57 protein-coding genes and 1 pseudogene (2 of these 58 running past the window's edge) are annotated in these 56,220 nt (G+C 63.2%); 41 read left to right on the forward strand and 17 right to left on the reverse strand.

The features are described from left to right. The 3 genes from HARCEL1_RS00545 to HARCEL1_RS13880 all read left to right on the forward strand — a co-directional run. A protein-coding gene (locus HARCEL1_RS00545; protein ID WP_108380681.1) for an NAD(P)H-hydrate dehydratase crosses the window boundary here: on the forward strand, positions 1 to 99 show its final stretch. Its footprint begins 1,371 nt before the window's first position; only the last 99 of its 1,470 coding nucleotides appear in the window; its start codon lies beyond the left edge, outside the window; its stop codon occupies positions 97 to 99. A 100-nt stretch (positions 100 to 199) separates the two neighbouring features. After that, positions 200 to 1,393, forward strand: a complete 1,194-nt coding sequence (locus HARCEL1_RS00550; protein WP_174182908.1) for a PQQ-dependent sugar dehydrogenase — start codon at positions 200 to 202, stop codon at positions 1,391 to 1,393. A gap of 18 nt (positions 1,394 to 1,411) precedes the next feature. Further along, positions 1,412 to 1,519, forward strand: coding sequence for a PIN domain-containing protein (locus tag HARCEL1_RS13880; protein ID WP_325047910.1), 108 nt, complete (start codon positions 1,412 to 1,414; stop codon positions 1,517 to 1,519). Positions 1,520 to 1,536: 17 nt separating this feature from the next. Here HARCEL1_RS13880 and HARCEL1_RS00560 read toward each other — a convergent pair whose 3' ends face one another. Together HARCEL1_RS00560 and HARCEL1_RS00565 are read right to left on the reverse strand one after the other, a co-directional pair. Next, on the reverse strand, positions 1,537 to 1,989 hold the full coding sequence (locus HARCEL1_RS00560; RefSeq protein WP_108380684.1) for a COG1361 family protein: 453 nt from the start codon (positions 1,987 to 1,989) through the stop codon (positions 1,537 to 1,539). 58 nt (positions 1,990 to 2,047) lie between these two features. Then, the gene (locus HARCEL1_RS00565; protein WP_108380685.1) at positions 2,048 to 2,593 is read right to left on the reverse strand and encodes a hypothetical protein; all 546 of its coding nucleotides are present in this window, start codon (positions 2,591 to 2,593) and stop codon (positions 2,048 to 2,050) included. A gap of 130 nt (positions 2,594 to 2,723) precedes the next feature. Here HARCEL1_RS00565 and HARCEL1_RS00570 point away from each other — a divergent pair, with 130 nt between their 5' ends. Next, on the forward strand, positions 2,724 to 3,374 hold the full coding sequence (locus tag HARCEL1_RS00570) for a DUF3800 domain-containing protein (RefSeq protein ID WP_159076949.1): 651 nt from the start codon (positions 2,724 to 2,726) through the stop codon (positions 3,372 to 3,374). 327 nt (positions 3,375 to 3,701) lie between these two features. Here the strand turns inward: HARCEL1_RS00570 and HARCEL1_RS13845 are convergent, their stop codons facing one another. Both HARCEL1_RS13845 and HARCEL1_RS13850 read right to left on the reverse strand, forming a co-directional pair. Continuing rightward, positions 3,702 to 4,103, reverse strand: coding sequence for a mechanosensitive ion channel family protein (locus HARCEL1_RS13845; RefSeq protein WP_108380687.1), 402 nt, complete (start codon positions 4,101 to 4,103; stop codon positions 3,702 to 3,704). Then, positions 4,009 to 4,617, reverse strand: a complete 609-nt coding sequence (locus HARCEL1_RS13850; protein WP_159076950.1) for a mechanosensitive ion channel family protein — start codon at positions 4,615 to 4,617, stop codon at positions 4,009 to 4,011. The genes HARCEL1_RS13845 and HARCEL1_RS13850 overlap by 95 nt, the downstream gene beginning before the upstream one ends. A gap of 164 nt (positions 4,618 to 4,781) precedes the next feature. On the opposite strand from HARCEL1_RS13850, the gene HARCEL1_RS00585 reads away from it, so the two are divergent. The 10 genes from HARCEL1_RS00585 (at position 4,782) to prs (ending at position 15,978) form a co-directional block, all read left to right on the forward strand. Then, the gene (locus HARCEL1_RS00585) at positions 4,782 to 7,298 is read left to right on the forward strand and encodes a bacterio-opsin activator domain-containing protein (protein ID WP_108380689.1); all 2,517 of its coding nucleotides are present in this window, start codon (positions 4,782 to 4,784) and stop codon (positions 7,296 to 7,298) included. A gap of 87 nt (positions 7,299 to 7,385) precedes the next feature. Continuing rightward, positions 7,386 to 9,749, forward strand: coding sequence for a HAMP domain-containing methyl-accepting chemotaxis protein (locus HARCEL1_RS00590; RefSeq protein WP_108380690.1), 2,364 nt, complete (start codon positions 7,386 to 7,388; stop codon positions 9,747 to 9,749). Further along, positions 9,749 to 10,186 carry a chemotaxis protein CheW gene (locus tag HARCEL1_RS00595; RefSeq protein WP_108380691.1) on the forward strand — a complete coding sequence of 146 codons (438 nt, stop codon included), beginning with the start codon at positions 9,749 to 9,751 and terminating at the stop codon, positions 10,184 to 10,186. Before HARCEL1_RS00590 ends, HARCEL1_RS00595 begins: the two co-directional genes overlap by 1 nt. A gap of 260 nt (positions 10,187 to 10,446) precedes the next feature. After that, positions 10,447 to 10,725: a HypC/HybG/HupF family hydrogenase formation chaperone gene (locus HARCEL1_RS00600; protein ID WP_108380692.1), complete on the forward strand. Its 279-nt coding sequence runs from the start codon at positions 10,447 to 10,449 to the stop codon at positions 10,723 to 10,725. Between the two features lies 1 nt (position 10,726). After that, positions 10,727 to 11,839 (forward strand): hydrogenase formation protein HypD, encoded by a 1,113-nt coding sequence (hypD, locus tag HARCEL1_RS00605; RefSeq protein WP_108380693.1) that lies wholly within the window; start codon positions 10,727 to 10,729, stop codon positions 11,837 to 11,839. Next, positions 11,836 to 12,945 (forward strand): hydrogenase expression/formation protein HypE, encoded by a 1,110-nt coding sequence (gene hypE, locus HARCEL1_RS00610; RefSeq protein WP_108380694.1) that lies wholly within the window; start codon positions 11,836 to 11,838, stop codon positions 12,943 to 12,945. Before hypD ends, hypE begins: the two co-directional genes overlap by 4 nt. Beyond that, positions 12,945 to 13,337, forward strand: a complete 393-nt coding sequence (locus HARCEL1_RS00615) for a hydrogenase maturation nickel metallochaperone HypA/HybF (RefSeq protein WP_108380695.1) — start codon at positions 12,945 to 12,947, stop codon at positions 13,335 to 13,337. Before hypE ends, HARCEL1_RS00615 begins: the two co-directional genes overlap by 1 nt. Next, entirely contained in the window at positions 13,334 to 14,170 is an 837-nt protein-coding gene (hypB, locus tag HARCEL1_RS00620; protein ID WP_108380696.1) for a hydrogenase nickel incorporation protein HypB, read from the forward strand. Before HARCEL1_RS00615 ends, hypB begins: the two co-directional genes overlap by 4 nt. A gap of 71 nt (positions 14,171 to 14,241) precedes the next feature. Continuing rightward, the gene (locus HARCEL1_RS00625) at positions 14,242 to 15,066 is read left to right on the forward strand and encodes an HVO_0234 family beta-propeller protein (RefSeq protein WP_108380697.1); all 825 of its coding nucleotides are present in this window, start codon (positions 14,242 to 14,244) and stop codon (positions 15,064 to 15,066) included. Between the two features lie 48 nt (positions 15,067 to 15,114). Next, the gene (prs, locus tag HARCEL1_RS00630; protein ID WP_108380698.1) at positions 15,115 to 15,978 is read left to right on the forward strand and encodes a ribose-phosphate diphosphokinase; all 864 of its coding nucleotides are present in this window, start codon (positions 15,115 to 15,117) and stop codon (positions 15,976 to 15,978) included. Between the two features lie 27 nt (positions 15,979 to 16,005). Here prs and HARCEL1_RS00635 read toward each other — a convergent pair whose 3' ends face one another. The 3 genes from HARCEL1_RS00635 to HARCEL1_RS00645 form a co-directional block, all read right to left on the reverse strand. After that, positions 16,006 to 16,776, reverse strand: a complete 771-nt coding sequence (locus tag HARCEL1_RS00635; RefSeq protein WP_108380699.1) for a 23S rRNA (uridine(2552)-2'-O)-methyltransferase — start codon at positions 16,774 to 16,776, stop codon at positions 16,006 to 16,008. Positions 16,777 to 16,904: 128 nt separating this feature from the next. Continuing rightward, positions 16,905 to 17,600 (reverse strand): hypothetical protein, encoded by a 696-nt coding sequence (locus HARCEL1_RS00640; protein ID WP_108380700.1) that lies wholly within the window; start codon positions 17,598 to 17,600, stop codon positions 16,905 to 16,907. Between the two features lie 224 nt (positions 17,601 to 17,824). Further along, positions 17,825 to 18,502: a hypothetical protein gene (locus HARCEL1_RS00645; protein WP_108380701.1), complete on the reverse strand. Its 678-nt coding sequence runs from the start codon at positions 18,500 to 18,502 to the stop codon at positions 17,825 to 17,827. A 196-nt stretch (positions 18,503 to 18,698) separates the two neighbouring features. Here HARCEL1_RS00645 and HARCEL1_RS00650 point away from each other — a divergent pair, with 196 nt between their 5' ends. From HARCEL1_RS00650 to HARCEL1_RS00660, 3 genes are all read left to right on the forward strand, one after another. Then, positions 18,699 to 19,442, forward strand: coding sequence for a DNA polymerase sliding clamp (locus tag HARCEL1_RS00650; protein ID WP_108380702.1), 744 nt, complete (start codon positions 18,699 to 18,701; stop codon positions 19,440 to 19,442). Between the two features lie 106 nt (positions 19,443 to 19,548). Further along, on the forward strand, positions 19,549 to 20,142 hold the full coding sequence (locus HARCEL1_RS00655) for a DUF7139 domain-containing protein (protein WP_108380703.1): 594 nt from the start codon (positions 19,549 to 19,551) through the stop codon (positions 20,140 to 20,142). 87 nt (positions 20,143 to 20,229) lie between these two features. Continuing rightward, a complete protein-coding gene (locus HARCEL1_RS00660) occupies positions 20,230 to 21,108 on the forward strand; it encodes a MinD/ParA family ATP-binding protein (protein ID WP_108380704.1) in 879 nt (292 codons plus the stop codon). Here the strand turns inward: HARCEL1_RS00660 and HARCEL1_RS00665 are convergent. Further along, the gene (locus HARCEL1_RS00665; protein WP_108380705.1) at positions 21,105 to 21,887 is read right to left on the reverse strand and encodes a 2-amino-3,7-dideoxy-D-threo-hept-6-ulosonate synthase; all 783 of its coding nucleotides are present in this window, start codon (positions 21,885 to 21,887) and stop codon (positions 21,105 to 21,107) included. The genes HARCEL1_RS00660 and HARCEL1_RS00665 overlap by 4 nt on opposite strands. 115 nt (positions 21,888 to 22,002) lie before the next feature. Here HARCEL1_RS00665 and HARCEL1_RS00670 point away from each other — a divergent pair, with 115 nt between their 5' ends. Both HARCEL1_RS00670 and HARCEL1_RS00675 read left to right on the forward strand, forming a co-directional pair. After that, entirely contained in the window at positions 22,003 to 22,731 is a 729-nt protein-coding gene (locus HARCEL1_RS00670; RefSeq protein WP_108380706.1) for a creatininase family protein, read from the forward strand. Positions 22,732 to 22,781: 50 nt separating this feature from the next. Continuing rightward, positions 22,782 to 24,200 carry an outer membrane protein assembly factor BamB family protein gene (locus HARCEL1_RS00675; protein WP_108380707.1) on the forward strand — a complete coding sequence of 473 codons (1,419 nt, stop codon included), beginning with the start codon at positions 22,782 to 22,784 and terminating at the stop codon, positions 24,198 to 24,200. 25 nt (positions 24,201 to 24,225) lie between these two features. Here the strand turns inward: HARCEL1_RS00675 and HARCEL1_RS00680 are convergent, their stop codons facing one another. The 3 genes from HARCEL1_RS00680 to HARCEL1_RS00690 form a co-directional block, all read right to left on the reverse strand. After that, positions 24,226 to 24,621: a DUF5790 family protein gene (locus HARCEL1_RS00680; protein ID WP_108380708.1), complete on the reverse strand. Its 396-nt coding sequence runs from the start codon at positions 24,619 to 24,621 to the stop codon at positions 24,226 to 24,228. Positions 24,622 to 24,697: 76 nt separating this feature from the next. Then, on the reverse strand, positions 24,698 to 25,618 hold the full coding sequence (locus HARCEL1_RS00685) for a DUF7544 domain-containing protein (RefSeq protein WP_108380709.1): 921 nt from the start codon (positions 25,616 to 25,618) through the stop codon (positions 24,698 to 24,700). 79 nt (positions 25,619 to 25,697) lie between these two features. Then, entirely contained in the window at positions 25,698 to 26,084 is a 387-nt protein-coding gene (locus HARCEL1_RS00690) for a dihydroneopterin aldolase family protein (RefSeq protein WP_108380710.1), read from the reverse strand. A gap of 82 nt (positions 26,085 to 26,166) precedes the next feature. Here HARCEL1_RS00690 and azf point away from each other — a divergent pair, with 82 nt between their 5' ends. The 9 genes from azf to HARCEL1_RS13235 all read left to right on the forward strand — a co-directional run bounded on the left by azf (position 26,167) and on the right by HARCEL1_RS13235 (position 37,572). After that, complete coding sequence (gene azf, locus HARCEL1_RS00695; RefSeq protein ID WP_108380711.1) at positions 26,167 to 26,928, forward strand: NAD-dependent glucose-6-phosphate dehydrogenase Azf; 762 nt, start codon at positions 26,167 to 26,169, stop codon at positions 26,926 to 26,928. 70 nt (positions 26,929 to 26,998) lie between these two features. Further along, positions 26,999 to 27,568 carry a DUF7342 family protein gene (locus tag HARCEL1_RS00700; protein WP_108380712.1) on the forward strand — a complete coding sequence of 190 codons (570 nt, stop codon included), beginning with the start codon at positions 26,999 to 27,001 and terminating at the stop codon, positions 27,566 to 27,568. Beyond that, a complete protein-coding gene (locus tag HARCEL1_RS00705) occupies positions 27,565 to 27,996 on the forward strand; it encodes a hypothetical protein (RefSeq protein ID WP_108380713.1) in 432 nt (143 codons plus the stop codon). Before HARCEL1_RS00700 ends, HARCEL1_RS00705 begins: the two co-directional genes overlap by 4 nt. A 49-nt stretch (positions 27,997 to 28,045) precedes the next feature. Continuing rightward, positions 28,046 to 28,339 (forward strand): hypothetical protein, encoded by a 294-nt coding sequence (locus HARCEL1_RS00710; RefSeq protein WP_108380714.1) that lies wholly within the window; start codon positions 28,046 to 28,048, stop codon positions 28,337 to 28,339. Next, positions 28,336 to 28,761, forward strand: coding sequence for a type II toxin-antitoxin system VapC family toxin (locus HARCEL1_RS00715; RefSeq protein WP_108380715.1), 426 nt, complete (start codon positions 28,336 to 28,338; stop codon positions 28,759 to 28,761). Before HARCEL1_RS00710 ends, HARCEL1_RS00715 begins: the two co-directional genes overlap by 4 nt. A gap of 365 nt (positions 28,762 to 29,126) precedes the next feature. Further along, on the forward strand, positions 29,127 to 35,321 hold the full coding sequence (locus HARCEL1_RS00725; RefSeq protein WP_159076951.1) for a hypothetical protein: 6,195 nt from the start codon (positions 29,127 to 29,129) through the stop codon (positions 35,319 to 35,321). 3 nt (positions 35,322 to 35,324) lie between these two features. Further along, positions 35,325 to 36,005 (forward strand): hypothetical protein, encoded by a 681-nt coding sequence (locus tag HARCEL1_RS13230; RefSeq protein ID WP_159076952.1) that lies wholly within the window; start codon positions 35,325 to 35,327, stop codon positions 36,003 to 36,005. Between the two features lie 113 nt (positions 36,006 to 36,118). Continuing rightward, positions 36,119 to 36,976 (forward strand): hypothetical protein, encoded by an 858-nt coding sequence (locus tag HARCEL1_RS00730; protein WP_108380717.1) that lies wholly within the window; start codon positions 36,119 to 36,121, stop codon positions 36,974 to 36,976. A gap of 2 nt (positions 36,977 to 36,978) precedes the next feature. Next, positions 36,979 to 37,572, forward strand: coding sequence for a hypothetical protein (locus HARCEL1_RS13235; RefSeq protein WP_159076953.1), 594 nt, complete (start codon positions 36,979 to 36,981; stop codon positions 37,570 to 37,572). Positions 37,573 to 37,658: 86 nt separating this feature from the next. Here the strand turns inward: HARCEL1_RS13235 and HARCEL1_RS00735 are convergent. Further along, positions 37,659 to 38,533: pseudogene (locus HARCEL1_RS00735) on the reverse strand (IS5 family transposase). A 245-nt stretch (positions 38,534 to 38,778) separates the two neighbouring features. On the opposite strand from HARCEL1_RS00735, the gene HARCEL1_RS13675 reads away from it, so the two are divergent. From HARCEL1_RS13675 to HARCEL1_RS00790, 11 genes are all read left to right on the forward strand, one after another. Next, the gene (locus HARCEL1_RS13675) at positions 38,779 to 39,291 is read left to right on the forward strand and encodes a hypothetical protein (protein WP_233357367.1); all 513 of its coding nucleotides are present in this window, start codon (positions 38,779 to 38,781) and stop codon (positions 39,289 to 39,291) included. A gap of 324 nt (positions 39,292 to 39,615) precedes the next feature. Continuing rightward, positions 39,616 to 40,263 carry a hypothetical protein gene (locus tag HARCEL1_RS13240; protein WP_159076954.1) on the forward strand — a complete coding sequence of 216 codons (648 nt, stop codon included), beginning with the start codon at positions 39,616 to 39,618 and terminating at the stop codon, positions 40,261 to 40,263. Between the two features lie 32 nt (positions 40,264 to 40,295). Further along, complete coding sequence (locus HARCEL1_RS00750) at positions 40,296 to 41,012, forward strand: hypothetical protein (RefSeq protein WP_159076955.1); 717 nt, start codon at positions 40,296 to 40,298, stop codon at positions 41,010 to 41,012. A 107-nt stretch (positions 41,013 to 41,119) separates the two neighbouring features. Beyond that, positions 41,120 to 44,596, forward strand: a complete 3,477-nt coding sequence (locus HARCEL1_RS00760) for a hypothetical protein (RefSeq protein ID WP_159076956.1) — start codon at positions 41,120 to 41,122, stop codon at positions 44,594 to 44,596. Between the two features lie 368 nt (positions 44,597 to 44,964). After that, positions 44,965 to 45,750, forward strand: a complete 786-nt coding sequence (locus HARCEL1_RS00765) for a hypothetical protein (protein WP_108380722.1) — start codon at positions 44,965 to 44,967, stop codon at positions 45,748 to 45,750. Positions 45,751 to 45,896: 146 nt separating this feature from the next. Next, positions 45,897 to 47,015 (forward strand): nitrogenase component 1 family protein, encoded by a 1,119-nt coding sequence (locus HARCEL1_RS00770; RefSeq protein WP_108380723.1) that lies wholly within the window; start codon positions 45,897 to 45,899, stop codon positions 47,013 to 47,015. 337 nt (positions 47,016 to 47,352) lie between these two features. Further along, positions 47,353 to 48,177: a hypothetical protein gene (locus HARCEL1_RS13680; RefSeq protein WP_233357368.1), complete on the forward strand. Its 825-nt coding sequence runs from the start codon at positions 47,353 to 47,355 to the stop codon at positions 48,175 to 48,177. A 323-nt stretch (positions 48,178 to 48,500) separates the two neighbouring features. Then, a complete protein-coding gene (locus HARCEL1_RS13685) occupies positions 48,501 to 49,403 on the forward strand; it encodes a hypothetical protein (RefSeq protein WP_233357369.1) in 903 nt (300 codons plus the stop codon). After that, positions 49,400 to 49,969: a hypothetical protein gene (locus tag HARCEL1_RS13245; protein ID WP_159076957.1), complete on the forward strand. Its 570-nt coding sequence runs from the start codon at positions 49,400 to 49,402 to the stop codon at positions 49,967 to 49,969. The genes HARCEL1_RS13685 and HARCEL1_RS13245 overlap by 4 nt, the downstream gene beginning before the upstream one ends. Positions 49,970 to 50,040: 71 nt before the next feature. Beyond that, positions 50,041 to 50,625: a hypothetical protein gene (locus HARCEL1_RS00785; protein ID WP_159076958.1), complete on the forward strand. Its 585-nt coding sequence runs from the start codon at positions 50,041 to 50,043 to the stop codon at positions 50,623 to 50,625. Positions 50,626 to 50,996: 371 nt separating this feature from the next. After that, entirely contained in the window at positions 50,997 to 51,797 is an 801-nt protein-coding gene (locus tag HARCEL1_RS00790) for a hypothetical protein (RefSeq protein ID WP_159076959.1), read from the forward strand. Positions 51,798 to 52,086: 289 nt separating this feature from the next. Here HARCEL1_RS00790 and HARCEL1_RS00795 read toward each other — a convergent pair whose 3' ends face one another. From HARCEL1_RS00795 to HARCEL1_RS00805, 3 genes are read right to left on the reverse strand one after another with little or no spacing between them, the layout of a single operon-like run. Then, positions 52,087 to 52,752, reverse strand: a complete 666-nt coding sequence (locus HARCEL1_RS00795; protein WP_108380726.1) for a translation initiation factor IF-6 — start codon at positions 52,750 to 52,752, stop codon at positions 52,087 to 52,089. A gap of 8 nt (positions 52,753 to 52,760) precedes the next feature. Beyond that, positions 52,761 to 53,039, reverse strand: coding sequence for a 50S ribosomal protein L31e (locus HARCEL1_RS00800; RefSeq protein WP_108380727.1), 279 nt, complete (start codon positions 53,037 to 53,039; stop codon positions 52,761 to 52,763). 1 nt (position 53,040) lies between these two features. Continuing rightward, on the reverse strand, positions 53,041 to 53,193 hold the full coding sequence (locus HARCEL1_RS00805) for a 50S ribosomal protein L39e (protein ID WP_108380728.1): 153 nt from the start codon (positions 53,191 to 53,193) through the stop codon (positions 53,041 to 53,043). Positions 53,194 to 53,434: 241 nt separating this feature from the next. On the opposite strand from HARCEL1_RS00805, the gene HARCEL1_RS00810 reads away from it, so the two are divergent. Then, positions 53,435 to 53,932: a hypothetical protein gene (locus tag HARCEL1_RS00810; protein ID WP_108380729.1), complete on the forward strand. Its 498-nt coding sequence runs from the start codon at positions 53,435 to 53,437 to the stop codon at positions 53,930 to 53,932. Here the strand turns inward: HARCEL1_RS00810 and HARCEL1_RS00815 are convergent. Both HARCEL1_RS00815 and thpR read right to left on the reverse strand, forming a co-directional pair. After that, entirely contained in the window at positions 53,929 to 54,741 is an 813-nt protein-coding gene (locus HARCEL1_RS00815) for a ZIP family metal transporter (RefSeq protein WP_108380730.1), read from the reverse strand. The genes HARCEL1_RS00810 and HARCEL1_RS00815 overlap by 4 nt on opposite strands. 197 nt (positions 54,742 to 54,938) lie before the next feature. Next, positions 54,939 to 55,499 carry an RNA 2',3'-cyclic phosphodiesterase gene (thpR, locus tag HARCEL1_RS00820; protein WP_108380731.1) on the reverse strand — a complete coding sequence of 187 codons (561 nt, stop codon included), beginning with the start codon at positions 55,497 to 55,499 and terminating at the stop codon, positions 54,939 to 54,941. Between the two features lie 126 nt (positions 55,500 to 55,625). On the opposite strand from thpR, the gene HARCEL1_RS00825 reads away from it, so the two are divergent. After that, positions 55,626 to 56,220, forward strand: the 5' portion of a protein-coding gene (locus tag HARCEL1_RS00825) for a tetratricopeptide repeat protein (RefSeq protein WP_108380732.1). It continues 143 nt past the right edge of the window; only the first 595 of its 738 coding nucleotides appear in the window; the start codon lies at positions 55,626 to 55,628; its stop codon lies off the right edge, out of view.

Genomic DNA, 56,220 nt, shown 5'->3' on the forward strand with positions numbered 1-56,220 from the left:
CGCGCGGGCGATCGCGCCGCCGAGCGGTCGGGCCGGGGCCTGATCGCCTCGGAACTCCCCGACGACGTGGGGGCGATCCTGGGCGAGCACGGGGTGTAGCGGACTCCGGAGGGGGACGGAGACCGCTGGATCTCTGGACGCGGTCGACAGTCTGTGTGTCTGACCAACGCCTATGGCGTGCCCACACATACCACTCTCCATGCACCAGTCGGTCCCGACCCGACGCCAGGTCCTCAGCACAGGTCTTGGCCTCGGAACGGCCGGGATTGCGGGCTGTAGTGAATCTGAGACTCGTTCGACGACGGACCGCGCCGCGGACCCCGACTTCGAGGTCGATACCGTCGCGGAGGGACTGACCCACCCCTGGGGGCTCGCTGCCCTCCCGGACGGCGATGGCCTGCTGGTCACCGAACGACCTGGTCGGCTGCAACTGGTCGATCCCACGGCGGGCACGACGACAGAGATTGCGGGCGTCCCCGACGTCTACGCCAGCGGGCAGGGTGGCCTGCTGGACGTGACTGTCGCCCCCGATTCCGGCGGCTGGGTGTATCTGACCCAGAGCGTCTCGAACGAGCGCGGCGAGACGACGACACAGCTCTCACGGGCCCGACTCGACCGAGCGGGGCCCGAACTGACCGCTCTGGAGACGCTCTACGTCGCGAGGCCCTTCGTCGAGTCGAGCGGCCACTTCGGCTCGCGGGTCGTCGTCGGTCCGGACGAGATGCTGTACGTGACTGTCGGGGATCGGCAGTTCAAGAATTTCGGGCCCGATCACGTCGCCCAGGACCCGAGCAACGACCTCGGAACGACGCTCCGACTCGCGCCCGACGGGTCGATTCCACCTGACAATCCCTTCGTCGCCGATCCCGAGAAACGGGACGCCGTGTTCAGCTACGGCCATCGTAACGCCCAGGGCATGGCGGTCCACCCGGAGACGGGTACGATCTGGCAGACCGAACACGGGGAGCGAGACGGTGACGAGATCAATATCGTCGAAGCGGGTGGGAACTACGGCTGGCCGGTCGCCTCGGAATCGTGTCGGTACGGGACCGACGACCCAGTCGGCGTGAGCCACGACGAGCGCCCCGACATCGTCGATCCCGCACACTACTGGCCCTGTGGCAGCGGCGGGTTCGCGCCCTCTGGCCTGGCCTTTTTCACTGGCGATGCGGTCCCGGCGTGGCAGGGCGATCTGTTCGCTGGGACGTTGGCCGGGCGGTACCTGGGCCATTTCACGGTCGAGGGGGAGACGGTCACGGAGGTCGATCCACTCCTCGACGATCGTGGGTGGCGGATCCGGGCGGTCGAACAGGCACCCGCGGCCGGGACGCTGTTCGTGGCCGTCGATGCCAGGGACGCGCCGATCGTAGCGATTCGTCCGACCGAGGAGTGACTGGGTGCGCCGATCAATCTGGGCGACGTGCTCGTCGCGGGTGTCTGCAGACAGCACGGCGCTCGCATCGTCACGCGCGACGCCGATTTCGAGCGCGTCCCCGATCTCACCGTCGAGTCGTACTGACTCGATTCGAGGGCGTGTCACCCGCCGACTTCGACGACGATGGGGATCTCCGTCGCGTTCTCGTGGCTGTGGTTTTCGGAGTGGTAGATTGCCGCCGTCGTGCGGTAGATTCCGGGCGTCGCGCCGCTGTCTGCCTGGATCGGGAGCTCGACCGTTACCGTGGACTGTCGGTCCTCCCACCACCAGTAGGGCGGGAGCGTTTCGTAGACGCGATCCGGTCGTGGCGAGAGGGTCGCGCTAGTGAAGTCGATGGTCACGTTCTCGTCGGAGATTCGGCCCACCCGCAGCTCACTGACGTCGGTGGCTTCGACGGTGATCGTCGCGGTATCGCCCGGCTGGACGGTCACGTTCGGATCGGGGCTCCCGGCCGTCACTGTCGCTCCCGTGGACGGCTCACCGTCCGCGGCGGGGCCACCCAGACACCCCGCCGCGAGGACGACCAGACCGGCGATCGCGAGCTGTCGGTACATGGGAACGTGTGCTCGCCAGGAGTATTCAGATTTTCTGGAGGATTCGACGGCGACCCGTTCAGTAAAACCCGCGATCGACGTTCTCGTCGACGATGTCTTCGAACTCCATTTCGAGGACTTCCTCGGCCTCTTCGAACGTGTCCGCGAAGTTCTCGACGCCCTCCGGGCGATCGCGCGGGTCGAACTCCATCGGGCCGTAGGCGGGGCTGTCCATCGCGTCCATGACGTCCTCGAAGAAGGCGTCGGGCGTCGTCGGCGCGTCGGCGTGGGTCTTGACGACCTGCTCGACTTTGCTCGCGGTGCGTTCGGCGTCTTTTTCGTCCTCGATGGGTGGGCTGACGCCGAACTGGCCGGTGCCCTCCTCCGGAAACAGTGGCTCGATGTCGTCGTCGACCGAGCGGGCCACCTGCGTCCCGATCCCCTGGACTTCGTAGGGGTTGCGCGCGTAGGTCTTTATCTGGAAGACGCCGACGGCGGGGTGCCCGATGTAGAGGTCTTCACCGATGCCCGAGCGCCGATCGCCGCCCACCGCGCGCCAGCCCTGGGGCTCGGCGCTACTCTCGACGACGTCGGTCATGATGTCCTGCCAGTCGCGCACGCGCATGACCGATGGTTGGCGAGTCCCGGGAATCAACGTGTCGGTCGGGGTCGTTCTGACTGTCGGAGATCTGGTTTCTGGGGGGCCTGGAAACCGACACAGTTTCACCGACGACGCCGACACCTTCGATCGGTCGATGGATCTGTTCGGCGACGAGTCCGGGACGCTTCGGAGTGTGCTGAACGGACGCGACGAGATCTGTGTCGTCGCTGTCGTCGGTGGGGATCGGATGGACTGTATTCGGTGCCCCAAGAAAGCTGTCCGGCGCGTGCGGGACGTCACCGAGGCGCGTTGGTCCGATCTGATGGACGATCAGAAGCGGCGAGTCCTCGACTGTATGGAGGCCGAAGACCTCCAGTTCGGCGTCTGTCGGATCACGACGGATGCGTTGCACAACCTTTCACACTCCTACAAGCTCCACCAGGATCGCCTCTCTCCAGCGTGGGACCTCGTTCTCAAGGGGGACGCCTACGCCGAACTGGTCGCGGCGATCGACAGCGGGGCCCAACGGTCTCGGTTTCGGTTCGACATGGTCTCCGATCGGAGCAACGCCGAGTCGATCGTCGAGATCGTCGAATCTGGAACCGAGGTCGATGCTGATTGGGGCAATTCTCGGCAAATCAAGGGGATTCAGGCCGCGGACTGTCTCGCCGGAGCGACGGCGGACCACGTCCGGCACGGCGAGGACTGGATCGACCGAATCTCGACCGATCGGATCGTCGATCGAACGGATGCCGCCCTCGAACGGTTAGAGATGGCTCTCGAAAGTACTGATTCCGGCCCGTGATCGGCCTCCCACCCGCCAGCCCGCATCTGTGTATCTGCCTCTCGGCAGGATTGATCTGTGCGGACGAGGTGCTTTTCACACCTCTGCGGGGTCATCGGCCTCTCACGGCGTTACCGGTGTATGGAAATTGGGTAGAACACCAAATAAGCGTATCGCCTGGAACTGAGTGGCCCTTCTCGGACGGAGGCCCCTGGGAACTCCTGCCGAAGAGGTTCGACCGAAAGCCAGGGGGGTTGGCGTCGCTCTCGACCACGTCGCTCACAGTACCCCGCAAGTCGCAGACGCGTCCGGTCGAGACGCAGTCTGGTGAGTCGATTTCTCGCGGCGTTACCGTGATTCTCGCTCGCTGATCGTCCGCTGTGGGAACGGAATCGAGATGTCCTCCTCGTCGAACTGCGTCTGAATTGCCGAGAGGACGGTCGTCTGGGCCTGGTTGATGGCGATCGGTCTGGGCTCTTCGACCCACATTTTTACCGCGAGCGTGATCTGTGAGTCGTCGAAGTCCTTGACGGTCGTCGGGTGGTAGCCGTCGATGTCGTTGTCCGCGTGCTCGATCAGGTCTTCGAGGATCGCGTCACAGACCGACGTCGCGTGGTCGATGTCCGTCGCGAAATCGACGCCCACCAGCACGTCGTTACGATACCGGTCCTTGCCGAGGTTCGTGATGTCGCGTTTGATGACCTCGTCGTTCGGGATGACGTGGGTCTCGCCCTGTGGACTCCGCAACATCGTGTTGAACAGCGTGATCTGCTCGATCTGGCCGAATCGATCCGTTGATTTTCACCCAGTCGCCCACCCGAAAGACGTCCGTCGAGAAGAGGCTGACCCCCGCGAACACCGAGGTGAGCGTCTGGCGGGCCGCCAGGGCCAACACGACGCTGGTCACCCCGGCGCCGAGCAGGACGTTCGCGACGCTGACCTCCCAGACGTGGACGATACTGACGACCAGAACGCCCCCGTAGGACACCATCTGGAGGAAGCGGTACGCCGCCTCGATCTGATGGGGCGTGGCCAGACCGCGCCGTTCGAACACGAGGATTGCGTCACCGACGACGCGGACGGCACTGATTACGGCCCCGAGCAAGACGACGGTCAGCAGCATTCTCGTGGCTGGTTCGGGGAGGAATTCGTCGAGTGGTCCGTGCCACACGGACCATAGCAGGCCGACGAACAGCACGACGACGCCCGCGGCGAGCACCGTCCGAACGGGCGACGGGTCGTCGTTCACACGCGTCGTGGGCATGCGATAGCTCAGGAGCGAGTCGGGTATAGCTGTCGTGGCCGCGACTGCTGGCGGAGACGGTGACTGGACTCTTCGAGCGGATCGATGTGGCCAGTGTCTCTGGGCCGTCCGATTGCGCATGCGTCGCCGCTACATGTAATGCGGTCGTCTGCGTGTGGACGACTATGTCTCCAGTCTCGTCATCGCTCCGAGTCCTCGTCGTCGGGCCGAGCGCCCTCCAGGACTCGATCCGAGACGCGATCGGTGGCGACGGAGCGGCGATCGACCTCGTGATGGCCGACAGCACCGATGAGGCAGTCGATCTGGCCGGCGGCGCGCCGGTCGACGCCGCCATAGTCACCGACTCCACGCCCGGCACGGAGCTGGCGACGACGATCGACAGCGTCCACGACCATTTCGACGCGGTGCCGGTGGTGGCTGTCCTCGCTGCGGACCGCACCGACGCCACCGACGCGCTCGCGGCGGGGGCGGACGACTGTCTGCGGGCCGACCTGATGGTCGCTCACCCGCCGGTCGCGCTCTCGCGGCTTCGAGGCGTGGCCGATCGGGCGGGATCGACTCGGACAGAGCCGTCCGAAGCGAGCGGCATCCCTGGTCTGGACCCCGCCGCCGGATCGGGGGCACCGGTCGCCGGGGACAGCGTCACCGAAGCGATCTTCGACGCGTTCCCGAACGGCGCCGTGACACTCGTGGGACCAGATCTCACCTACCGACTCGCGGGCGGCGCCCTGTTCGATCGGATCGACGCGACGCCCGAGGACGTCATCGGGGCGCCGGTGGACGACGTCCCGGCGGGTGAGCGAGACGTGTTCGTCGAGGCGTACAGCCAGGCACTCGACGGCACCGAGACCGCGACCGAGACGACGCTGGGCGAGATGACGCTCGTGCTTCGGACCGCGCCAGTCCTCGACGCCGATGGGTCGGTCATCGCTGCCGTCGGGATGACCCAGGAGATCACCGAGCGCAAGCGGACCGAACGCGAACTCAAGCGCCGCGAGCGCATCTTGGAGGAACTTCACGTCGCGATGCGAGACCTGTATCCGCCCGCCTCGCCCGAGGCTGTGCGATCGTTTCTCGTCGAGTTCGTCGAGGAGTCGTTCGGGTTCGCCTACGTCAGCGTGAAACGGTTCGACGAGGAGGCGGGGGTGTTACGGCCCGATCGGAAAGCGACGGCGTTCGGGACGGACATTGAGGGCCCTGGCGTGATCGACCCCGGGTCGGGCCCGCTCTGGGGGGCCTACCGCACCGGCGAGTCCCGTTCGATCGACGGCTCCGCGGTGCCGGGACTGGCCGACACTCTCGTGAGGGACGTGCTCGCGATACCGATCGGTCGGTTCGGCCTGATCGTCGTCGGCCAACGCGACGGGGGGATCGATGCGGTCGATCGCGATCTGATCGAGATGATGGCGACGACCGCGACGGCGGTGCTGGAAACACTGAAACAGGAGCGTGAACGGTCGACGCTGGCCGGCGAACTTCGCTCACAGCGCGACTCCATCGCGGAGTTGCGAACGATCGCCACCACGACCCAGGCGATTCAGGAGCGAATCACCGCGGGTGAGAGCCGTGATGCCATCGAATCGGCGGTCTGTGCGGAACTGATCGACATCGATCCGATCGAATTCGTCTGGATCGGCCGGCCACAGGGCCGCGACACGAATCTCGATCCCGCCGCCTGGGCGGGTGCGGGCGCGGAGTATCTCGATTTCGTCCTCCAGCAGGAGACCACGTCGCTCCCGGCCCGCCGGGCCGCTGAGAGTCGGGAGACACAGTTCGTCCCGCGAATTTCCGAGCGAGTCCACGACGATCGGTGGGCGACTGAAGCGCTCTCCGCCGGGTTTCGATCGGTGGTGAGTGTCCCGCTGCTGTTCGACGAGGTGCTGTACGGCGTTCTGACGGTGTATCTCTCCGAGGACCGCACCGCGGCGCCGTACAGGGACCTGCTCGAAGACGTGGCCTCGCTGCTGGTGACGTACGGCCGCCTGCTGGAACAGCGCCATCCGGACGCGGCCGACGAAATCGTCGCCCTCGAATTCACGGTGACCGATTCGAGATGCCCGCTCCACCGACTCGCCGCCGAGACCGGGACGCGAATTCGATTCGACACCGTGGCCGAGACCGACGACGACACCGTCCGGATTCTGATCACCGTGACCGACGGCGACGGCCAGGCGGTGGTTGACCGGGCCAGGGAGGCCCCCGACGTCCGCCAGGCGGACTGGTTCGGGGACAGCGACCCGGGCCAGGTGACGCTCACGCTCGACCGGCCGTTTCTGGCCGGGATCATCGGGAAACACGGCGGGACCCTCCAGACCGCCGTCTCGGGCCCTTCGGAAACACGACTCGAGGTGACGGTCCCCCAGTCGGCATCGACCCGTCCGCTTCTCGAAGCACTGACCGACCGGTACGCCGATATCGACCTCACCGCCCAACAGACCAGACGGCCCGACCCTGGGACCGACCGACTGCTCACCGATCGGCAGCGAGAGATTCTGACCGCTGCGTATCACGGTGGATACTACGATATACCCCGAACCGTGACCGGCGAAGACCTCGCCAAATCGTTCGATATATCCGGTCCAGCAGTGTCAAATCACCTGAAATCCGCCCACCGTGCGGTGGTCGCTGAGTTCCTGGACACGACCGAAGAAATCAAATCCGATAACGAAGACTTACCATAGTAACCTCATCTTACGGCGAGGTATTCTCTCCTTAACACGTTTGCTCACAACACTTGCCGGCGTGTATGCGGAGAGAGGACGCTACAGATGTCATTCATTGATCGAATCACGATCGATCGGTTCGACCTCCGGCCGAAACTGATTCTCGCGTTCGTGCTCGTGGCAACACTCGTTCTCGTCACCGGGGCGATCGGCTACGTGAGTGTCGGGACCGTCGATGGACAACTTCACTCCGTCGTCGAGGACGACGTCGCGGAGGCAGACGCGGCGATGGAGATGAGATACGACCTGGAATCAGAGCGCCGTTCGCTCCTCGCTGTCGTGACCGGGCACGAGGGTGCCGTCGAGGAGTATCACAGTGCCGCCGCGGACTTCGAGACACAGTACACGACACTGGCCGAGCGAGACGATCTGACCGACGAGCAACGGGACCGTCTCTCGGAGATCGAAACGGCCCACGCCGAGGCGAGTCAGACGGCCGAGGCAGCGATCTCGGCGATGGAGGCCGGTGACGAGCAACTGGCTCGCGAGCGGGTCGACGAGATCGACGGCGTCTACGAGGACCTCGAAGCGGACACCGTCGCCTTCGAGGAGGACGCGAACGAGAAGATGGCGGCCTCCGTCACGGCGGCCGATCGAATGACCAACCAGAGCCACCTGCTCATCGTCGTGATGACCATCGGGGCCTTTCTCGCCGCGATCGCGATCGGCCTGTTCGTCGCTCGCCGGATCACGAAACCTGTCAAACAACTCGAAGCGGCGTCGATCGCCATGAGCGAGGGCGATCTGTCCGTCTCGGTCGACGAACACGTCGAAGACGACGAACTCGGGCGGATGACTGTGGCGTTCACCGAGATGCAGGTCAACCTTCGGGCGGTGTTCGACGAGATCGACACCTTCGGCACCAATCTCGCATCCGGGGACGACGATCTCCAGGAGCGCGAGCGCCGGACGGACTTCCCCGGAACGTACGGCGAGATCATGACGAATCTGGATCGTGGGGCCACCGAGATGGTCGGCGGGTTCGAGGAGATTCGATCGGCCAGTCAAGACCTCCAGGCCGGTCGTCTCGACCAGAAGATCGACACCGACCGGCCGGGCCAGTACGGCGCGATTCTGACGAGCTTCGACGACGGCATGCAGACGCTGTCCGGGAGCTTCGACGAGATCTCGACGGCGAGCGAGGGGCTGAAAGACGGCGATCTGGATCAGCGCCTCGACACGGACGCGCCCGGTGCCTACGGCCAGACGCTCGCAGATCTGGAGGCGGGCGTCCAGCAACTGGGCGACAGCATCGAGTCGGTCCAGTCGATCGCCACCGAGGTGGCCGCCTCCAGCGAGGAAGTGACCGCCAGCGCCGAGGAGATCGAGGCCGCGAGTGAAGAGGTCGCGACCTCGGTCGAGGAGATCTCGCACGGGGCAGAAACCCAGACCGAGAACCTCCAGGAAGTCGCCGGCGAGATGAACGACATGTCCGCGACCGTCGAGGAGATCGCCTCCTCGTCCGAAGAGGTCGCCGCGACCGCCACGTCAGCGGTCGAACGCGGCGAAACCGGGCGCGAACACGCCTCCGAGGCCTCTACCGAGATCGAAGCCATCGAATCCACTGCCGACGAGGCCACCGATCAGGTCCAGCAACTCGACGACAAGATGGAAGAGATCGGTGAGATTGTCGAAATGATCACCGGCATCGCGGAGCAGACCAACATGCTCGCGTTGAACGCGTCGATCGAGGCGGCCCGGGCCGGCGAAGCGGGTGAAGGCTTCGGCGTCGTCGCCAACGAGATCAAGTCGCTCGCAGAGGATGCCGGACAGGCGACGACGAAAATCGAAGCGCGAATCGAGGAGGTCCAGGCGACGACCGACGAGACGGTCTCGGAGATGGAAGAGATGCGAGAACGGGTCGCCAGTGGGTCCGAGACGATCGAAGACGCGATCGCCATGTTCGACGATATCGCCGATTCGATTCAGGAGGCCGAAGACGGCATTCGTGAGATCAGCGAGGCGACCGACGATCAGGCCGCGTCCACCGAAGAAGTGGTGTCGATGGTCGATCAGGTCTCCAGTGTCAGCCAGCAGACGAGTGCTGAAGCGAGCAACGTCTCGGCGGCGACCGAAGAACAGTCGTCGTCACTCTCGGAAGCGACCCAGACGCTCCAGGACCTCTCGATGCTGGCGGACGATCTCCACGACGAGGTCTCGGATTTCGACGTGGAGACGGACGGAAGTCAGCGACCCGCGACGCGTACCCGCGGGTCGATCGGCGCGACTGACCGCTCTGGGGTCGACACGTCGTCGACGCGCACCGAATCGACGTCAGAGCGGGCTGTGATGACGAACGATGGCCGGCTAGAGACCGAAGACGACGGCTCACCGAAAACGGTCGAGTGGTCCGATTCGGCCGGCGCCGCCCTCGACGACGAGGCCGACCAGACGGAGGGTGACGACTGATGTCCCCTGCCGCGACCCTCGAACCGCCCTCGCAAGTCCTCGTGTTCGCGCTGGGTGACGAACGGTACTGTGTCGGGATCGACCAGGTCGAGGAAATCGTCGCGACCCAGCCCATCAGCCCCGTTCCAGACTCCCCACGGATGGTCGAGGGAGTGATGGACCTGCGTGGAACGACGACCACGATCGTCGACCCGACGGTCCCGTTCGGCGTCACCGGCCCGGTCGACCAGCGCCAGGTCATCGTCTTCGAGGCCGACGACCAGCGGCGGATCGGCTGGCTCGTCGATCACGGTGAGCGTGTCCGGGAGTTCGAGAGTCCGGACGTCGAACCGGCCGAGGACACCCAACAGATCACCGGCATCCTGAACGCAGACGAGGAGTTCCTCTTCTGGGTCGATCCAGACCCGATCAACAGTCAGATAGCGAACTCCGAGTGAACCGCCTCGGGACGGGGCTCCGGGCCTGCGTCCGTCGTCTCGTGGAGGACGATCGCGACCAGTGCGACCCACTCGACGCGTCGTCTACGGTCGAGCTACGATGCGGTCGCCGTCCGCGGTCCGGGCCGATCGAGGTCCGACACCACAACCATCGACCGTGAGGATTCCCGCCGAACGGGTTCGACCGAAAGCCCAAGGGGTTGGGCTGGCCTAAACCCGACTACGAGCGCCGGGACCCGGTGGGGCCCGGCCCCCAAACCATGTGCTTAGGAATCCCCGGTGAAGTCATCGAAATCGACGGTAACGAAGCGACCGCGGAGTTCTGGGACGTCACCAAGACGGTCCGGATCGACGTGGTCGACGAACCGATCGAGGTCGGCGATCACATCCTCAATCACGCGGGCTTCGCGATCCGCAAGATCCCCGACGACGAGGTCGAAGAGACCCTCGCGATCTACGAGTCGTTCCTCGACGGCGACGAGGACGAAGCGCTCGACGAGATCGGGGCCCGCGACGCCGAACTCGGACTGGAGGGCTAACATGGCCGCCAGCACCGATCGGGACCTGCAGTTTCGCGATCCCGAGAAGGCCGAGCAACTCTCCGACCGCCTCGAAGAGTTGATGGCCGAGATCGACGGGCGCGTCGACGTCATGCACGTCTGTGGTTCTCACGAGCAGGCGATCGCGAAGTTCGGCCTGCGGAGCGTCCTCCCCGACGGCCTCAGCGTGCGGATGGGCCCGGGCTGTCCAGTGTGCGTGACGGACATGCCCGAGGTCGACGAGGCGGTCGCTCTGGCCGAGGACGGAAAGATCGTGACGACCTACGGCGACATGCTCAAAGTGCCCGGGACGGCCAAGAGTCTGGCCGACGCCCGCGACGAGGGCGCGGACGTGCGCGTGGTCTACAGCGCGAGCGAGGCCGCCGAGATCGCGGCGGAGACGGACGAGGATGTCGTCTTCTTCGCGACGGGCTTCGAGACGACCGCCGCACCGACCGCCGCCGTGCTCGCGGACGATCCGCCCGCGAACTTCTCGATTCTCTCGGCGCACAAGTACGTCCCGCCCGCGATGGAGGTCGTCGCGGAGATGCCCGACACGAACGTCGACGCCTTCCTCGCGGCGGGCCACGCCGCGGTGATCACGGGCTCTGGCATCTTCGAGGAGTTCGTCGACGAGTACGAAATCCCGACCGTCGTCGGTGGGTTCGAACCGCTCGACATCCTGCTCGGCCTCGTGAAGATCCTGGAGTTCGTCCGGGACGACGAGGCGGGCCTGGCAAACGCGTACCCACGCTGTGTCACCGAGGACGGGAACGTACCTGCCAAAGAGGCGCTCTGGGAGGTCTTCGAGACGACGCGGGGCGAGTGGCGCGGCATCGCGGAGATTCCCGACGCCGACCTGGCGCTCCGGGATGAGTACGCCCAGTACGACGCCCGCGAGATCTTCGACATCGACGCCGCCTACGAGGACGAACAGGACCCCCTCACCGCCAAATGCATCAGCGGCGATATCATGGCGGGCAAGGCCGATCCCGACGAGTGTGAACTGTACGGCGAGGAGTGCACTCCCGAGAACCCCGTCGGGGCGAGCATGGTCTCCAGCGAGGGCACCTGCAAGATCTGGCTCGAATACGGTGGGCACCCCGACCTATGAGTGAGAACGCCGAGACTGACGCCGAGGAGACGAACGCAGACGGGGCGGCCGAGGACACGACCGGCGACGGCGCGACCGCCGACGACGCGGCCGACGCCCCGGAGGCCGTGATCGACGCCGGCGTCGGCGCTGGCGGCGGGCGGATGCGCGAGTTCGTCGAGAGCGAGATTCTCGCGCGCTTCGGAGACGGGAGCGCCCGGGTCGGTCTCGGCGCACTCGAAGACGGATCGGTTCATTCCGTCGAGGGTGATATCGTGCTGACGACGGACACCCACGTCGTCGATCCGCCCGTCTTCCCCGGTGGCGACATCGGTGAACTCGCGATCTCGGGGACGGTCAACGATCTCGCGATGATGGGGGCGACCGACCCGATCGCACTCACCTGCGGGCTGATCGTCGAGGCGGGCACGCCAGAGTCGCTGGTGACCGACGTGCTGGATTCGATGGCGGCCGCCGCCGACCGGGTCGGCGTCGAGATCTCGACTGGCGACACGAAAGTGATGGGCGCGGGCGAGATCGATCGGATCGCGATCAACACGACGGGGATCGGCCGCGTCACGGGCGAGCCCTTGCAGGCCGCCCGCCTCGAAGCGGGCGATCGGATCGTCGTCTCCGGTCCGATCGGTGAACACGGCCTCGCGGTGCTCTCGGCCCGCGAAGGGTTCGATTTCGGCGGCGACCTCGCGAGCGACGTCGCGCCCGTGAACGACCTCGTCCGCGCGGCGATGGCGGCCGGTACCGTTCGGACCGCGACCGACCCGACGCGTGGCGGCCTCGCGATGGCGCTCAACGAGTTCGCGAGTTCGGCCGACGCGGGGATCGCGGTCGAAGAACGCGCGATTCCGATCTCGGAGGCGGCCTCTGCGGCGGGCGAAGTGCTCGGGATCGAACCGCTCGACGTCGCCAACGAGGGCGTCGCCGTCTTCGGCGTCGCGCCCGACGATGCGGACGCGGTCGTCGATGCCCTTCGCGAAGCGGGGGCGCCGGACGCAACGATCGTCGGTGAGGTCCTCACCGATCACCCGGGCCGGGTCGTCCTCGACACCGGGATCGGGCGGCGCTATCTCGCGGAACCCACTGGGGAGCAACTCCCCCGGATCTGCTGATGCACGAGTTCTCGATCGCCACCGGGATCGTCGACGTGGTCCGCGAGGAGGCCACCGACCACGGCGCCGACCGCGTCGAGTCGATCACCGTCGCGGTCGGTGAGGCCAGCCACGTCAACCCGGAACAGCTGGAGACCTGTCTGACAGTCGCCACGGAGGACACCATCGCCGCCGACGCGACCCTCGACATCGAGACGGTCGAGCCCTACGGCAGTTGTTCGTGTGGCTGGGCCGGTCGCCCCGAGACGAGCGATCGCGCGCTGGCGTACGCCCCCGATCTGCGCTGTCCGGAGTGTGAGGCACGGATCGACCTCGAAGAGGGCGACGGCTGTCGGGTGATGGAACTGGCCGTGCCGAGCGAGGACGCCGACGAGACAGAGACGACACCATGATTCATCGAACGTCTACGACGGCCCGCATCGACGCGTCGATCACTCGCATCGACGCCTGGCTGGACCGCCTCGTGGGCCCACTGCGGGCCCACCGCATCGGGATCGATCAGGAGCACGGCGACGAGGGGCACGACCACGGCGAGGGGACGGCCGACATCCTCGAACGGTTCGCCCGCCAGGCCGACGCCCTGCACGAGGAGTTGGTCCACGACCGTGGCCTCCGAGTCGTCGGGTTCGTCGGCGCGACGGGCGCGGGCAAGACCCGCCTGATCGAGCGACTCATCGAGCGGACCGACGACCGCGTCGGCGTGATCGTCGGTGACGTCGCCGGTGAGGACGACGCCGAGCGGTTCCGCGCGCTCGGGGCCGACGTCGCGAGCGTCGCGACCGGCAAGGAGTGTCATCTCGATCCCGGGCTCCTCGAGGATGCCCTCACGGAGATCGACCTCGACGCGATCGACCGACTCTACGTCGAGAACGTCGGGAACATGGTCTGTCCGGCGGATTTCCCGCTGGGCGCACAGGCGCGCGTGGTCGTCGTCTCCGCGACCGAGGGTGACGACGTGATCCGCAAACACCCCCTCCTGTTCCAGGCGGGCGATCTCGCGGTGATCAACAAACGTGACGTCGCGGACGCGGTGAACGCCGACCTCGACCGGATGGAACGGGACCTCGCCGCCATCGCGCCCGGGATGGACGCGATCCGGACCGACGCCGAACACGAGGCTGGCATCGACGCCCTCGCGAGTGCGATCGACGAGCGGGTCGAAGCGCACAGCCATCAGGACGCCGATCACGATCACACGCCCGGCCACGACCACGGCCACGACTGAACCGTTTTCGTCGTCGCGTTCTGCGACCGCCGAGTCGAAACTGTCTCGGGCGGGCCGGCCGACCATCGTCCATGGGCGACGTGAGCGACGACCGGGTGTACGACGACGATGGCCCGGCATCGACGGCGTATCTCGGCACGGTCGACGGGGTGGTCACACTCGACGTCTCGACCGATCGCATCGGTCGGTTCGCACTCGAACACAGCGCGGTCGTGCGCGACCTCGCGGTCGTCGACGACCGGGTCGTCGTCGCGACCGCCGAGGACGTGGTGGTCCTCTCGGACGGCGCGACCGCGACGGGCTTCGGGGAGGCCATCGCCGTCGGGGGCAGCGATACGATTCTCGCGGCCGGGCCCGAAGGCCGTATCGCACGGCTCTCGGACGGCGTCTGGTCGACCGTCGGGGACCTGCAGGACGTTCGCTCGATGGCCGGCCCCTACGTCGGGACGGGCGATGGAGTGTATCGCGCTGGCGACTGCCTTGCCTACGAAGGACTCGTCGGCGCGAACGCGCTCGCGGCCCCAGATCCTGGCTGGGCCGGAACCCACGAGGGCCTGTATCGCATCGCAGACCAGGGCTACGAACACGACGGCGTGATCCGTGCGGTCGCCGCCGCGGGTGACGCGGTCCACGCTGCGACCGCCGAGGCGGTGTTCGAACGCGACCCCGAGGGCTCGGGCGGCCCGAGCGCGTGGACCGACCTCGATCCGCCGACCGAGGCGCCGATCGCGGCGCTGGCCCACGGACCGCGGGGCCCCGACGGCCAGCGCACGCTGCTCGGCGTGACCGTCGACGGCGTGGCCGTCCTCCGCCCGGCGGCGAGTGCGGACGGCGGCGACGAGTGGCGACGGCGCACGCTGGGCTTCGAGGGCATCGCGGGCCTGGTCGTCGCCTGAGCGATCGCGATCGAAACAGGGTAATTCGAGGCCCGACCCCCTTCGACCATGATCTTCAGTGCGTCCAGTTCACAGGCGCTCGCGGCGGCGCTGGCCGACGCGACCGCACACGATCTCGGAGCGGTCACCGTCGAGCGGTTCGCGGACGGCGAACGCATGGCGCGGATCCACGACGACCCCGGCGCACACGCCGTCGTCGTCGCCGCGACGACGTCGGACGCGGCCCACGTCGAGTGTCTCCAACTCCAGGACGCCGTCCGCGAGGCTGGCGCTGACTCGGTCACGACAGTCCTGCCCTATATGGGCTACGCCCGCCAGGACGATGCCTTCCGCTCGGGTGAACCCGTCTCCGCACGCGCGATGGCCCGGGCGATCGCGACGGGCACCGATCGGGTCGTGCTGGTCAACCCTCACGAGAAAAGCGTCGTTGAGTACTTCGACGTGCCAGTCGCGGTCGTCGACGCGTCGGATCGTCTCGCGGCGGGCCTGCCCGACGATCTGGCGGATCCGCTCGTCATCGCACCGGACGAGGGCGCGACCGCGCTGGCCGACGGCCTCCAGAACGCGATCGACGGCGGCGCGACCGATTACTTCGAGAAGACACGCAATCGCGAGACCGGCGCGGTCACCGTCGAACCCAGCGATGCAGACGTCGCGGGGCGTGACGTCGTCCTCGTCGACGACATCGTCGCGACCGGATCGACCATGTCCGAGGCGATCGCCGCCCTGGCCGATCGGGGCGCGCGCCGCGTGTTCGTCACCTGCGTCCACCCCGTGCTCGCGGGGAGCGCGCGCGAACGCCTCGAACGCGCGGGCACCGACCGGATCGTCGGTACGGATACGATCGATCGGTCGGTGAGTCGGGTCAGCGCCGCGCCCGCGGTCGCGACCGCGATCGACCCGCCGGAGTGACCGCGATCGAGCAGTCGCGAAACCCCCTCACTCGACCGGCTCTGCGAACCCGAAGCGCGCTTTGAGATCGGTTACCTCGACGTCGACGGTGTCTCCGACTGCGGTGCCCGGAACGAACAGGGTAAAGTCCTCGACTTTCGCCACGCCGTCGCCGTCGCTCCCAACGTCGTCGATGGTGACCGTCAGTTCGTCGCCCTCGCGGACGGGCGCGGTCAGATGGCCTTTGGCGACGAGATACAGCTCCGAGGAACTATCGCGGGACGCGTCGGGGCGGACCTCACGAACGTACTCGAAGTCGCCTTCGATGTCGCTGATTAGCTCCTCCAGATCTCGCCCGTCGAAGACCTTCGCGACGAAATCCCCGCCCGGCGCGAGAATCTCGCTCGCGACCGCGAACGCCTGGCGGACGAGGTGGACCGACCGGGCGTGATCGAGGTCGTACTCGCCGCTCATGTCGGGAGCCATATCGGAGACCACGACGTTCGCCTCGCCCACGGCGTCGACGACGCGATCGATCGTCGCTGCGTCGGTCAGATCGCCACGGATCGTCTCGACCGGGGCCTCGGGATCGTCGAGGTCGTCGATCGACTGGCGGTCGACGCCGACGACGCGGCCGTCCTCACCGACGCGCTCGGCGGCGACCTGGAGCCACCCGCCGGGCGCCGCGCCGAGGTCGACGACCGTCCGGCCCAGGCCGAGCAGGTCGGCGGTCTCGTCGAGTTGCTGGAGTTTGTAGGCGGAGCGCGCGCGATATCCCTGCTGTTTCGCGCGGTTGTAGTAGTCGTCTTTCCCGCTCATGGCTGGGCCACCTCGGGCGAGTGGCCAGCGACGGGTGGCACCTGGGGGTGCGAAAACTCGGTCATACACCAGCGAGGCGGTCGATCCTGAAAGGGGCGTCGGAGAGCGGTGGTGGGGACTGTCGTCGATCACTCGTCCGTGCTTCCCGTCCCGGCCCCAACGTCTTTGAGTGTGGCCGCTCCGTCCGTGGACTCTCCACCGGGCAGCCCCGAACTACTCGATCCGACGTTCGTCGGCGTGAAGGTGAGATACATCGTCGCCGTGGCCGCCGCCCAGCCAGTGAGTGCCACACCGCCGAAAAAGCCCAGCAGGACGTCGGCGGTCGGGCCTGGCACGGTCACCACCGCCGGCACGATCAGTCCGGGCGCGGCGAGGAGACTCACCGCCCCGAGGATCGCGACGATCCGGATCGCGTTCCCACGGGCCAGCGCGACGCTTTCGAGGACCGCGCCGAGTGGGCCGTGGGAATCGATCACGATCGCGGGAATCGTGAGTGCGGTCACGATCGCGACGTAGACGCCCGGGAGCACGACAAAGAGGCCGCCGAACGCGATGAACACCACGAGGAGGGCCGCACCGAGCACCGCGAGCACGAGTCGAACGACGAGCGATCGCTCCCGAGTCTGGTGGCCCAACTCGCGGGCGAACACCTCTATGAGACCGGCAAAGGCGAGCACCACGAGCACTGGCCAGACGATCGGAACGAACACAGCGAACCCGCCGAGCAGACCGAGGCCGAGCGTCAACGGGGTCTCACCGACCAGCGTCGCGCTCCGTGAGAGGATCGATCGGACGTCGCCGTTCCCGACACTCGTCTGGGACATACTGTCTCTTTTTCTTCTGGAATAAAGTACGTTCCGCGCCGCATGGGGTCTAGTACCGCGGGAGGGGGTCCTCCCCTCTGGTGCGACCGGACAGCGGCCGACTGCGCCGGGGCTGGTCACCGACGATGCGGTCGCCGCTTCCGCTTCAGAACCCGTCTGCGTTCGTCTGCTCGACATCGTGTCTGTGCGGGCCTATCTCCACAGGTCGCATCTCTAACACCCCATTAATGATGCCACAGCAATCCCAACAGCCGCCCCTCGCCGATGTCTGACTCGTCCGCCGCCCCGCGCCCACCACTCCTCGCCTTTCCTGGCGCGAAGCTGACGTACATCACGACGACGGCCGCGGTCCCACTACTGTACACGACGCCACAGACGAACACGAAGAGGGCAGCGACCGCTGCCGACGGCAGCGTCACGGCGATGTGGACCAGCGCGGCCGGGACGACGAGGAGACTGAGACCGCCGAAGACGGCGAGGACTCGAATCCTCTTCCCTCGCATCCGCGATGCGCTCTCTGACCGGGCGTCGAGGGGCCCTTTCGAATCGACGACGATGGCTGGCCAGGTGAGTGCGCTCCCGAGGGCGACGTAGATCCCGGGGACGATCACCAACAGGGTGCCGAGGGCGACGATGACGGCGACGACGGCGCTGCCGAGCAGGAGACTGATCGCCCGCACGAGCACTGACCGGTCCCGTGACGTAATACCCAGGTCGCGGGCGAAAACCTCGACGAGGACGCCACCCACGAGCACGGTCAGGAACGGGCCGACGTAGGGGACGAAGAGTGCAACCGCGCCGACGACGCCGAGGCCCAGCGTCAGCGGGTTCTCACCGACCAGACGGCCTGTCCGCGAGAGGATCGCTCGAACCGATCCGTCCGACGCTGTGGCCTGAGACATGCGCGATCTATCGGGTCAGGGGACAAAATTATTCCGTCCGCTGGGGTGGTGGATCGAACCGATCGGTCGCCTCGACGGAGACGGACGCCCCCAGGCGATCGACTGCGACACGGTCGGGCCCAGTGTCCGCTGTTGGCCCCAACGCCCACCGCAACGTGAAGTGTTTATACCTGCCCCGGTCGAACCCCCGACAACGATGTTCGACGCGATCGTCAGCGCGGATACGCTTCAGGACGCCCTCGATTCGGTCAGCGTCCTCGTCGAGGAGTGCAAACTCCATCTCGACGAGGACGGCCTCCAGGTCCGGGCCGTCGACCCCGCCAACGTCGGCATGGTCGATCTCACACTCGACGCCGCCGCGTTCGAGTCCTACGAGGCCGACGGCGAACTCATCGGGGTCAATCTCTCGCGACTCGAAGACATCGCGGGGATGGCCGCCGCCGACCAGTTGATCCACCTCGAACTCGACGAGGAGACTCGCAAACTCGAGATCTCGATCGACGGCCTGGAGTACACCCTCGCGCTGATCGACCCCGACTCGATCCGCCAGGAACCCGACATGCCCGATCTCGACCTGCCCGCCCGGATCACGCTCGAAGGCCGCGACGTCGATCGGTCGGTGACGGCCTCGGATATGGTCAGCGACCACATCGCGCTGGGGGTCGACGACGCCGCCGACCTGTTCTACGTCGACGCCGAGGGCGACACCGACGACGTCCACTTCGAACTCCACAGCGACGATCTGATCGATCTGGAGGCCGGCGACGCGCACTCGCTGTTCTCGCTCGACTATCTCAAAGACATGAACAAGGCGATCCCCGCCGACGCCGAAGTCGAGATGGAACTCGGTGAGGAGTTCCCCGTGAAGATGCATTTCGACATCGCGGACGGCCAGGGCGCGGTCACGTTCATGCTGGCCCCGCGCGTCCAGTCCAACTGATTCGATCCCCGCTCGATCCGCGTCAGCACCTGACTGTCGGTCGCGGACCGGCCGTCCGACGGGCGTCTGACGAAGCGTTTTCCGCGCTGCGCTCCCTGCCTCAGACATGCCCAGTCTCGACGCCGCCTATTCGAGCGCGCGTCTCGACCGCGATCCAGGCCGGATCGCCCTCGGCGCGGCGGCGTGTCTGATCGGCACGGTCGCCATCGCCGTGGCGGTGCTCGCGGTGGTGACGCCGGTGGGATCGTTCGTCTTCGGATCTGAGACGCAGGCCCGCCTGATCGCCGGCGTCGGCGGCGGGTTCGGCCTGCCGGTCGTGTTCGCGGGTCTCGTCGCCGTCCTCCCGAGCGACCGCGCCGAACGGATCGGCGTCGCGCTCGGCGCTGGCGGCTGTCTGGGAGGGGTCGCGCTGTTCTGGGGCACCTATCCCGGCGGGTGGGGCGTCGGCGGCCAGTGGGCGTTCCCGACGCTCGTGGTCTATTTCCTCGGGAGCACGCTCGCCTTCCTCGCGGTGCTCTGGACGCTCGCGACCTATCGCGTCCGGAATCGGCCGGGCGGGGCGATCGCACTCGACGTTCAGCGGCCCGGTGAGACTCACACCGTCCAGGTCTCGGCCGCCGAATTCCGACGCTATCGGGAGTTGATCGCGGCCGGCGAGGACGGTCGCGTGCTCGACGACCTGGGCCTCCGCGAGGAGTGACACGCGTCGAACGCCCGTCAGACGCGGCTCATCAGCCCTGATACTCGGGGGGAACGATTGATACCGGTCGTCGGTGACCTGGAACATATGTCCGAAACGACAGTCTATGCGGTCACCGGGGCGAAAGGTGGCATCGGGAAGACGACCACCAGCATCTCGGTCGCGTCGGTGCTGGCCGCGGCGGGCCGGTCGGTGTTGCTGGTCGATGCGGACCTCGCGATGGCGAACGTCGCGGACTTTCTGGACACGGCCTTCGAGGACGGTACGCACGCCTCGATCCACGACGTGCTCGCGGGCGCGGTCGGCCCCGCCGACGCCATCTTCGAGGGCCCGCTCGGTGTCGAGATGTTGCCCTGCGGGTCGAGTCTCGAAGACTTCGCCGCGGTCGACGCACGCGATCTACCGGCGCTGATCGCTGCCCTCCGCGGGCGAGGGTACGACGACATCGTCGTGGACACCGGCGCGGGCCTGAGCGACGCGACGCTGCTCCCCGTCGCGGCCGCCGACGAGGCGGTCGTCGTCACGCGCCCGCGGGTCGGGTCGGTCGACAACGCCGTCGCGACGATCGATCTGGCGGGCCGTGTTCGGACACCCGTCGCGGGAGTGGTCGTCACGGACGCGACGCGGGCCGCACCCGACGGCGATCAGGTCGCCGACGCGCTCGGTGTCGATCTGCTCGGGACGGTCCCACGGGACGGCGCGGTCCCGGCGGCCCAGGAGGCGGGCCGTCCGGTGCTCCAGACCGATCCCGCAGGCCCCGCTGCCCAGGCGTATCGGGTGATCGCGCGTCGGATGGTCGAGATCGAGACGCCCGGTCCCCAGGCCGCCGAGGGGCCGACTGCCGCGCCCGAGACCTCCGTGCCTGAGGCCACCGCGCCCGAGACCGACGACCGACCGGCGGCCGACGACCGATCGGTGCTCGGTCGGGTCGCCGCCGCGACCGTCGGCCGCATCTCCGGCAATTAGAGGTCCGCGGCGTCGAGGGCGGCCTCGACGCCGTGATCGTCGAAGACGACTGCGGCGACGGCTTGCGTGATCGCTTCGGGATCCGCGTGCTGAAAGATCGACCGCCCCATCGAGACGCCCGCCGCGCCGGCGTCCATCGCGCCACGCACCATCTCGATGGTCTTCTCGTCGGTCCCTTTCGCTCCGCCCGCGATCAGGACTGGCTTGGTCGTCGCCGCGACGACCGTCTCGAAACTCTCGGCGTCCCCCGAATACGCCGTCTTGATGACGTCACACCCCACCTCCTCGGCGATCCGGACCGCGTGCGCGAGGGCGTCGGGATCCGAGCCGTCGATGCCCTCGCCGCGGGCGTACGCCATCGCGAGCACGGGCATGCCCAGGCGCTCGGCCTCGCTGGTGATCTCCGCGAGATCCGTCAACTGTTGGGATTCGTACTGACTGCCGACGTTGATGTGAAAAGAGACGGCGTCGGCCCCGGCCCGGACGGCGTCGTCGACGCTCGCCGTCCGGCGCTTGTCGTCTTCGTCCGGGCCGATCGTCGTCGCGCCGTTGGTGTGGACGATGTAGCCCGCATCCCCCAGATTCGCGTGGACGCGATCCGCGATGCCCCGGTGTGAGAGGACTGCTGTCGCCCCACCGTCGGTGATCGCGTCGACCGTCGATTCCACGTCTCGGAGCCCGTCGACCGGCCCCATCGTGAGCCCGTGATCGACGGGAACGACAATGTACCGATCGTCGTTCCCGATGCGTGTCAGGCGTGCGCGCGTCCCGGCTGTCATTGGGAGGGAGTAGCACGTTGAACGCTCAAGTGCGTTCCGATCCGGGCGGGGCTCCCCAGTGGTAATCTCTCCATCGCCCCGCATTCTTCAAGGGCTGGCCGGTGTTTCTCTCGGCATGGACATCGCCGCCTCGACCTGGACGGACCTCGACGCCGCTGACGTCGAGGTCGTCTTCCTCCCGGTGGGGAGTACCGAACAGCACGGCCCGCACGCCCCGACGGGGACGGATTCGATCGCCGCCGAACGGATCGCTCGCGAGGCCGCCGCCGACCGCGAGGACGCCATCGTCGCGCCGACGATTCCCGTGGGTGTCTCTGCAGAGCACCGCCAGTTCACGGGGACGCTCTGGGTCAGCCCCGAGACCTTCCGACGATACGTCCGGGAGACGATCGAGAGCTGTCTCGCCCACGACTGGCGACGGATCGTCGTCGTCAACGGCCACGGCGGCAACAGCGACGCGCTCCGGGAGGTCTGTGCCGAGATTTCCCGGGCCGAACGCGCGTACGCCGTCGCGTACACCTACTTCGACGCGATCGACGCCGCGGATTTGGGCCACGCCGGCCCGGTCGAGACCTCGATCGTCGCCGACGAACGGCCCGAGTCCGTCCACCCCGATCGATACGACGACGCCGCGGCGGGCGCTGGCGACTCGTTCGGTGAGTATCACGTCGGGACGAATCTCGCCTACGACTTCGCCGAGTTCACGGACAACGGGACGATCGGCGACCCGCGCGGGGCGACCGCCGAACGGGGAGATGAGGTCGTCGAGAGCGCCGTCGACGCGCTGGACTCGCTGGTCGATCGGGTGCTGGATCGATCGCTCGACGCGCCCGCCCATCGGTGAGGTCACAGTCGACCGCCGGTATTCAAGGCGTCACCACCCCGAGCGCCGGTATGGTTCTGTCTCGACGCGACTATCTCGCCACGCTGGCGGCGGGCGCTGTGGGGGCAGTGGGCGGCTGCAGTCGTTCGGAGACAGGCGAGACCGTGACGCCGGTCGACGTGAACATTACGACAGAGCCACCGACCGAGACGACGCGGTCCACGACTCGCGAGACGACTCCTGAACTGACGGGGGGCCAGTCGTGGCCAGCCCCGCGGTTCGGGCCCGGAAATACTGCCGCCAATCCAGGCGCTCTGGGGCCATACGGGGATTTCGAGACCGAGTGTACATTCACAGCGACGGACTGGCCGACGCCAGTCGAAGATACCGTCGTCGGCATCTCCACCGTCGCCGTCGACGACGGGACAGGCTACGTCGCGAGAGTCGGGCCACATCTCGGGCACGAAACTGTCGCCTTCGATATCGACGACGGGACGGTTCTCTGGCGATCGCAGATGGACCTCGATCCGGACGAACGAATCCTGGCCCACCCGTCGGCGTTCTCGACGACGGTCCACCTGACGACCACCGACGATCGGATCTACTCGACGATCCCTGGCGATTTCCTGGAGGGCCCCGCGATCGTCGCGTTCGACCGCTCTGGTGCGCGACTGTGGACGCACGATCAGCGGTGGTCGACGGCTCTCCAGCGATACCGGGACGGCATCGTCGTCGGACAGTCAGACGGTGCGCTGACGGCCATCGCCCGTGACGGGACCGTTCGCTGGCGAACTCAGGGTGTCGACGCCATCGATCGGGGAATCGCCCCGCACGGGCCACCGGCCGTCACTGACAACCACGTCGTGACCACGGCGGGCGACTCGATCGTCGCGGTCGATCACGACGGTGACCGACAGTGGGTGCGGCAGTTCGACCTGCAGGACGGGTCCGGCCCGCAGACGTTCCATCGCAACGTCGTGGCTGGATCGGGGCTGTACGCCCTGCCCGCGACCCTGGGGTCGCTGATGTGTCTCGATCCCGCGACGGGGGAGACGCGATGGGTGGCCACGCCAAAACAGGGGTCGATCGACGAGGTGGCCGTCGGCGGCGACGAACGCGTCACTGCAGCGGGCCGCGTTGGATTCGATCAGCTACCCGCGGTGGGCGACGGCCAGATCTACGTGACTGGTCGGGAGGAGGGGTCCGGCAGAGCCGAATATCCACGCTTCTACGCCCTCGACGCCGAGAGTGGGGATCTGGAATGGTTCTGTGACCTCCTGAGCGTTCCCACGACGCGTCCAGTGCTCGCGGATGGGCGGATCTACGTCGGCCTCGAACGCGGCGAATTCGTCGCGGTCGGTATCGCAAACCGATCGATTACGGCGGTGCACGCCGGGCGGACGCGTCTGTTCGGAGACTGGATGGCGGTCGTCGGGCGCCGCCTGATCGTCGCCTCGGACGAGACTGTCCGCATCGGCGGTCCGCCGTAACCGCCCAGTGGCAACTGCGGGCCGCTCACTCGTCGTCCGCGTCGTCGAGTTCGCCGCGGATCTGCGGGAGCGTACTCGCCAACTCGCCGGCCTGCTCGTGGGCGGTCTCGACCGAGTCGATCAACTCCTCGACGCGTTCGATCTCCGCGGCGAGGTCGTCGCCGTCCTCGAACGCGTCGGCGCGCTCGCCCATGGTGTACCACTTCTTGGCGTCGTAGAGGTGATCTGTGGCCTCGCCGACGTCCAGTGCGGACCGAAGCCCGTTGAGCACGCCCAGCGCGTTGTCGGCCTCGACATCCCAGATCGCGTCGGCCTCTGGCAGCGCCGCGCGAGCGAGTTCGAGGCTGTCCTCGACGTCGGTGCGCATCTCGGTGGCGGCCTCGCCGAACAAATCGTCGTCGCCCAGTGTCGCCTGACTCATGTGTCAAAGTCGCGGGGCCGATCGCTTAAAAGATAGCCGGAGAGCGGAAGTGAAATCTTGCTGTGCGATGGCTGTGTTACCGATTTGCGAGCGGGTCGAGGTCGGGGCTGACCCCGCCGAGCACGCTCATCGGGTAGTACCGCAGTGCCGTCTCGATGGGCACTTCGACGGTCGCGACGATCACGGCGAGCGCGATCAGCGCCAGGCCCGCGTAGCCGACGCCCAGCGCGACAAGTACCGCCGACGCGTGGCCGAGAACGATCCAGCCACCGATCAGCGGGACGGCGAGCACGCCCGCCGTCAGCCAGAGCACCGTCGAGCGGACCATGTTCGCGAGCTGTGTGAGCGCGAGCATGACGACCGCGTAGATGCCGTACTCCTCGAGCGACGCTCGAATCGAGCCGATAAGTCGTCGCCACCCGGTGATCGGGCCGCAGTCCTCGACGATCATGATCGGGACGACGAACTCCCGGGTGAACCCCTGGACGAGCGCGGCCGGGATCGACACGGCCATCACGAGCGGCCAGACGAGCACGAACAGCGCGCCGCTCGCCTCGACGCCGGCCGCCATTCCGGAGAGTACGAGCAGGTACGGGGCCATCACGACGACGGAGACGATCGTTCCGAGGACGACCCGGAACCCGAACAGCCAGAGGCCGTGGCGGAGATAGCGCCTTGCGTCCGCCCGGATCGCGACCCGATCGCTCCGGAGCGCTTCGATGAACGCGAACTCGGCGATCGACGACGCCAGGATCAGCCCGATCGCGCCGCCGATCGCGACGGCGATGGCGACGTACGCGCCCGCTGGCTGCAGTCCCAGGAGTTCGCCGACGGCGATCGGCGCGAGTGCCCCCGCGGTGAGGATCAGCCCGCCGCCCTGGCCGACGAGGACCAGCAGTGCGATCAGGCCCGTCCACTCGCTGCGCTCGACCGGTCGAAGCCGGTCGCTCGCCAGGTCGATCGCCGCCGAGAGGCCGTCGATCGCTGCATAGCTCATACTGATGCTCACACCGGGGGCCCCAAAATGCCCGTGGAAACGGCGACCGACTCGCCGGCCGGGCCCCGCTCGCCCGACGCTACACTGGCTCGACCCGTTCGACGCGCATCCGTGGATAGCCGTCCTCGTCGGCCATCCGGGCGATCACGCGGGTCTCGTCGGTCACGATCTCGACCTCGACGGTCGCAAAGTCGCCGGTGAACTCCGTATAGCCCCACTCGGTCGTGGCCCGCGCGACCGCTTCGTCGTCGATGTCGATGGTGACACCCTCACAGAACGGCTGATTCGCGATCGCGCTCTCGATGGCGCGAGCCAGGTCGTCGGCGCTCGCGGGGCTGATCGGCGTGCCCGCGAACTGGTGGTAGAGCGCACCCAGCTTGATGCCCGCCTCGAAACACGCACTCTCGGCGGCAGTCGGGCCCCTGTCACTGACTCTGTCGCCGTCTTCGGGATCGGCGTCGTCCATACCGCCGATCGGTGGGCCGGGCCCGAGAAGGTTCGGTCCGAACCACATCATACTTACTGACCGCTCGCGGATGTCCACCCGAATGGACGAGCCGGTCTTGCTCACGGGTGCCGGTGGCCGGGTCGCCGAGGCCATCCTCGAAGGGCTGGCCGACGACTACGAGTGGAAACTCCTCCTTCACAGCCCGCCGACCGAGGAGCCCGATCACGAGTTCATCGTCGGTGACGTCACCGACGAGTCGACCGTTCGGGAGGCCGTCGCGGGCGTCGAGGCGATCATCCACCTCGCGGGCGATCCCCGGCCCGAGGCGTCCTGGGAGAGTGTGCTGACCAACAACATCGACGGCACCCAGAAGATGTACGAAGCGGCGGTCGCCGCCGGCGTCGATCGGTTCGTCTACGCCTCCTCGAACCACGCCGTCGGCGCGTTCGAGACGCCCGATCGCACCCCCGAGATGTACCGTCCCGACGACGACTTCCTGCTCGACGGCACGGAGTTCCCCCGCCCGGGCAACCACTACGGGATCTCGAAGGCCACTGGCGAGGTCATCGGCCGATACTACCACGACGAGTACGATCTGTCGGTCTGTAACGTCCGGATCGGCAACCTCACGCGTGGCCACCCGCCGATCGACTACGAGCGCGGGCAGGCGATGTGGCTCTCCTATCCCGACTGTGCGCACCTCCACCAGCGCACGCTCGAAGCCGACTACGAGTTCGAAATCGTTTACGGCATCAGCGACAACGATCGCAAGTACTACTCGATCGAGCGGGCCCGCGAGGCGCTGGACTACGAGCCACAGGACAACAGCGCGGAGTGGGACGGCGAACAGAAGGTCGCGTAAGGACTCCCGACCACGAAACGGAGTATCCCGTCCCAAACAGATTTATTCCGTTTCGGCCCGTACGAACCCCATGGACGATCCAGAGCAGCGGGCGAGCGCCGAGGAGCGCGCCGATCCACCCGATTTCGGTGCGCTGGTCCCACTGGACGAGGTCGTCCGCGGCGATCGGACGCGTGACGACTTCTACGAGGCGGTCCTCGCACTCGACAGTCCGGCGACGGCGAGCGAGGTTGCCGGCCGCGCGGGCCACGGCGTCGACGCGGCACGCGAGTATCTCGACTGGTTCGAGCGCATGGGCATCGCAACTCGGGTTACGGAATCGCCGGCCACCTACGAACGGAACCAGGCGTATCTGAACTGGCGGCGGGTCCAGCGCCTCCGGGAGGAGTACCCGAGGGAGCGACTCGTCGAGTTGCTCCAGACCGAATCGGACCGTATCGAGACGTTCCGTAGCGAATTCGATGCCAGGTCACCGGACGCCGTCTCGATAACGGCGGTGGCCGAATCGACCGACCGAACCGTCGAGGACGTCTGGGAGCGCGTCTCCGCGTGGCGAACGGCCCGCCGTCGGGTGGCGCTGCTCGAACGAGCCCTCGCGTCGGGGGCCGACGACGCGGCGGACCAGCCCTCGCCCGCATGAGCGAAGACGACTCCGACGCGGTCGGTGCCCCGGTCGATTTCGACCGACTGGATGTCATCCGAGACCGGTTTGCGAGCGACGACCGATTCACTCGCATCGAGGCCCAGCCAGACGTTGCGCCCGATCGACTGGTGTGTGTTTACGACGATCGATGGTACCCCGATCACGTCGAATCCGCCCGTCTCGACGTGGTCTGGTACGAAAACGGAGACTTCTCGATCCACTACCACGAAGGTTACGAGTCGGAGAGTTTCGATCACCGGTGGGACCGACATCCGTCCGACCACAATGTCAGAGATCACGTTCATGAGGGGCCAGCGGCCCCGACGCCCGGGACTGACGCGTCCCATCCCGGAGATTGGCGGGACGTTCTCTCGATGGTGCTGTCCGAAATCGAAGATCGACAACGCGCCTTTTGGGAGTCCTGACCTGCCCCTCGTAGAAACATATACGGCGTCGCATCCACTACCCAGGAGTATGGCGACGTCGGTGAAAATCGGGACCGACACCAAAGACAAACTCGAACAGCTCCAGGCGCAAATCAAACTCGAAACGGGCCGAAAAGTGACCCAGCAGGCGCTGCTCGACCGGATCGTCAGCCAGTCGTTCGCGTCGAAAGCGGCCCTGATCGACTCGTTTCGCGACGAGTTCGACGGGCTGCCCGATTCGGAGATCGATCAGTTCCTCGGGGAGACGTTTGCGTCCGGATCACCGATCGACGAATCGGACGTGGATCGGGTGCTCTACGAGGACGAGGCCGGGAACGAATGAGCGTCATCGTCGATACGGGTGTCTGTTACGCCCACCACGACGAAGACGTCCCCCGTCACGACACCGCTCAAGCGGCGATGCGTCGCGTTCTCGCCGGTGAGTACGGCCAACCCTTCGTCTCTGAGTACGTCTTCGACGAGACGGTGACACTGACCCGCGCCCGGACCGGTCGATACGCAGACGCCAGGCGCGTGGCCGACCACCTCGATGGATCCGCGAGTCCGTTCGAACTGCTCGTCGTCGACGAGCACACCTTCCAGCAAGCCAGGGACGTATTCGATCGATACGACGATCACGACTTGAGTTTCACCGACGCGACGACGATCGCGCTGGCCCAGGATCGCGAGATCGACCACGTCCTCGCGTTCGACGACGACTTCGACGGGATCGTCGATCGGTTGGACCCCGATCGACTCGTGTAAGGCGGCACGCAGTTTGGCCCCACGTCGCGACTCCAGGCGTGAATTCACCTCGCCACGGCCGTCGTTCACGACGACTGTACGGTGCTCTATTCCGGCGATCCCGATTTTGCGGATCTCGACGAGATCGAGACGGTCGTCCTGTGACCGAGCCACGCGCCACTTCGTCGACGAGCACCGGGGCGACGACGCTGGGGGAATTCGCGGGCTGCAAGCTCATCGATCCTCTACGCCCCTGTCCGATGCCGACCCCTCACGATCGAACACATGGGATATGTTTCTTTTTCGACCAGATGGATGGATTTATATACGACGTACTATTCACCGCTCGACAACACATGCGCCGTCAGGTCCGTCGTGGAGTCGCCGTGTTGTTCGCCGTCTTACTGGTTAGTACCGCCACTGTCGGTCCGGCACTCGCCGGACTGGGTGAGGACGCGTCCGAGCGCAGTCTCGCGGACGACCGACTCGCTGAGGAGTCGTCGACACTGAACACATCGGACCAGTCCACTACCCAGTCGTACGGCCCGAACCGGTCGGAACTCGAACCGATCGACGGAACCGTCCCGAAAGACCCCAACGGTGACGGTCTGTACGAGGATATCAGCGGGGACGGGAGATGGGACTTCCCCGACGTCAACGCATTCTATGCATACTACGATACTCCTCCGGTCCAAAATCACACCGCCGCGTACGATTTCAACGGCGACGGTGAGGTCGATGCCGACGACGTGCAATCATTGTTGGAGGAGGTGTACGACGCCGACGGTGACGGGCTGAATCACTCCGTCGAGCGCACCGCGCCGGGCGTCGTCAACACGTCGGTGATGGAAAACGACGGCACGTTCCCCGATCCCGACACGGACGGCGACGGCCAGCCGAACTTCCGTGACGAGGACAGCGACGGTGACGGCATTCCCGACGCCGAGGAGGGCACCGACGATACGGACGGCGACGGCCGCCCGAACTACGTCGACACCGACAGCGACGGTGACGGCATTCCCGACGCTCGCGAGGGGACGACCGACACTGACGGCGACGGCGTGCCGGACTACCTCGACCCCGACGACGACGGCGACGGCGTCTCGACAGCCCGCGAACTCAATCTCACGCGCACCCACTCGCTCCCGCCGGACGTCGACTTCGACGGGCGGGTGAACTGGCGCGACCCCGACGCCGACGGCGACGGCATTCCCGACGGCGAAGAGGCCGACACCGACAGCGACGGTGACGGCATTCCGGACTTCCTCGACGCGGACAGCGACAACGACGGCCTGCCCGATTACTACGAGGAGAGCGTCACCGGGACGGATCCCGCGAACAACGACAGCGCGTCGTCAGCGATCGACGACGCGGTCGGCAACAATGGCGTAATCGACGGGCGCGAGGACTTCGACAGCGACGGCCTCTCGAACGCCCAGGAGTTCGCGGCCGGGACGGACCCGCTCGACGCGGACACCGACGGTGACAACCTCTCCGACGCAAGCGAGGTCCGGCGTGGCTGGCTCAACGCGACAGATAGCGACACCGACGGCGACGGCGTCCTCGACGGTGCGGAAGACCAGGACGGCGACGGCCTGACGAACAGCGAAGAGGCCGACTTCGGGAGCGCGCTCCGGATCGCCGACACCGACGGCGACGGGCTGAACGACTCCGAAGAGCGCGCGCACGGCACGAACGCGACGCTGATCGACAGCGATTCGGACGGCCTCGACGATCCCGCCGAACTGCGCATCGACGAGGTCGATCCCACCGATCCCGACACCGATGGCGACGGCGTCGTGGACGGCAACGAGACGCTGACGACCGTCGCAACAGATGACGAGACGGGCGCACGCGTCGAAATCACCGGCCAGGGCGACGTGGCGAGCGCGGTCACCATCTCGGACGTCTCGGGCTCGGTCGGGCCGACCAACGGCACGGCGATCCGGGTGTCGAGCACGGTCCCGTACGACGAAGCGACGATCACGGTCCCGGTCGACGACTCGCTCGACGCGAGTGAGCGGGACGCCCTGGAGATCTATCGCTGGGACGGAACGGGCGACACGTCCTGGACGAGCGTCGGGTCGACGAGCGTCGACGCCGACGCGGGCACGATCTCCGCGACGGTCGAGGATTTGGGCTACGTCAAGCCCTACACCGGCAGCGTCGAGCGCTCGGTCGGAGTCGACGCGGCCGATCCGACGAATTTCGACAACACGACGACCGACGGCGAGGGCATCTACGAGGCCGAGGGCACGTCGATCCAGGTCAACACGAGCGAGAAGACGATCGGTGCGCCCTCGCCCGTGGAGTTCGATTCGCCGGCCGCCGCATCGGTCGGCGTCGACCTGACGCCGGCGGTGCCCGCGAGTGTCGACCGCGAAGTCGCCGCGGACGGCAGCGCGAACTACACGTCGATCCAGGCGGCGATCGACGACGCGGACGTGGGCGCGACGATCCTCGTCCGCGAGGGCACGTATCCCGAGGCGCTGACGATCGACAAGAGTGTCACGCTGGTCGGGCAGAAAGCGATCATCGAGAGTCCGACGGACGAAGACGCGATCGACGTGCGGACGAGCGCGACGATCAGCGGCGTGGAGATTCGGCCAACGGACGGCGCTGGTCTCGACGTGACTGATACGGCAGGCCACGTCGAACTCTCGAACAGCAAGGTCGCGGGCGCGGCGACTGGCGTCGAGGCGAACGGCTCAGAGGCGGACGTGACGCTGTCGAGTGTCGCATTCGTCGAGCGGACGCGCGACGGCTACGGCATTCGAGCGCACCAGTCCAGCGGCGACTGGACGCTGTCGAACGTCGCTTTCCGGAACAGCACGGCCGAGTCCGGTGGCACGGACCACACGATCAAGGCCGATCAGTCGAGTGGTGACTGGACGCTTTCGACGGTCGAACTATCGGGGATCTACGCTGACGGCTCGACCGGTGACTGGACGGTCGAGGACGCCAAAATTGGATACACGACTGAAAAGGCGATTTCTGGACACAGTTCGAGCGGCGACTGGACGATCAGAAACGTGGTGATCGAGCAGGTCTACCACGGAATCATCGCGACAAACGCCTCCGGGGCGTGGTCCGTCTCTGAAACCGACGTCACGGGAGCGTTTATGTATACCGAGGATCCCGTGGGGAACGGTCTCGCTCTCACCCGATTCAAGGGCTCAGCTTCGATCGACGATGTCTCACTCAGCCGCGTCGAGGCCGGAATTAGAGCGAAACAATTCCAGGGTCGTGTCGAGGCGAGTGGACTTTCGATCGTGAACAACGATCGTGGAATCGCCGAAACGGCACTCCAAGATGGCAGAACAACCACGTCCTGGCAGATTACGAACAGTCGATTCGCCGGAAACAACGAAACGACCGTCGACGTGGGCGATCGGAGCCGATGGACGATCACACAGTCGACGTTCGACGGGTCCGGTACGCTCGTCGACGCTCGCGCGTCGAACACCAGCGTCGACCTGCGGCGCAACTACTGGGGCTCGGACGGCCTGCAGTCCGATCAGGTCCTCGGCGACGCGCTGACTGGCGACGAACTCGACGCGCCACCGAGTGAAGCCGACTCTGTGGCGACTGGCTCACCGTATGCCGTCGAACCCGGCCCAGGCAGCACGACGACGTGGACCGAGTCACTCCCGGATGTCGGCGAGAACGGTGAGAATCCGATCTGGGTGAGCTACGAGGCGAGTGCGGTGGGCGACGACGCCTCGCTGACTCTGGTCGCGCGCTCCTCGGAGGGCTCGGCGGCCTGGACGGTCGATCCGGACACTGACGGCCTCGCCACCCAGCGGCTCTCGGGCGACAAGATCGACGGCGAGGCGGTTCTGCAGGTGCGGGCGATCAACACGTCCGCCTCGATCAAAGCCATCCGGGCGCACAAAGACAGCGACGGCGACGGGCTTTCGGATCGCGTCGAGCGCGCGACGATCGTGCCGCAGAACGGCCCCGTCGACGCGTTCTCGACCAAGCCCCACGACGCAGACACCGACAACGATGGCGTCCCCGACGGCGAGGAGGTCGGCGTGTCGGGCCGCGATCTCAGCGAGCGAATTCAGGGCGGCCAGATCGTCGTCGATCGCGTTCACTCCGACCCGACGGTAAAGGATACTGACGGTGACGGGTTGACGGACGAAGAGGAACGCGACGGCTGGACCGTACTGGTCGCCGAGACAGATGAGCAGGCCACCAGCTACGCCGAACGGCGACGAAACGACTCGAACGCGCGCGCAGTCCTGACCTCGATCCGGGTGTACTCGGAGCCCCTCGTCGCGGATTCGGACAATGATGGCCTGAACGATCTTGAGGAGCGGTGGAATCGTACCAATCCAGACCGCGCGGACACAGACCACGACGGCCTCAAGGACGCGAAAGAACTCGGCATCGGCGAGGACCCCACGATTCACGATTACCGCGCGCCAGTGGTCGAACCGATCGCCCTGCATGGTATCGCGGCGAGAGAGTCCTCGATTTTCGTAAAGGTACGGGTGATCGACCCGAGTGGCGTCGAGGACGTGACGCTGTATCAGAACGGAGAACAGCTCAAGTCGAAATCGTTCTCCGGTGAAGAGGAGGTAAAGGTCACAAAACTCACGGTAGACTCGTACACTGAGGCGTATCTCGAAGCCGGAAAGCGGTTATTCCACGGCCAGCCTGTGACTGTCCGTTCGGTCGACACCCATGGGAACGCTCGGAACCAGACGATCATGGGGCCAGATGCCGCGGGAGAAGCCGCGGCGATGGCGGAATCCCTGGTCCCATTTAAAAAGCAGAAGGTAATTCAGGGTCTGGGCATGGGTTCTGGCGTTTCGACCGTAGCTTACGAAGCGGCAGTCGGCATCAAAGAACTCGCCACCAATCCACTGGGGCCGATCAAGGCGTTGGTTAAGCTGGCCCAAACGATCATCAAGGATCCTTCGATTCTGCCCAAACTTCCGAAATTGATCCTGGATAGCTTCATTGAGCCCGAGGAGACCCGGAATCCGTTCGAGGTCGGGACGACGGAGCACGCGTCCTTTGCCGGTGGCTGGACGCTCGGGTACGCCAGCGCGACGATCGTCCCGTCCTATTTCACTGCCGGAGCGACGGGTCTCGTTCAGAAGGGCGTGACGCTCCCCAAGAAGCTCAAATTGATGGTCCACGCCGTCAAGGCGGCCTCGCCAGATCACGTACCGGGGGCGCTCCGTCCCACAGTGTGGCAGAAAGCGGGCCAGGTCCAGAAAGCGCTGCCCGACGCTGACGTCCAGACCGGGCGGCTGGCGAGTGTCTACGGCCGCACACCGGGCCCGGAACGAGAGCGAATCACGGACTCGCTCGAAAAACTGCCCGACGGGACGACGAGCTATCTCAGACAGACGGACGTGGACGCGCCGGTGACGAAGTCGGCACAGCTCATCAAGCGATCCGACGGGTCGGGCCAGCGGGCGTTGAACGCGCTCGCAAAGACCGATTCCGACGCGGCTGACGTCCTCCTGAAGATGGACGACCGCGTGGCGCAGATGCGGTTCGCCAAGGCCTACGACAGTGGCGACATCGATAGCGACGAGCTGGCGACGGCGTTGCGGCGGTACGACGACCTCGATCGGCCGGGGAAACAAGCGGCCGACGAGATGATCGCGGCGACGGGTGACGACGCAGTGGGCGTGCTGGCGAAAAGCGACGGGCCAGCCAAAGAGTTAGTGACCGATGGCGGTACGGACATCGATTACCGGACCGCGGTCGCGCGGGCGGCCGACAGCGACGAGATCGACTCGTACAAGCAACTCGATCGGGCGGTCCAGAAAGTCGAGAGCCTCGATGGGGCGCAGAACCGTCGTGCTCGGCAGTTAATCGCAGATGCGGACGGAAGCGGGGCGAAACTGATCGACGAGCTTGACGACCGAGCACTTGGGCAACTCTTGGATTATGATGGAGCTGGCGCTGATGGAATGCGTCGTACTCTCGCCAGAGAATATGCAAATGGCGATATCGAATCGGACGAAATAGAACTATTCAGCCAGGATCTAGCGGACCTACGAGACGCGGACGTAGACGGAGTCGAACACGTTATTGCCGACGATATTGCAGACAGTACGACGAATAATGTTCGCGGGGCGATGTACGAGTTCCACGTCGCGAATGGCTATGTCGACGACATTGGTGATGTCGCTGAAATCGGCTGGACGAGACAAACTGTCCGGTTCGACGAACTCAATAGTGACCAAGTAGATCAGATCATCAAGGAGATGGATTTCGCCGATGCTGGGAGTCGGGCAGACAAAGAAGACCTGATCCGAGAGGCATTAAATCCAGATAATTTGGGCCGTGATAGCTCAAACACCGAGCTGGATGTTCTGAAAAGAAATGATGAGTATATCGAAGCAAAATCAGGGGCAGTTGAATACCCGGACATCCAAGCAAAAATTATCAGATACATATCCCATCAACTCGAAGGTGACCTTGACTCGACAGATACGATGACTGTTGTTGCCAAAGACAGTGGAGAGTTCGTCAACAGTGATGGAGAACTAAATAAGGTGGGTCGCTTGATCGAAAATACTCGTGGCGTAAGTTGGGACACTCTGGAGTGACTCGTGACCGAGAACTATATACACATTGAATTTGTCTATCCCTCGGGACAGTCCCAGGGCGTTCTGGACGAGCTTTCGGAATCGCTGGAAAGATATGACGAAATAGATTCAAGTCGTGTGGTGATCAAGCCCAAAAGCTTTGGAAGTATCAAAGTTGGATCATATGCTGGTGTAAACGATCATTGGCCACTTGAGGAGGATGAGTTGACATACGAAAGCCCCCAGCGGAGTATATCCCTGGCTGATTCACCGACAATCGAATATTCAATCAGCGATCTCCAGTATTTGAAGGGCGGTGAAGAACACCCACTAGACGTTGAGCTAGACGAACCTCTTCGGGAGTTTATAAATATAATGGAGATATGTTATATGGCCGTTGATGAACGGCCTATAGCAGTCTATAGCTTCACTCCTGACACACCACATGATTTGCGGAAGCCGCCGATAACTGCTGAATCAATTGCCGAGGGTCGGTTACTGTATTTGCCCTGGCTCGCTATATTCACACCGCAAATGATCGATTACTACGGCCGAGAAACCTTACTATCGGCCCCCGCTTGGAAAGTTGAAGAACTCAACGATGGATCGATCATGACTGTTTGTCATGATAATGTTCTCGATTGGATGGAAGATTGTCGAGACGTTGCCGATCATATTGGACTTCCTTGGCATGGCGATATGTGATATTATATATTATAGTATTATCCGGAAGCCAAGAGGGCGAACGCCGGTCTGCTGATCCGGAAAGCACCCGGTGATGGCGGCGTCACGTCCCTGGACAGGCCGCTGCTGACGAGGTGATCGCGGCGACGGGCGACGACGCAGTAGGTGTCTTGGCGAAAAGCGACGGGCCGGCCCGGCGGCTCATCGCCGACGGCTGGACGGATCGTGACTTCCGGACGGCTGTGGCGCGGGCGGCCGACAGCGACGATATCGACTCGTACAAGCAACTCGATCGGGCGGTCCAAGAGATTGACTCGCTTTCGACGAGTGCCCGAAAGCCAGCACGGGAGCTTGTCAAAAGCGACCCAGGTGACGGAATCAAGGCGATAAGTCGATTCGAGCAGGCTGAGGAGGTTGTTGATCTCGAGGCATTCGTTCGGACGATCAAACGATTCGACAAGAGCGAAAAAGCGGAAATGGCCAGAATGGTGAGTAAAGCGGATGATGGTGCACAGTTGGCTGATGAGCTTGACTACGGACAGCTCAAACGCATCGCCGATCAGGGTGCGGGTCGATCTGCTGCCCGGCTCAGCAATCGTGACGTGGCACCATCGAACATCAGGCGGCTGGTTGACGATGACAATATCGACCTGACGCATGTGGATGATCTCATGACCAGCACCTACCGAAGTTGGTCATCTAAGGGGACAGGATTTTCGGGACACCACACGAAACATGCTGATGAATGGGATCCGACGCTGACGAAGTCCGAATATCGAACGAAAGCCCGCGAACTGATGAACCGAAATCGTGACGATATTGAGGTCTACTATCAAAAGGGGAACGATAATCTGGCCGTTTACGATCGTTCCACGAACGAATTGGCTGTCGGAGGCAGGCCACAAGGAAGGATCCAGACACTGTTCAGGCCAGACCAACCACTGCAATATATTGACAGAAGAGTTGGATCGGAGCTAATTGAGGTGAAATGAATATGAATGTAGATGATATAAAAGAAGATGGGAGATTCTTCATCGAAAAGCACGATGAAATTGTCGAATATGCACGAGAAGAATTAGAAACAGAAGAAGATAAGAGAGGACGAGTTGTAAAAAACACCATAGTTAATGAATACAAAGTTGGATATATATATGATTATTTAAACAGTGTGAGTGAATGCTCAACCGAAATTGAGGGCGGGCTTGAGCGGATTCAGATGAAAAATGAGATACTAAGGGATGAATTTACTGAATCATTCGACAAGCGGTGTGCTTATGAACTTAATCAGATAGTCAACCAATACCCAATGATTGTCTGTCATATACTTGGCCTTGACCCAATGAATGATGAAGTCAGACAGTCACTATCACAGAGAGATAGTATTCATATTCTCTTAGATTATCTCGGCGAAGATGACCTCCCAGAGGGATTGCGGCCCCAAGTTGAAGCGCTGGATGAAGTGATGAGTTGTATCATGAAATTTTACAGATCAGATGAGATATCCGATCTAAAAGGACAGATAGCTATTGAATATTTCCCGGATAGTTTCTGGTGGCGACATCCTGACCAACTTCTATCTGACCAATAGGCTCGATACGATTAAACAGGGGTGTCAATGGAAATCTGGTTTTTAGGTCAAATTGGCCGTGGTGAATCGCCAGACATAGCTTGATTTCACTGTGTCACCGCCCGCTTGATGTTGTGAACGATACACATCAGGACGATTTCTCGAAATTCACCATACCAGGATCGCGCACGCACGGCGTCGTCGGACTACGTCCGACTGCCTGAGGGAGCTTCGCTCCCTCTCTGTCACCGAGCATGCGCTTGATCGACGAGAAGACGGTCTCACACATCGATCGTTGACGGTATCGAGGCCCATCGATCCGCGCGTTGTGCGCGTGGTCGATGGGCCGGAACTCACGATGTTTGATCAGTGGTCTCACGCCCTCTTCGCGGAGTTTTTCACGTAATTGCATCCAATCGTATCCTTTGTCGGCCGCGAGGCTGTGCAGGTCGCCCGCGTTGCGGCGGGCGACCTGCCAGCCGAGCTGTGTGTCGTGACGTTTCTCGGTCGTACAGTGAACGTCGAGAATCGCGTTGCTTTCTGTATCGACGAGAGCTGTCGTTTTGAGCGTCTGAACGCGGTAATTCGTTCGACGGCAATAGTGTTTGCTTGCGTTTTCGCGGTCGAAAAACGTCGCGTCGATCGCGGCGTGCCCGCTCGGTTCGTGCAGTTGTGCGGAAAGGCGCAACAATACGCGCCAGAGCGCGGTCTTGATCCTTTCAAACCACTTCACTAACGTCGAGTGATCCGGGAGATCGGCCGGTTCGAGGCCGATCTCCCCGAGAATATGTGGCATCTCGCTCAGCAGGTCGAGTGCTTCTCGATACGATTTTTCGAGGTAAACCCGCAGACAATGCAGCGAAACGACGGCATACTCGGCGAAGCCGCCACCCCCTTCGGGGGCGGCGACTTCGCCTCGCCCACCAACAGCATTTTTGGCTAACGTCACGACCTTCGTCGTGAAGCGGGAGATCTTCGACATGGATAACCGGCGATTTCCCGCTTCATCCAACTAGTTCTAACGGTCGAATCCGACGCTGTATTGCGATTCACCAGTGCCGCTGGAAGTGGTAACAGGATACAGTATACGCTTAAACCAGCTGAACATGGACATGATTATGGTATCAAACGTATGAAAGTGATCGTGGAAGATGGATCGATATTTACTTCCTTCCCAAAGTCCGGGAGTGCAATTGAAAAATGGTCCTTCCCCGCCAGTGATTGGGTATGACCCACATTTCATTGGAGTTTGACTTTGACGAACGTGCACACGAAGCCTTTGAGCAGGGAAAATTCAACGTCCCTGTTGGGGCCCGTTTGCAAATTGGGGAGACATTTATCCTTGGAGACTCGGGGGCGTACACTCGAGATTATGTTGAGCATTATATCATCCAATTACTAGAAGGTGCGAAGGCTGCACTTAATAGTAAGCGATATATTCATGACTATTATATCGATGCGATGTATCTCGTGTTCGAACCGGCCGGCGATGGACGGACGAATCTCGCGTTCTGCTACAGCGAGGAAGCCGCCGAAAACCCGGACTACCGCGGAGAACAATCCCCAAAACTTCCCGAACCGGAAGCTGTCGCGCCGACGCGAGAGCTTGCCGCAGTCATTGCTGACGCTGCTAAGACCTATCTCGATACTATTCGGGAATATGATCCCGATGCTGGCTCCGAGTACGTTGAACCACTGCTGGATGATTTACATGAGGAACTCGATGGCATCGAGAGTTAACTGATTGGCACCCGACTTCTGACTAACTCCACGACAAATTTCTCGGCCGCCAACGTACGACTGGGCAGTTGCGGAGAGCTATTCGGACACGGAAATGGATCAACGACAACGGTGTCGTGTATGAGTCCACGTCGAAAGCCACTCGCGTCGTACGGATGACTGGCGAAACGCAGCTATTCTGGCGCGAAGACGGCGGGGACGGCACTGAAGGTCCGGCGTGGGCTCGATCAGATCGATGCCAGCAAAGTTCGACAACTCTCGCCGGACGAACAGCGTCGAATGGGCCAAATTCTTGCTGAGAGTGGCAAGGGCGTTGGCCGTGCGATGGCCGAAGGTGGTCCTGATTTCTATGCCCGCCTGCACCGGATTGGTGATTATCTCCGCGGGGTTGATTCAGAAATATTGCCCACCAAATTCGGCAAAATGCAGGGAGAAGGTGTGGAATACGCCAAGCTCGAAGGGATTGCGGATAATCTCGAAACGCTCAAAAATGCTGACACCGACATACAGGGACTGAATAGTCTCGTCAAAAATATTGCCTCGGGAAGCTCGAAAGAGAATTTCCTGAATTATGCTCACGAAGCGACAGTGGCGGCAACGTTACAAAAAGGCGGGAGGGTAGTTACGAAGGTAGGGCAGAACGTGAAAACGAAAATTGGGGCTACGGAGATTGATATCGAATTGAAGAGTGGGGACACCATTGAAGTGAAACACGGTGACTTGACGAAAGCCGACAAGGATCAACTGAAAACCCAGCTTGCATACAGACGCGAAAATAGTCTATCTGGAAATCACTATGTACAGGTAGAGGGAGAAATTAGTGATGAGATGGAATCATTCTTAAATAAAGAAAATATAAGAAAATTGTCTGCGCCGACTGATAACCAAGCATCATTGTCCCAAGGGCTTGCTACTGGTCTAAGTGTGAAAGAGACAGGCAATACACATTCGGCGACCCCCTCATACGTGTGAATAGTAACACATTAAATTAGTGGTTGAAAAATATGGATGCTCGAAATATTGATCCGGAATATTACTACTTTGTAATCCCATCAGCGGACAGGTTCCTGAAAGACGAGTTGCGAACTATGGTAAAGGCTGGTTTGCATCAACACTGGTGTACAAACTGGGAATGTGACAGTAGTCGGTGCTACATTTTCGACGAAGAATCCATTGATGGCGACGAATGGGTGCCAATAACTGATGGCATCAAAATATTTATATCTGGAGATAATATAAGTATACACATATTTATGGATAATATAGACTTTAGCTTATACAATCGCAGTTCACTCGATTATCTCGAAAACCCCAATATTGGAGGTGTTCAACTCCACCTAGATGTAGCTGTGCTGAAAGATGTCATCTTCTCGGGAGAGGATGGCAGCGATACATTGCAGGAGGTCATCGATAGCGTTCGATTGGTATACGAACACCTCCCTGCCCCATTCGCGTTCTCTCAGCTCCCCCTCAAACACGAGTACGAAACCACGGTAACCAGAGAGCATCTCGAAACACCGGAGCTGCCCGACGTGTACTGGTTGATGATGCTGTCCCCGGAAATCTGTGAGGACATTGGCCGAGAGCGACTGAAGTCGGCGCCCGTCTGGAGAAGCGAACCCCTGCCCGATGGAGGAATGGAACTCGTCGCGACGGACGATTTACAGTTTACTCGGGAGCACAAACAGCGATTGCGGGATCACCTCGGGTTCACTGACTGATCAGCAGCGGATCTGACCCCAATCATTCGAAGACCCACCACGGGATCGTCGCGGGCGGATCGAGTGGCGACTGGACGCTCTCGAAGGTCGAACTCGCGGGACTGTTCGTGAACCATGCCGAGGGTGACTGGACGATCGAGCAGGCCGCAATCGGTCCATCGACTGAGCGAGCGATCGGTGCCGGTGGTTCCACGGGCGACTGGACCGTTCGTGACGTGACGATTCGGGGCACGAATCGCGGCATCATCGCCGGAAACACCAGGGGCGAGTGGACGGTCTCGAACGTCGACATCGCCCAGATGGACGATTACGGGCACGGGGTGACCGTTTCGAGAGCAAACAGTACGTGGACCATTCGAGACCTCTCGATCACTGGCGCGTGGCACGGCGTCGAAGCGGCAGCCTTCCAGGGACAGGTCGACGCGACGGGGTTGGAGATTCGGTCGACAGACGTCGGCATTGATGTTTCAGCGGACGACGGCCCGAAACTCGACCAGTGGTCGATCTCGGACAGTCGGTTCGAGGATATCGACGGCCCCGCGATCAGGGTCTGGGAACTGAGTCGCTGGCAGATTACCGACTCGTCGTTTATCGACGATGGGACGCTGATCGACGCGAGTGCGTCGAACAGTCGCGTCGCTCTCGACGGGAACTGGTGGGGCGCGGACGGCTACGATGCTGAACAGATCGTCGGCAACGTCACGCGCGGCGAGAGTGCGGCGACCGCCCCGTCGATCGGTGGTACGAGTCCTGGATCGCCCTACGGCGTCGAGCCGGGCCCGGGGAGTACGATGACCTGGGAGGAGTCACTGCCCGAGACCGACGGCTCATCGCTGTGGCTGGCCTACGAGGCGAGTGCGACCGGTGCTGACGCCTCGATCACGCTGACCGCTCACAGTTCGACGGGGAGCGAGGCCTGGCGAGTGCCGGTCGAGACCGACGGGATTCGGGTCGAGCAGTTGCCCGGCGAGCGCATTCAGGGCGCGTCGGCACTCACCTTGCGCGCGATCAATGCGAGCGTCGACGTGAAGGGGGTTCGCACCCACGCCGACTCGGACGGCGACGGACTCTCGGATCGAGTCGAGCGGGCGACGATCGTCCCGCAGATCGGGTCGGTCGATAGCTTCTCGACACATCCGTACGACGCCGACACCGACAACGACGGACTGAGTGACGGTGAAGAGGTCGACTTGACTTTGGAGCGGCCGGCGAGTCAGATCGAGGACGGCCGACTGGTCGTCGAGCGCGTCTACTCCGACCCGACGAATAGCGACACGGACGGCGACGGATTGTCAGACTGGCGAGAACACGAGGGGTGGACCGTTCGTGCCGCCGATAATCGAGAGGACGCGATGGCTGCTGTTGCCGCGATGGACCAAGGGGACTTCGAAGCGGTCGATCAGCACTTCACGAAGGAGCACGTTTCGAGCATTCCGCTCCACCCGGACTTCGATCGAGACGGACTCAACGATTCGGAAGAATATCGGCTGGGGACTGATCCGAAAAACCCCGACACGGATGGTGACTCGTTGAGCGACGGTGAAGAGTTCGACAAGGGACTCGACCCGACGCTGTACGACGTGACCAAACCGGAGATATCGGTCGAATGGCTCGACGGTGAAGTTCAGGCGTCACTCACCGACCGTGCGGTCGCGTACGGAGAATTCGTCGCGACGGACACCCACGGGCTCGCTGAAACTCGTGTCAAACACAAGCAAACGGTGAAGGTTCGCAACACCTACTCGTCGGAACCGTCGCAGGAGCGAGTCAACTACCAATATTCGATCGACGAGCTCGGATTCATCATCGACTCCGCGACCGGCGCAAATCAGTATATCGAGGCCGAGGACGTCAATGGAAACACGCGCACGGTGTTAGTCTATTCGAACAAGCCGGTCTATGTCCGGATGACCGAGGAATACGCTGATATTAACAATTCGAAAACTGCGATCTCTTTGGGGGTTGTATCCGGGCTGACTGCGGGAGCGGCACGAACGGCGACATCGGTCGGTAATCTCGTCAAAAATGTCGCCACCGACCCGGTGGGCTACGCTCAGTCGATGACGAAGATCGTCGACGTATTGAAACAGGGAGGGGTGTTGGAGGCGATGGCCGACGACTACGAGCGGAAGATGCGGATGGCGAACCCCTACGAGGAGGACCTTCAGCCCAACCGGTATCACGAGTTCCGCTCCTCGTACTACGCCGGCCTCGTCGGCCTGGAGGTCGTCAAGACGATCGTCGGCTATCAGGCGATGAAAGCAGTGAAATCGTCCTCGCAATTCAGCAGGCTCGTCGACAACCTCGAAGGAACGAAAGTCCTGAAAGCGGCGCAGGCTATCGACACAGCGTACGGAAAGGCCACCGCGCCGGGACGCTACGTGAAATCGCGGCTGCTCCGCGGGGTGGCCAGTGCCGGCGGCTACACGGTCGACGGGGCGAGAAAGGTTTTCAAACCCGCGAAGACGGTCGGATCCTCGCTGCGGGTGCGCCATCACCTCCGTCGGGCCGACATCGATATCGATGCGCTTGATGCGGATCAACAACAGCGGCTTGGACGACTCCTCAACGACGCTGATCCCGCGACGGCGCGGGCGCTCCGTCGGATGGACGGCGACACCCGACGGAAGTTATTGGATATCGACGATAGGTCCGTTCGGCGGAGCTTTGTCCGGGCGTTCGGTGCAGATGATGTCGACACCGACCGCGCTCGTCGGGCTATCGACAATTATCGTTCGCTCTCCGGGGAAGATCGTAGGTTCGCCCGGAATTCGATCGAGCGATCGGACTCTGCTGGTGTCCGCCTGCTGGGCACCGAGATCTGTAACAGTCCCTGTTACCCGGTGACTGAACGGGTGAGTAAGCTCGACGATTCGGTCGACAGTCTCTCCAGTTCCGACACGAGGAAACTCCAGGAAACTCTCGAAGAGGTAGCCTCCTCAGAGAACTACGACAACGACAGGGCCATCAAGTTAGTCGAAGGATTCGAAGAGGCCGGAGACTCCGTTTCCGAGGGACCGGGCTCCGATCCGAGTGCCGTCATCGATGACCTCAACACGCTCAGTAAGAAGGGCTTCGACGACTACCTCACTGCCGGTGGACAGGGAGAAACGTACTACAAGGGTGTCGCCGGCGAGTCGGACATCGCCACTTCACTTCTCGAACACCCGGAGATCGATGCGAGCGATATCCGGATGAACCGTGACATTCCGGATGTCGAGGATGCGGCGAACGACGCGACCGAAATTGACGTCGACGTGGATGGCGAACTGACGGTCAACGGAAAAACCCTCGATTCACCGGCTATCGAGTCGAAACATTGGACTGTTGGCGAAAAGGGAGACATCTTTATTGAAGATGAAGTGATGGGTGGGAATAGTATCACCGACAAGTCCCTCGTTGATCAACTCGAAACCCAACTCAAATCAGACAATGTTGATGATGAGGTGGTTGTATTTACAAAAGAATACGATTCTCGCTTGGAAGAATTGGGACTCAAGCAAGAAGTACGAGATGAATTAAATCGCAGGATCGATAACGACTTCGAGTTAGAGTTTACTACCTTCCAAGAACTACGGGTATGAGTATGGGCCAAGGAGTGTGGATGATTGCGGTCTTTGGACGGCCTCCTAGTGAGGGGATTGTTGAGAAAGCTTGTTCCATATGTGAAATAGTAGGATTTGAAGTTCGTCGATCAGAGGCACGAGAGCGCCGGACTGGAACGTATGTACTCCCAATAGAATACGGGAGTTTTTCCACGGATCTGTCTTTCAAATTGGGGGAGGCTCGCAGTGATGGAGACCCACTGATTCGGTTCGGGACTCCCATGTATCAAAATAATGGTGTTGAGATTGACGATGGAGTAATCGAGGCAGTATTCGAACTCACTTGCCGTTTAGCAATTGAATTTGAGGCCGCCTATATTGCAGTATTGAACACAGAGAAGCGTGGGATGGATGTCTTTCCCGAGGACCGGCCGATCGCAGAGGCCATCGAGACGCCGCCACGGTTCGGTATCTACGCTGACGACGTACTCGCAGACCTTGGGGGCATCGAGGGACTGTTCGATCACAAACCCTGGTATGTCGCCCATCTCGACGACCACCACACGCTCGTCATCGAAGCCGAGTCGCCCTGGGGCGACTGGCAACCGCCGACCGAGGCTCCATACATCCAATCGGCACGGTTCGGCGAGGGGGCCACTGAGAGCGACCGCACGGACCTCTCTGACCCCTTCGCGGCACTCGATCCCGGCGAGTACGGGACCGAGGTCTGTGTCGATCCCGACGATGTCGACGCTGGCTTCCGCGACGCGGATCTCGAACTGGTCCGCGTGTACGTCGACGAGGATCGGAATCTCCGTCGCGTCGAAGACGACCGGTTCGTGCGGAGTGTGATCACCGACGGACCGGACGACAACGTGGCGTTCGTCGATGCGATGTTGACAGAAGCACCAACGGACGCGCCTCCGTCGACACCGCGAGCATCGGCACTATTGAACGACGCCATTTCTCCGGCGTTCGTCCGAGCCGCGACGCCCGACGACGAGACGGTCGTCTCGCGCGTGCTGGCCCTGCCGGTGGAGACGAACAAGATCGAGCTGCTCGTGTCGCTGGGGCGGGCCTACCGTCAGTCTGACGAGATGGACGTCGAAACCGTCGAATCTGCGCTAGACGAACTAGCAAACGTCGACGATCCCCGGCAGGTCGAACAGTTCATCGAGACGCGTCTCGTCTGAGTATTCTTTCTGATCTTAATTTCAGGATATGAATACATTGGTCGAGGTTATCTCCTAACGTATTTAGAAACTGGTACTTCAAGACCCGGCTGGCGCGCGGGCTCTCGAAGGGCGCTGGATTGACACTCAAAGGTGCCAAGCGGGTCATGACCCCGGCGAAGACGGTCGGGAAGAGTCTCAAAGTCCGCTATCACCTCCGCCGTGCGGATCTCGATGTCGATGCGCTGGATGACACCCAGCAACGCCGACTCGGTCGGCTGTTGAGTGATGCCGACCCCGACGCCGCGAAGGCGCTCCGTCGGATGGACGGCGACACCCGACGGAAGATATTGGATGTCGACGACGCATCCGTTCGACGGAGCTTCTTCCGGACGTTCGGCACTGACGATGTCGATACCGACCGCGCTCGGCGGGCTCTCGACAATTATCGCTCACTTTCCGGGGAAGATCGGACGTTCGCCCGGAATTCGATCGAGCGATCGGACTCTGCTGGTGTCCGCCTGCTGGGCACCGAGATCTGTAACAGTCCCTGTTACCCGGTGACTGAACGGGTGAGTAAGCTCGACGATTCGGTCGACAGTCTCTCCAGTTCCGACACGAGGAAACTCCAGGAAACTCTCGAAGAGGTAGCCTCCTCAGAGAACTACGACAACGACAGGGCCATCAAGTTAGTCGAAGGATTCGAAGAGGCCGGAGACTCCGTTTCCGAGGGACCGGGCTCCGATCCGAGTGCCGTCATCGATGACCTCAACACGCTCAGTAAGAAGGGCTTCGACGACTACCTCACTGCCGGTGGACAGGGAGAAACGTACTACAAGGGTGTCGCCGGCGAGTCGGACATCGCCACTTCACTTCTCGAACACCCGGAGATCGATGCGAGCGATATCCGGATGAATCGCGACATTCCGGATGTCGAGGGTGCGGCGAAGGACGCGACCGAAATTGACGTCGACCTGGATGGCGAACTGACGGTCAACGGGAACACACTCGATTCACCGGCTATCGAGTCGAAATACCGGACTTCTGAGAAGGAATTCATTATAGAATCTGAGATGCTCAAAGGCGACAATCCATTTGTCGATCAGTTGGAGACCCAGATCAAGGCAAATGATGTCGATGATGAGATGGTGGCTGTCTTCCCCGAAAAATACAACTCTCGGCTCGAAGAATTGGGGGTCAAGCAGCGCTTGCGTGAAGAGTTAAACAGGCGAATTGACTCAGAGTACACACTGGAATTTACCACATATAAGGAATTGAATAGTTGATATGGTTAGAGGAGAATGGATAATCGCACTGTTCGAAGCAGAATTAGACAGTGATATAGTTGCCAGATTTGGCGAAATTGCCCGAAAAATAGGGTTCGATATTAACGACTCTGAGGATGATGAATTACCCTCTGGTACGTATGTATTACCAATTACCTATAGGAATTTCACGACGAATGCCCAATTCAGGCCTGACGATGACCGTAATGGCGAGCCTATAATTAATTTTGGAAAGTTGGTGTATCCAGAGAACGATGAAGGCGATGAACAAGCGATAGAGGCGATATTCGAACTCATCTGCCGATTAGCGCTTGACCTCGACGCCTCGTATATTCCGATGTTCAACTCGCAAAAACGCGGGGTGGAGGTCGTCCCAGACGACCGACCGATCGCGAAGGCCATCGAGACGCCCCCGCGATTCGGCGTCTATGCGGACCACGTTCTCACTGATCTCGGCGGCGTCGAGGAACTGTTCGATCACGACCCCTGGTACGTCGCCCGACTCGGCGATCACCATACGCTCGTCATCGAAGTCGAGTCGCCCTGGGGCGACTGGCGACCGCCGACCGAGGCCACATACATCCAATCGGCACGGTTCGGCGACGCCACTGGTGAACATGCGGCCGCGGAGAGCGACGGCACGGACCTCTCTGACCCCTTCGCGGCACTCGATCCCGGCGAGTACGGGACCGAGGTCTGTGTCGATCCCGACGATGTCGAGGCGGGATTTCGCGACGCGGATCTCGAACTGGTCCGCGTGTACGTCGACGACGATCGGAATCTCCGTCGCGTCGAAGACGACCGGTTCGTGCGGAGTGTGATCGTCGACGGGCCGGACGACAACGTGGCGTTCGTCGATGCGATGTTGACCGAAGCGCCCCCAGACGCGGTCCCGTCTGTACCGCGAGCGTCGGCCCTGCTGAACGACGTCATTCCGCCCGCGTTCGTTCGAGCCGCGACGCCCGACGACGAGACGGTCGTCTCGCGCGTGTTGGCCCTGCCGGTGGAGACGAACAAGATCGAACTGCTCGTGTCGCTGGGGCGGGCGTACGATCAATCCGACGAGATGGACGTCACGACCATTGAATCTGCACTGGACGAACTAGCAGACGTTGACGATCCCCGGCAGGTCGAACAGTTCATCGAGACAAGACTTGTCTGAACTGTCGCTATCCATCTTTCAAGAGCTCGGTTTTGGTTGCGGTTTTCTGACCCTCCCGTGTCAGACTGACCTGTCCAGAGACGGCTGACGCGTAGGCTGTCGACGGGCGCTGGCGTGTCACTCAGCCGCTCAAAGCGCGTTATGGCCCCGCGAAGACGGTCGGATCCTCGCTGCGGGTGCGGCATCACCTCCGTCGGGCCGACATCGATATCGATGCGCTTGATGCGGATCAACAACAGCGGCTTGGACGACTCCTCAACGACGCTGATCCCGCGACGGCGCGGGCGCTCCGTCGGATGGACGGCGATTCGCTGGACGCCCTCATGGATCTCGACGTGCCGGCGGACGCACGGCGCAATCTCGCGCCGAAATACGCCGACTTCGATGCGACCGAGCGACAGCACCTCACGTCACTCGTCGACGGCCGATCGACCGCTGCGCGGAACGCTGGCGACCTGGACACGGACGGCGTTCGCGCCGCTCTGGACTACGCCTGTAACAGTCCGTGTTCGATCCAGCTCGATTTCGACTCGCCGATGTGGCGGGTCGAGAAGGATATTAGCGATTCGATCAAGTCACGGGTCGATTCTGAAACGTACGAACAGATCGCCGAGAGCGATCTCGATGCCCGGGCCGTACGAGATCTCGCAGATGCTGACAATCCAGGCACGCGATGGCGTGAATTCAGGCGGTTGGACGGGCAGATCGATGCGGATGTCTCACAGGCATCGTTCTATCACCAACTCGATGGCCAACTCACAGGGCTCAACCACCAGCTTCGGGGTAAAAGCAAGCTGAAGTCCGGTCAGACTATTGGCTTCGAGGACATTGAGAGGATCGAATACGGCCCGAACGGTCGTCCGACCTACTTGCTCCAGACGAACAAGTGGGCAAGCGATATCGATCTGACTGGTGACGGGATGCACGACTTCAAACACGTCGTCGCTCGACATGCCCATCCAGATGCGGACGGCGACTGGCCAGTCCAGCCTGGGAGTGAGATAGAGCAATTCCCCGAAGAAGCGTTCCCCAAAGAGGTGGGTCCTGGGGAACTCAAGGATGCAATCGAGATCACGGTCCGTCGTGGCAATGTTGGAGATGACGCTGGTGAATTAGTCTATAGTGGAAGTTCCCTCGACAGATTTGGCGTCGATGAGATCACGATTCGTCGAAATCCCAAAACTGGTGTAATACAGACCGTCTATCCATCTGGTGATGCGCCATGACTGTCGAGATTCAATACACCATAGGTGATGAAGTGAAAGACGTGAACGATGTCCGTGGTGGTCTGAACATCTTCGTAAACGGGCGCAGGGTGGTCCAGTACCAGGAGGAAGATCCGAGTCAGTGGCGACACAGTTGGGAACCCAAATTCGCAGGCGAATATCTACACACAGTCTTTTCGGGATTGGTAAAGCGGGCTATCTCCCTCTCTAAGGGCGATGTCAAAATATATCAGGAAAATGTGGTGAAGTTCGGTCCAACGGTCTCACGTCTCATACTTGAACCGCTATCTGATTCTGATCTTCGGTTAGCACATAGAGTTACTGGTGGCTCCGTCCAGGAACCGCCACTCCCTGTTTCCGAGAGTGCCCGTGGATACGTCGTTGATCGTTGTGAGTTTTCTCAGGCCGTGAGCGATGCTGCTCACGACTATCTCGCAGACGTTCGGGCCTTTCCGCTTGAATGGGGCGAGGACCTACTCGAAGAGTTCGAAACAGCGCTCGACGAGCTTGACAAGTCCCTCGTCGACTGTGCTAACAACACCCCGTCACTCCAATCGCGTCATTAGCGGCTCGCTACGACAGCGACACCACACCGAACGCGCTCCGCGCCGCTGACGATCTCGACACCGTCTCGGCGGTGAAGCGCGTCGACGGCGATCTCGTCGTCGAGGGTCAAAAACACGGCATCGAGGTCGAACTCCGCCATCCCGACGACGGCGAGTCGTTCTACACGTCGAACAGCGATGCCTCGATCGATGAACTGCGCGACATGAGCAGCCAGGACATCGGCGCGCAGGTCGTCGAGGGCGACATCGCACCGGAGATGATCGAACGTCGGACGGGCTACGATGTCCTCTACGCGGACAAAGGCGGTACGGATCCGGGCATCGACCTCATCGCCAAGGATGGCGACGATTATGTCATCACAGAGGTCAAGTTCACGCGCCAAGGCAAGACACCGGGCAAGGGGATGCTGGACTCGTACCGTGACGGGGCCCGGCAGATGAAAAACAACTGGATTGATGATGCGTTCGGTGATGAAATATCCAGCAGTGATATGGACGAATACACCGAAGTTAGGTCAGCTATTCGAACGGAGGATTATCGAAAGGAGATCTTCGTCGTGCAAGATGGTCCAGCAGGGAAATCAATCACGAGTGGGCTAACGGACTTCGATATCGACGATGTGAATATCATCCGAACCAGTGGTGTTACGCAATGACTCTCTCGGCAGAGACGATTCAACAGTCGATTGACGAAACTGTCGAAGACATGCAATTTAGTGTCGATCTGTGGAACGATGGGAAAGCCAATCCGAATAGAATGTCGAACCTCTATCATTCGATGACTCGCGGATTTTCGAATCTCGCTCGAACCGCAGCGGTCTATGGTGCTACGACTGACTGCCGTGATTGCTATGGCCGTGCTGCTGAGTTTACTTTCGAAAAAATATGCCACCACAGAAGACTCCGTGATCGTCGAGAGCGGATTGACTGGGAGGGTGAGTCTCGCGATTTTTACCCGGCGCTCAACGACGCCCTTCTCAGCCGGAACGAGGACCTCATCGAAGAGATCGCCAGCGAGGCCATCGCCGTGGACGAGGTCTACCTCGACGAGTTTGCCGAGGACTACCCGGATAGTCCGGCGAATTTCTACGACATGAAAGCCCACGCCGCGCTCGCGCTCGATGACGACCGCGCGACGACGTACGTCGCGGAACTCCGCGACGCGATCGAGGTGACCGACGACCCGAGTCTGTACTGGGAGACGATCCCCGAGTTCTACGCGGCGGTCCTCGACGGTTCGACGGCCGACGTGGAGGCGGCACTCGCCGACCTCCACGACTTTTTCGTCTCGGAAGCGCCGAATCCCGACGACCCGAGCGAGTACGTCCTCGACGACGTGGCGGCCTCCGTCGTGCTGGCCCGTCGCCACGGCCTCGATCCGATGATCGAGTCCGATCGCGTGCCCGAGGCAGTGCTCCGTGAGGAGATCCCCGCAGACGATCCGACGCTCGACATCGATATCGACTCGCTGCAGTTCACCAGCGATGTCGGGTTCTTCGAATTGGAACGTGACGACGAGGACCGTCCGGTGATCGCCGGCCGGATCTACCACCCGGGCGGCGAGCCAGTCAGTGCCGACGACGTTCCCGAACGCGAGGCTGGACGAGTGCTGTCGGATGGGTGGATCGAGGCGGCACTGGACGAGGCCGAGTGGCGCGAGCACTACGACGACGCGATGGTGGCCGAGGCACGGGAAGCATACGAGGATGGCACGCTACAGCGAAAGCTGGTCGTCGTCCAGGATCGAACCGATGGCCACACCTTCGACGAGTCGCTCGCGGCGTTGCCGGTCGACGACGTGGCCATGCTGAAAGGTGCGGGACGATAGGCTGATCGAGTTGGAACTGTTGGTTGAGGTAAATCGAATCTTCTTTCAAGAGCTCGCTGACCGGTAACGCGCTCGACGCACCACCGGAGACCGACGACTCTGCGGCGACTGGCTCGCCGTATGCGGTCGAGCCCGGCCCGGGGAGTACGACCACGTGGACCGAGTCACTCCCAGAGGTCGGCGAGAACGGTGAGAATCCGATCTGGGTGAGCTACGAGGCGAGCGCGACCGGCGCGGACGCGTCGCTGACGCTGCCCAGCCCCGCCTCACACACCGACCGAAAAGAGCCTCAGTCGACCAGATCGAGCGTCGACTCGATCCGCCCGAGTTCGGGCCCCGTCGTCTCCGGGCCGACGACGTAGCCGCTCGTGTTCGCGAGCAGGCCCGACCCGACGAGGCCACCGCCGTAGTTGACCGTCCCGACGTCGGCCGGAACCCCGAGCGCGTCTTCGAGCGCGTCGAGTTCGGCGTCGCTCGCTTCGGGATGGGCGAGCACGCCACGGTCGGTCGCGACCGCGGCGGTCCCGACCGGGTCGACGCCCGCGAGCGTGCCCTGGGTGACGGGCACGCCGAGGGCATCCTCGATCACGGCGATCGCCTCCCCGGAGAGGTCGGGGTGGACGTACGCGCCGCTGTCGTTCGCGACGACGACGTTGCCCGCGGCGTTGATCCGGCCGGGAAGCCCCCGGACCGGGCGGTCGGTCGCCGTGGTGATCGCCTCGCGCTCGGCGTCGGTCACCTGACCGCCGACGAGCCAGCCCGCAGACGTGCCGACCGCGAGCGCACCGACGGTGGCCGAGCCACCGACTGTCGTCGCCAGAACCTCGGCGTCGAGTTCCGCGGCGAGCGCGTCCTGGAGATCCGCCTCGGCGTCGCGGCGGACGAGGACGTACTCGTCGGTCACGCTGGCGAACACGCCGACGTAGGACGATCCGGATATCGAAGTACGGAGCACGCGAAGCGTCAGTTCGCCGGCTCGGCCTCGATGACCGGCTCGTCGTCGTCCTGGAATCGGGCGGCGTGAACTCGCAGCTTCGACGGCGGGCTCGACCGGCCCTGCTCCCACATCCGCTCGTTGAGCGAGGGGTCCAGGCGCACGACCGACTCCTCGACGCCGAACTGCTTGGCGAGGTGCGACCGGACGATCTTCATGGCCTCGTCGGCCTGTTCGTTCGACGGGGCCTTCTTGGCGTCGCGCAGGGGAACGGTGACGACCCGCTCCTCGAATTCGTCGGCGCTCATCTTACTCGTCCGTGTTCGAGCGCCGCCAGTGGCGCCGCTTCGGGTTGCCCTGCGTTTCGCGGTCGGTTTTCATGATGACCCACGCGGGGACGCGGCTGTTCTGCCGGTCCAGCTTGGCGAGGCGCTGTTTCTTGCCCTTCGATTTCTTGCCCATGGTGGCGACCTCTACCGTCGGAGTCCATATATGTGTGTCCTTCCGCACCGCACGCCCTGGTGGAAATGTCGCTCGGGACGACCGTGTGCGGTATCGGGACTGATTCTGCTGGCTGGACTGCAGCCGGTCTCTTGGTGGGTTTTGTCGGTCTTCGAGGCGGATCAGATGGAGTTCCATGCCCGGTTCTATGGAACGATAACGGGGACGCGCCACCTATTGGGGGTGATAGGCTATCCTGGATATGGACCGACGCTCGTATCTGGCTGCCCTGGGGACCGCCGCCGTCGGCTCGCTCGCGGGGTGTACGGGCGGCCAGGTCATGACCGTCCGGCCCGCTCGCCCGATTCACGTAACGCGCGGTCGCGGTGAGATCGTCACGATCCCCGCCGAGGGCGACGCGATCAGCTACGTCGCCCGCGACGACCAGCGCTTCGCGATCTACTTTTTCACGTCCTCGCGCGATCTCGCGGCCTACCGAGCCTTCATCGACGGCGAGAACCCCGAACGAACGCCGGGCGGCGACATTCGGATCGGGTCACACGCCGTCCCGAGGGAGGGCGGTGACGGCTTCGAGGCGTCGACGCCGGACCGTGGGCGCGTCTCGATCGACGCCACGGGTGAGACCTACTTCGTGATCGATCACTCGGCGTATCGGATGGAGACGGTCCCGCCCGAGACCGCCGGGCCACTCTCCGTCGCACTGGATCTGACCGTCACGAAGTCGGCGCTGCCCGTCTAGACCTCGATCAATGCGAGCGGGAGCATGGTGACGACCCCGACGAGCAGCCCGGCGACGAGTTCCGGCCGGCCTCTCGTCGAGAGCGACTCACCGACCTCCAGGGCCTCGGGGACGAACTCCGTCACGACGAGATAGATCATCGCGCCCGCCGCGAAGCCGAACCCGAAGGGGAGCCACTCCCGGGCGAGGCGGACGAACGCGAACGCGATCACCGCGCCGATCGGCTGGGGCAGACTCGAAAAGATCGCCCACCAGACCATCCGCCACTCCGAGACGCCCATCGCGCGCAGCGGGATCGAGATCGCGACGCCCTCGGGGACGTTGTGAATCGAGATGGCGACGGTCATGAACACCGCGAGCAGCGGCACGGTCATCCCCGCGATCGCTGGCCCGGTCGCGCCCGCGAGATCCAGATCCGCGAACGCGACGCCGACGGCAACGCCCTCGGGGAAACTGTGGACGGTCAAGATCCCGAGCACGAGCACGAGTTTCTTGAAGTCCGCCTCGGCGTACTCCCGAGGGTCGATCTCCGCACCGTCCAGAATCCGGTGGCTCACCACGACGAGCACGACACCCGCGAGCAGGCCCGGCGCGATGTCACGCAGTGGCGTCGCCGTCGCTGCCAGTCCTTCCTTGATCAAACCGAACAGTGAGGCCGACAGCATCAACCCGGAGGCCAACCCCCAGAGCACGACGTGCCACCGGTCGCTCACGTCGCCCACGAGAAAGAAGGGCAGCGCCCCTAACCCCGTCGCGAGCGCCGTGATCAGCCCCGCGACGAAGACCAGCGTCAACGCGTGGAGTTCCATTACTGCTGGCTTCGAGCCGGACGCCCCTAAATGTTTCAGTTCGACTATGTCTTTGGTGAACCTAACACGGTTTGGCCGCCCTAACGACCGTTCGAGCCCGAATCAGCGGGGGTTGGGCGCTGGCAGTTCTCGGCAAATATTGTCGGTTCGCGGACAGTCGCCGTCGGTGGGGGAGGGGGCCGGAGAGCCGGGACCCCTCACTCCAGCGCGATGCGATCGAGGACCTCGTAGGTCGGCCCGTCGCCGGTGAGGTGGCTCTCGGTGAGTTCGACCGCCTCGACGCTGACCGTCCCGACGTCGGGGTCGCGCTCGGCGACCAACTCCTGAACCCGTTCTTTCCCGCCCGCGTGGCGCATCCGCCCGATAGTGACGTGCGGGGTGAACTCGTGGTCGGTCGGATCGACGCCGATCGCCGTCGTCCGGTCTTCGAGCGCGTCGTGGAGGCGGGTCATTTCGGTTGCGCCCCGGGGGACGCCGATCCAGACGACGTCGATGTACTCGAACTCCGGAAATACGCCGAGCCCACCCAGTCGCGCCTCGAACGGCCCGACGTCGGCCTCTCTCACCGCGCGCTCGACCGCCTCGCGAATCTCGGGAACTCGATCGGTGGCGGTGTCACCGACGAATTTGAGTGTGACGTGGGCCCGGTCGGGATCGGTCGGATCGATGCCCGCCGCGCGCGTGAACGGGGCCTGGACCTCCCCGATGGCGTCGGCGAGCGCGCTCACTTCGATCCGGACGAACAGCCGTCTGGCCATAGCCGCCCTTCCCCGCCGGGGCACTCGGGCGTTGCGGTCGGGCCGTTCGCGATGTCGGGCCGCGATCCAGCACGTTCGACTCTCCGTGACCCAACCCTCATTACTGCCGATCGTCAATCTCGGGGTATGACCGACGACGACCACGAGTATTCGGAGGGCCAGGGGTTCGACGAGCCCTACGAGGGGTTCGACCTCGACCCGCCCGATCTGAACGTCGACCCCGACGCCGTCGACCCCGTCGACTCGCGCGTGATCGCCGATCTGCTCGACGAGCGCTCGATCGACTCCGAGTCGGTGAGTGCAGAGGAACTCCTCCAGGTCGGGATCCAGTATATCGCGATCAACCGCTACGAGGAGGCCACCGAGACGCTCGAACGCGCCGCGCGGTACGCTGACGACGTACTCGTCGAGCAGGAGGCCCGCATCAACAAGGGTGCGGCCCACGCCGAACTCGAAGAGTACGACGAGGCGATCGGTGCGTACAAAGAGGCCATCCAGATCGACGAGGACTCCGAACACGCCGCCACCGCCGAGACCAACCTCGCCTTTGCCCTCTGGGAGTTCGGGCGCTCCGAGGAGGCCCTCGAACACGCCGAGCGCGCCGTCGAGATCGATCCCCGCTTCGGTGAAGCCTGGTACAATCGCGGCTTTTTCCTGCTCGAACGCGGCCTCGCCGAGGACGCCGTCGATGCGTTCGACAACGCCGTTCGCTTGGGCTTCC

The sequence above is a fragment of the Halococcoides cellulosivorans genome, from assembly GCF_003058365.1.
In the GTDB taxonomy this organism is placed as follows: domain Archaea; phylum Halobacteriota; class Halobacteria; order Halobacteriales; family Haloarculaceae; genus Halococcoides; species Halococcoides cellulosivorans.

What these genes read in the sequence shown, in the direction of transcription:
- HARCEL1_RS00550 (WP_174182908.1), top strand. Translation starts at nt 200, where the DNA reads ATGCACCAGTCGGTCCCGACCCGACGCCAGGTCCTCAGCACAGGTCTT.
- HARCEL1_RS00560 (WP_108380684.1), bottom strand. Translation starts at nt 1,989, where the DNA reads ATGTACCGACAGCTCGCGATCGCCGGTCTGGTCGTCCTCGCGGCGGGG.
- HARCEL1_RS00565 (WP_108380685.1), bottom strand. Translation starts at nt 2,593, where the DNA reads ATGCGCGTGCGCGACTGGCAGGACATCATGACCGACGTCGTCGAGAGT.
- HARCEL1_RS00570 (WP_159076949.1), top strand. Translation starts at nt 2,724, where the DNA reads ATGGATCTGTTCGGCGACGAGTCCGGGACGCTTCGGAGTGTGCTGAAC.
- HARCEL1_RS13845 (WP_108380687.1), bottom strand. Translation starts at nt 4,103, where the DNA reads ATGTTGCGGAGTCCACAGGGCGAGACCCACGTCATCCCGAACGACGAG.
- HARCEL1_RS13850 (WP_159076950.1), bottom strand. Translation starts at nt 4,617, where the DNA reads ATGCCCACGACGCGTGTGAACGACGACCCGTCGCCCGTTCGGACGGTG.
- HARCEL1_RS00585 (WP_108380689.1), top strand. Translation starts at nt 4,782, where the DNA reads ATGTCTCCAGTCTCGTCATCGCTCCGAGTCCTCGTCGTCGGGCCGAGC.
- HARCEL1_RS00590 (WP_108380690.1), top strand. Translation starts at nt 7,386, where the DNA reads ATGTCATTCATTGATCGAATCACGATCGATCGGTTCGACCTCCGGCCG.
- HARCEL1_RS00595 (WP_108380691.1), top strand. Translation starts at nt 9,749, where the DNA reads ATGTCCCCTGCCGCGACCCTCGAACCGCCCTCGCAAGTCCTCGTGTTC.
- HARCEL1_RS00600 (WP_108380692.1), top strand. Translation starts at nt 10,447, where the DNA reads ATGTGCTTAGGAATCCCCGGTGAAGTCATCGAAATCGACGGTAACGAA.
- hypD (WP_108380693.1), top strand. Translation starts at nt 10,727, where the DNA reads ATGGCCGCCAGCACCGATCGGGACCTGCAGTTTCGCGATCCCGAGAAG.
- hypE (WP_108380694.1), top strand. Translation starts at nt 11,836, where the DNA reads ATGAGTGAGAACGCCGAGACTGACGCCGAGGAGACGAACGCAGACGGG.
- HARCEL1_RS00615 (WP_108380695.1), top strand. Translation starts at nt 12,945, where the DNA reads ATGCACGAGTTCTCGATCGCCACCGGGATCGTCGACGTGGTCCGCGAG.
- hypB (WP_108380696.1), top strand. Translation starts at nt 13,334, where the DNA reads ATGATTCATCGAACGTCTACGACGGCCCGCATCGACGCGTCGATCACT.
- HARCEL1_RS00625 (WP_108380697.1), top strand. Translation starts at nt 14,242, where the DNA reads ATGGGCGACGTGAGCGACGACCGGGTGTACGACGACGATGGCCCGGCA.
- prs (WP_108380698.1), top strand. Translation starts at nt 15,115, where the DNA reads ATGATCTTCAGTGCGTCCAGTTCACAGGCGCTCGCGGCGGCGCTGGCC.
- HARCEL1_RS00635 (WP_108380699.1), bottom strand. Translation starts at nt 16,776, where the DNA reads ATGAGCGGGAAAGACGACTACTACAACCGCGCGAAACAGCAGGGATAT.
- HARCEL1_RS00640 (WP_108380700.1), bottom strand. Translation starts at nt 17,600, where the DNA reads ATGTCCCAGACGAGTGTCGGGAACGGCGACGTCCGATCGATCCTCTCA.
- HARCEL1_RS00645 (WP_108380701.1), bottom strand. Translation starts at nt 18,502, where the DNA reads ATGTCTCAGGCCACAGCGTCGGACGGATCGGTTCGAGCGATCCTCTCG.
- HARCEL1_RS00650 (WP_108380702.1), top strand. Translation starts at nt 18,699, where the DNA reads ATGTTCGACGCGATCGTCAGCGCGGATACGCTTCAGGACGCCCTCGAT.
- HARCEL1_RS00655 (WP_108380703.1), top strand. Translation starts at nt 19,549, where the DNA reads ATGCCCAGTCTCGACGCCGCCTATTCGAGCGCGCGTCTCGACCGCGAT.
- HARCEL1_RS00660 (WP_108380704.1), top strand. Translation starts at nt 20,230, where the DNA reads ATGTCCGAAACGACAGTCTATGCGGTCACCGGGGCGAAAGGTGGCATC.
- HARCEL1_RS00665 (WP_108380705.1), bottom strand. Translation starts at nt 21,887, where the DNA reads ATGACAGCCGGGACGCGCGCACGCCTGACACGCATCGGGAACGACGAT.
- HARCEL1_RS00670 (WP_108380706.1), top strand. Translation starts at nt 22,003, where the DNA reads ATGGACATCGCCGCCTCGACCTGGACGGACCTCGACGCCGCTGACGTC.
- HARCEL1_RS00675 (WP_108380707.1), top strand. Translation starts at nt 22,782, where the DNA reads ATGGTTCTGTCTCGACGCGACTATCTCGCCACGCTGGCGGCGGGCGCT.
- HARCEL1_RS00680 (WP_108380708.1), bottom strand. Translation starts at nt 24,621, where the DNA reads ATGAGTCAGGCGACACTGGGCGACGACGATTTGTTCGGCGAGGCCGCC.
- HARCEL1_RS00685 (WP_108380709.1), bottom strand. Translation starts at nt 25,618, where the DNA reads ATGAGCTATGCAGCGATCGACGGCCTCTCGGCGGCGATCGACCTGGCG.
- HARCEL1_RS00690 (WP_108380710.1), bottom strand. Translation starts at nt 26,084, where the DNA reads ATGGACGACGCCGATCCCGAAGACGGCGACAGAGTCAGTGACAGGGGC.
- azf (WP_108380711.1), top strand. Translation starts at nt 26,167, where the DNA reads ATGGACGAGCCGGTCTTGCTCACGGGTGCCGGTGGCCGGGTCGCCGAG.
- HARCEL1_RS00700 (WP_108380712.1), top strand. Translation starts at nt 26,999, where the DNA reads ATGGACGATCCAGAGCAGCGGGCGAGCGCCGAGGAGCGCGCCGATCCA.
- HARCEL1_RS00705 (WP_108380713.1), top strand. Translation starts at nt 27,565, where the DNA reads ATGAGCGAAGACGACTCCGACGCGGTCGGTGCCCCGGTCGATTTCGAC.
- HARCEL1_RS00710 (WP_108380714.1), top strand. Translation starts at nt 28,046, where the DNA reads ATGGCGACGTCGGTGAAAATCGGGACCGACACCAAAGACAAACTCGAA.
- HARCEL1_RS00715 (WP_108380715.1), top strand. Translation starts at nt 28,336, where the DNA reads ATGAGCGTCATCGTCGATACGGGTGTCTGTTACGCCCACCACGACGAA.
- HARCEL1_RS13235 (WP_159076953.1), top strand. Translation starts at nt 36,979, where the DNA reads ATGAATGTAGATGATATAAAAGAAGATGGGAGATTCTTCATCGAAAAG.
- HARCEL1_RS13675 (WP_233357367.1), top strand. Translation starts at nt 38,779, where the DNA reads ATGACCCACATTTCATTGGAGTTTGACTTTGACGAACGTGCACACGAA.
- HARCEL1_RS13240 (WP_159076954.1), top strand. Translation starts at nt 39,616, where the DNA reads ATGGCCGAAGGTGGTCCTGATTTCTATGCCCGCCTGCACCGGATTGGT.
- HARCEL1_RS00750 (WP_159076955.1), top strand. Translation starts at nt 40,296, where the DNA reads ATGGATGCTCGAAATATTGATCCGGAATATTACTACTTTGTAATCCCA.
- HARCEL1_RS00765 (WP_108380722.1), top strand. Translation starts at nt 44,965, where the DNA reads ATGGATGTCTTTCCCGAGGACCGGCCGATCGCAGAGGCCATCGAGACG.
- HARCEL1_RS00770 (WP_108380723.1), top strand. Translation starts at nt 45,897, where the DNA reads ATGACCCCGGCGAAGACGGTCGGGAAGAGTCTCAAAGTCCGCTATCAC.
- HARCEL1_RS13680 (WP_233357368.1), top strand. Translation starts at nt 47,353, where the DNA reads ATGTTCAACTCGCAAAAACGCGGGGTGGAGGTCGTCCCAGACGACCGA.
- HARCEL1_RS13685 (WP_233357369.1), top strand. Translation starts at nt 48,501, where the DNA reads ATGGATCTCGACGTGCCGGCGGACGCACGGCGCAATCTCGCGCCGAAA.
- HARCEL1_RS13245 (WP_159076957.1), top strand. Translation starts at nt 49,400, where the DNA reads ATGACTGTCGAGATTCAATACACCATAGGTGATGAAGTGAAAGACGTG.
- HARCEL1_RS00800 (WP_108380727.1), bottom strand. Translation starts at nt 53,039, where the DNA reads ATGAGCGCCGACGAATTCGAGGAGCGGGTCGTCACCGTTCCCCTGCGC.
- HARCEL1_RS00805 (WP_108380728.1), bottom strand. Translation starts at nt 53,193, where the DNA reads ATGGGCAAGAAATCGAAGGGCAAGAAACAGCGCCTCGCCAAGCTGGAC.
- HARCEL1_RS00810 (WP_108380729.1), top strand. Translation starts at nt 53,435, where the DNA reads ATGGACCGACGCTCGTATCTGGCTGCCCTGGGGACCGCCGCCGTCGGC.
- HARCEL1_RS00815 (WP_108380730.1), bottom strand. Translation starts at nt 54,741, where the DNA reads ATGGAACTCCACGCGTTGACGCTGGTCTTCGTCGCGGGGCTGATCACG.
- thpR (WP_108380731.1), bottom strand. Translation starts at nt 55,499, where the DNA reads ATGGCCAGACGGCTGTTCGTCCGGATCGAAGTGAGCGCGCTCGCCGAC.